The sequence below is a fragment of the Bacillus sp. IT-79MI2 genome (assembly GCF_949768135.1).
GTDB lineage: Bacteria > Bacillota > Bacilli > Bacillales > Bacillaceae_G > Bacillus_A > Bacillus_A pseudomycoides.
This window is the reverse complement of sequence record NZ_CATKPV010000106.1, coordinates 1-57,671: the sequence shown is the minus strand read 5'-3', so window position 1 is coordinate 57,671 and position 57,671 is coordinate 1. Positions and strand designations below refer to the sequence as shown.

The 57,671-nt window shown below is 36.6% G+C and carries 60 protein-coding genes, 3 riboswitches and 3 other annotated features (1 of these 66 running past the window's edge); of the genes, 46 read left to right on the top strand and 14 right to left on the bottom strand.

Annotation, left to right across the window (positions count from 1 at the left end; genetic code table 11):
- Together ACM6HU_RS24605 and ACM6HU_RS24600 are read right to left on the bottom strand one after the other, a co-directional pair.
- Window positions 1–147: the 5' portion of a YkuS family protein gene (locus ACM6HU_RS24605; RefSeq protein ID WP_003196153.1), read on the bottom strand. 93 nt of this gene lie to the left of the window's left edge; the window shows 147 of its 240 coding nt (coding positions 1–147); it begins with the start codon at window positions 145–147; the stop codon falls past the left edge of the window.
- A 193-nt stretch (window positions 148–340) separates the two neighbouring features.
- The gene (locus ACM6HU_RS24600) at window positions 341–580 is read right to left on the bottom strand and encodes a DUF3911 family protein (protein ID WP_016113990.1); all 240 of its coding nucleotides are present in this window, start codon (window positions 578–580) and stop codon (window positions 341–343) included.
- Window positions 581–992: 412 nt separating this feature from the next.
- Here ACM6HU_RS24600 and ilvE point away from each other — a divergent pair, with 412 nt between their 5' ends.
- From ilvE to ACM6HU_RS24500, 20 genes are all read left to right on the top strand, one after another.
- Window positions 993–1,889: a branched-chain-amino-acid transaminase gene (ilvE, locus tag ACM6HU_RS24595; protein ID WP_097847352.1), complete on the top strand. Its 897-nt coding sequence runs from the start codon at window positions 993–995 to the stop codon at window positions 1,887–1,889.
- Between the two features lie 16 nt (window positions 1,890–1,905).
- Window positions 1,906–2,134: a binding site (T-box leader), on the top strand.
- Between the two features lie 73 nt (window positions 2,135–2,207).
- On the top strand, window positions 2,208–3,908 hold the full coding sequence (ilvB, locus tag ACM6HU_RS24590) for an acetolactate synthase large subunit (protein ID WP_016113992.1): 1,701 nt from the start codon (window positions 2,208–2,210) through the stop codon (window positions 3,906–3,908).
- A complete protein-coding gene (gene ilvN, locus ACM6HU_RS24585; RefSeq protein ID WP_016113993.1) occupies window positions 3,905–4,417 on the top strand; it encodes an acetolactate synthase small subunit in 513 nt (170 codons plus the stop codon). Before ilvB ends, ilvN begins: the two co-directional genes overlap by 4 nt.
- Window positions 4,418–4,444: 27 nt before the next feature.
- A complete protein-coding gene (gene ilvC / locus ACM6HU_RS24580; protein ID WP_016113994.1) occupies window positions 4,445–5,455 on the top strand; it encodes a ketol-acid reductoisomerase in 1,011 nt (336 codons plus the stop codon).
- Between the two features lies 1 nt (window position 5,456).
- Window positions 5,457–6,977: a 2-isopropylmalate synthase gene (locus tag ACM6HU_RS24575; protein WP_016113995.1), complete on the top strand. Its 1,521-nt coding sequence runs from the start codon at window positions 5,457–5,459 to the stop codon at window positions 6,975–6,977.
- Between the two features lie 85 nt (window positions 6,978–7,062).
- Window positions 7,063–8,127 (top strand): 3-isopropylmalate dehydrogenase, encoded by a 1,065-nt coding sequence (gene leuB / locus ACM6HU_RS24570; protein ID WP_016113996.1) that lies wholly within the window; start codon window positions 7,063–7,065, stop codon window positions 8,125–8,127.
- Window positions 8,127–9,521: a 3-isopropylmalate dehydratase large subunit gene (gene leuC / locus ACM6HU_RS24565; RefSeq protein ID WP_016113997.1), complete on the top strand. Its 1,395-nt coding sequence runs from the start codon at window positions 8,127–8,129 to the stop codon at window positions 9,519–9,521. The genes leuB and leuC overlap by 1 nt, the downstream gene beginning before the upstream one ends.
- Window positions 9,499–10,077, top strand: coding sequence for a 3-isopropylmalate dehydratase small subunit (leuD, locus tag ACM6HU_RS24560; protein ID WP_016113998.1), 579 nt, complete (start codon window positions 9,499–9,501; stop codon window positions 10,075–10,077). Before leuC ends, leuD begins: the two co-directional genes overlap by 23 nt.
- Before the next feature lie 350 nt (window positions 10,078–10,427).
- Window positions 10,428–11,690 carry an ATP phosphoribosyltransferase regulatory subunit gene (gene hisZ / locus ACM6HU_RS24555; protein ID WP_016113999.1) on the top strand — a complete coding sequence of 421 codons (1,263 nt, stop codon included), beginning with the start codon at window positions 10,428–10,430 and terminating at the stop codon, window positions 11,688–11,690.
- The gene (hisG, locus tag ACM6HU_RS24550) at window positions 11,666–12,301 is read left to right on the top strand and encodes an ATP phosphoribosyltransferase (RefSeq protein ID WP_016114000.1); all 636 of its coding nucleotides are present in this window, start codon (window positions 11,666–11,668) and stop codon (window positions 12,299–12,301) included. The genes hisZ and hisG overlap by 25 nt, the downstream gene beginning before the upstream one ends.
- 14 nt (window positions 12,302–12,315) lie before the next feature.
- Complete coding sequence (gene hisD / locus ACM6HU_RS24545) at window positions 12,316–13,605, top strand: histidinol dehydrogenase (protein ID WP_016114001.1); 1,290 nt, start codon at window positions 12,316–12,318, stop codon at window positions 13,603–13,605.
- On the top strand, window positions 13,605–14,189 hold the full coding sequence (hisB, locus tag ACM6HU_RS24540; protein ID WP_016114002.1) for an imidazoleglycerol-phosphate dehydratase HisB: 585 nt from the start codon (window positions 13,605–13,607) through the stop codon (window positions 14,187–14,189). Before hisD ends, hisB begins: the two co-directional genes overlap by 1 nt.
- On the top strand, window positions 14,190–14,819 hold the full coding sequence (hisH, locus tag ACM6HU_RS24535; protein ID WP_016114003.1) for an imidazole glycerol phosphate synthase subunit HisH: 630 nt from the start codon (window positions 14,190–14,192) through the stop codon (window positions 14,817–14,819).
- Window positions 14,792–15,511, top strand: coding sequence for a 1-(5-phosphoribosyl)-5-[(5-phosphoribosylamino)methylideneamino]imidazole-4-carboxamide isomerase (gene hisA / locus ACM6HU_RS24530; RefSeq protein WP_016114004.1), 720 nt, complete (start codon window positions 14,792–14,794; stop codon window positions 15,509–15,511). The genes hisH and hisA overlap by 28 nt, the downstream gene beginning before the upstream one ends.
- Window positions 15,505–16,263 carry an imidazole glycerol phosphate synthase subunit HisF gene (gene hisF, locus ACM6HU_RS24525; protein ID WP_414848495.1) on the top strand — a complete coding sequence of 253 codons (759 nt, stop codon included), beginning with the start codon at window positions 15,505–15,507 and terminating at the stop codon, window positions 16,261–16,263. Before hisA ends, hisF begins: the two co-directional genes overlap by 7 nt.
- Window positions 16,260–16,565, top strand: coding sequence for a phosphoribosyl-AMP cyclohydrolase (gene hisI / locus ACM6HU_RS24520; RefSeq protein WP_016114006.1), 306 nt, complete (start codon window positions 16,260–16,262; stop codon window positions 16,563–16,565). Before hisF ends, hisI begins: the two co-directional genes overlap by 4 nt.
- Before the next feature lie 12 nt (window positions 16,566–16,577).
- Window positions 16,578–16,901, top strand: coding sequence for a phosphoribosyl-ATP diphosphatase (gene hisE, locus ACM6HU_RS24515; RefSeq protein WP_016114007.1), 324 nt, complete (start codon window positions 16,578–16,580; stop codon window positions 16,899–16,901).
- A 12-nt stretch (window positions 16,902–16,913) separates the two neighbouring features.
- Entirely contained in the window at window positions 16,914–17,936 is a 1,023-nt protein-coding gene (locus ACM6HU_RS24510; RefSeq protein ID WP_016114008.1) for a histidinol phosphate phosphatase domain-containing protein, read from the top strand.
- A gap of 69 nt (window positions 17,937–18,005) precedes the next feature.
- Complete coding sequence (locus ACM6HU_RS24505; protein ID WP_003196190.1) at window positions 18,006–18,170, top strand: DUF4025 domain-containing protein; 165 nt, start codon at window positions 18,006–18,008, stop codon at window positions 18,168–18,170.
- 150 nt (window positions 18,171–18,320) lie between these two features.
- Window positions 18,321–19,292: a 2-hydroxyacid dehydrogenase family protein gene (locus ACM6HU_RS24500; protein ID WP_016114009.1), complete on the top strand. Its 972-nt coding sequence runs from the start codon at window positions 18,321–18,323 to the stop codon at window positions 19,290–19,292.
- Window positions 19,293–19,322: 30 nt separating this feature from the next.
- Here the strand turns inward: ACM6HU_RS24500 and pssA are convergent, their stop codons facing one another.
- Complete coding sequence (gene pssA / locus ACM6HU_RS24495; RefSeq protein ID WP_026008425.1) at window positions 19,323–20,030, bottom strand: CDP-diacylglycerol--serine O-phosphatidyltransferase; 708 nt, start codon at window positions 20,028–20,030, stop codon at window positions 19,323–19,325.
- A 324-nt stretch (window positions 20,031–20,354) separates the two neighbouring features.
- On the bottom strand, window positions 20,355–22,241 hold the full coding sequence (locus ACM6HU_RS24490; protein ID WP_016114011.1) for an LTA synthase family protein: 1,887 nt from the start codon (window positions 22,239–22,241) through the stop codon (window positions 20,355–20,357).
- A gap of 207 nt (window positions 22,242–22,448) precedes the next feature.
- On the opposite strand from ACM6HU_RS24490, the gene ACM6HU_RS24485 reads away from it, so the two are divergent.
- The 12 genes from ACM6HU_RS24485 (at window position 22,449) to ACM6HU_RS24430 (ending at window position 33,890) form a co-directional block, all read left to right on the top strand.
- Window positions 22,449–22,841: a DUF3888 domain-containing protein gene (locus ACM6HU_RS24485; protein WP_016114012.1), complete on the top strand. Its 393-nt coding sequence runs from the start codon at window positions 22,449–22,451 to the stop codon at window positions 22,839–22,841.
- Between the two features lie 88 nt (window positions 22,842–22,929).
- Window positions 22,930–23,112: riboswitch (Lysine riboswitch) on the top strand.
- Between the two features lie 331 nt (window positions 23,113–23,443).
- Window positions 23,444–24,760 carry a diaminopimelate decarboxylase gene (lysA, locus tag ACM6HU_RS24480; protein ID WP_016114013.1) on the top strand — a complete coding sequence of 439 codons (1,317 nt, stop codon included), beginning with the start codon at window positions 23,444–23,446 and terminating at the stop codon, window positions 24,758–24,760.
- Window positions 24,761–24,865: 105 nt separating this feature from the next.
- A riboswitch (SAM riboswitch) is annotated at window positions 24,866–24,974 on the top strand.
- Window positions 24,975–25,043: 69 nt separating this feature from the next.
- A complete protein-coding gene (locus ACM6HU_RS24475; protein ID WP_003196202.1) occupies window positions 25,044–25,187 on the top strand; it encodes a YezD family protein in 144 nt (47 codons plus the stop codon).
- An 86-nt stretch (window positions 25,188–25,273) separates the two neighbouring features.
- Complete coding sequence (locus ACM6HU_RS24470; protein ID WP_016114014.1) at window positions 25,274–25,978, top strand: phosphoadenylyl-sulfate reductase; 705 nt, start codon at window positions 25,274–25,276, stop codon at window positions 25,976–25,978.
- 45 nt (window positions 25,979–26,023) lie between these two features.
- Entirely contained in the window at window positions 26,024–27,160 is a 1,137-nt protein-coding gene (gene sat / locus ACM6HU_RS24465) for a sulfate adenylyltransferase (RefSeq protein ID WP_016114015.1), read from the top strand.
- Between the two features lie 12 nt (window positions 27,161–27,172).
- Window positions 27,173–27,766 (top strand): adenylyl-sulfate kinase, encoded by a 594-nt coding sequence (gene cysC, locus ACM6HU_RS24460; RefSeq protein ID WP_414848494.1) that lies wholly within the window; start codon window positions 27,173–27,175, stop codon window positions 27,764–27,766.
- A gap of 11 nt (window positions 27,767–27,777) precedes the next feature.
- The gene (locus tag ACM6HU_RS24455) at window positions 27,778–29,400 is read left to right on the top strand and encodes a nitrite/sulfite reductase (RefSeq protein ID WP_016114017.1); all 1,623 of its coding nucleotides are present in this window, start codon (window positions 27,778–27,780) and stop codon (window positions 29,398–29,400) included.
- Between the two features lie 11 nt (window positions 29,401–29,411).
- Window positions 29,412–29,624 (top strand): DUF3906 family protein, encoded by a 213-nt coding sequence (locus ACM6HU_RS24450; RefSeq protein ID WP_016114018.1) that lies wholly within the window; start codon window positions 29,412–29,414, stop codon window positions 29,622–29,624.
- Between the two features lie 249 nt (window positions 29,625–29,873).
- Complete coding sequence (gene cobA, locus ACM6HU_RS24445; protein ID WP_016114019.1) at window positions 29,874–30,650, top strand: uroporphyrinogen-III C-methyltransferase; 777 nt, start codon at window positions 29,874–29,876, stop codon at window positions 30,648–30,650.
- A gap of 1 nt (window position 30,651) precedes the next feature.
- Window positions 30,652–31,404 carry a sirohydrochlorin chelatase gene (locus tag ACM6HU_RS24440; protein WP_033671030.1) on the top strand — a complete coding sequence of 251 codons (753 nt, stop codon included), beginning with the start codon at window positions 30,652–30,654 and terminating at the stop codon, window positions 31,402–31,404.
- The gene (locus ACM6HU_RS24435) at window positions 31,379–31,996 is read left to right on the top strand and encodes an NAD(P)-binding protein (protein WP_016114021.1); all 618 of its coding nucleotides are present in this window, start codon (window positions 31,379–31,381) and stop codon (window positions 31,994–31,996) included. The genes ACM6HU_RS24440 and ACM6HU_RS24435 overlap by 26 nt, the downstream gene beginning before the upstream one ends.
- A gap of 176 nt (window positions 31,997–32,172) precedes the next feature.
- Window positions 32,173–32,420 (top strand) — a binding site (T-box leader).
- 111 nt (window positions 32,421–32,531) lie between these two features.
- Entirely contained in the window at window positions 32,532–33,890 is a 1,359-nt protein-coding gene (locus ACM6HU_RS24430; RefSeq protein ID WP_016114022.1) for a sodium-dependent transporter, read from the top strand.
- Between the two features lie 82 nt (window positions 33,891–33,972).
- Here the strand turns inward: ACM6HU_RS24430 and ACM6HU_RS24425 are convergent, their stop codons facing one another.
- Window positions 33,973–34,137 (bottom strand): hypothetical protein, encoded by a 165-nt coding sequence (locus ACM6HU_RS24425; RefSeq protein WP_016114023.1) that lies wholly within the window; start codon window positions 34,135–34,137, stop codon window positions 33,973–33,975.
- 226 nt (window positions 34,138–34,363) lie between these two features.
- Window positions 34,364–35,605: a murein hydrolase activator EnvC family protein gene (locus tag ACM6HU_RS24420; RefSeq protein ID WP_414848493.1), complete on the bottom strand. Its 1,242-nt coding sequence runs from the start codon at window positions 35,603–35,605 to the stop codon at window positions 34,364–34,366.
- A 497-nt stretch (window positions 35,606–36,102) separates the two neighbouring features.
- Between ACM6HU_RS24420 and gltP the strand changes: the two genes are divergently transcribed.
- The 9 genes from gltP to ACM6HU_RS24375 all read left to right on the top strand — a co-directional run bounded on the left by gltP (window position 36,103) and on the right by ACM6HU_RS24375 (window position 43,974).
- Window positions 36,103–37,374: a glutamate/aspartate:proton symporter GltP gene (gltP, locus tag ACM6HU_RS24415; protein WP_016114026.1), complete on the top strand. Its 1,272-nt coding sequence runs from the start codon at window positions 36,103–36,105 to the stop codon at window positions 37,372–37,374.
- Between the two features lie 65 nt (window positions 37,375–37,439).
- Window positions 37,440–37,958: a DUF402 domain-containing protein gene (locus tag ACM6HU_RS24410; protein ID WP_016114027.1), complete on the top strand. Its 519-nt coding sequence runs from the start codon at window positions 37,440–37,442 to the stop codon at window positions 37,956–37,958.
- A gap of 149 nt (window positions 37,959–38,107) precedes the next feature.
- Window positions 38,108–38,212: riboswitch (SAM riboswitch) on the top strand.
- 94 nt (window positions 38,213–38,306) lie between these two features.
- Window positions 38,307–39,623 carry a Na+/H+ antiporter NhaC family protein gene (locus ACM6HU_RS24405; RefSeq protein WP_033671057.1) on the top strand — a complete coding sequence of 439 codons (1,317 nt, stop codon included), beginning with the start codon at window positions 38,307–38,309 and terminating at the stop codon, window positions 39,621–39,623.
- 215 nt (window positions 39,624–39,838) lie between these two features.
- Window positions 39,839–40,195, top strand: coding sequence for a lia operon protein LiaI (locus ACM6HU_RS24400; protein ID WP_016114029.1), 357 nt, complete (start codon window positions 39,839–39,841; stop codon window positions 40,193–40,195).
- A gap of 44 nt (window positions 40,196–40,239) precedes the next feature.
- Window positions 40,240–40,902, top strand: a complete 663-nt coding sequence (locus ACM6HU_RS24395) for a PspA/IM30 family protein (protein ID WP_016114030.1) — start codon at window positions 40,240–40,242, stop codon at window positions 40,900–40,902.
- A gap of 108 nt (window positions 40,903–41,010) precedes the next feature.
- A complete protein-coding gene (liaF, locus tag ACM6HU_RS24390; protein ID WP_016114031.1) occupies window positions 41,011–41,751 on the top strand; it encodes a cell wall-active antibiotics response protein LiaF in 741 nt (246 codons plus the stop codon).
- Window positions 41,751–42,803 (top strand): sensor histidine kinase, encoded by a 1,053-nt coding sequence (locus tag ACM6HU_RS24385; protein ID WP_016114032.1) that lies wholly within the window; start codon window positions 41,751–41,753, stop codon window positions 42,801–42,803. The genes liaF and ACM6HU_RS24385 overlap by 1 nt, the downstream gene beginning before the upstream one ends.
- Before the next feature lies 1 nt (window position 42,804).
- Window positions 42,805–43,437, top strand: coding sequence for a response regulator (locus ACM6HU_RS24380; RefSeq protein WP_016114033.1), 633 nt, complete (start codon window positions 42,805–42,807; stop codon window positions 43,435–43,437).
- 273 nt (window positions 43,438–43,710) lie between these two features.
- Window positions 43,711–43,974: a DUF3992 domain-containing protein gene (locus ACM6HU_RS24375; RefSeq protein WP_016114034.1), complete on the top strand. Its 264-nt coding sequence runs from the start codon at window positions 43,711–43,713 to the stop codon at window positions 43,972–43,974.
- A 27-nt stretch (window positions 43,975–44,001) separates the two neighbouring features.
- Here ACM6HU_RS24375 and brnQ3 read toward each other — a convergent pair whose 3' ends face one another.
- Together brnQ3 and ACM6HU_RS24365 are read right to left on the bottom strand one after the other, a co-directional pair.
- Complete coding sequence (gene brnQ3 / locus ACM6HU_RS24370; RefSeq protein WP_016114035.1) at window positions 44,002–45,357, bottom strand: branched-chain amino acid transport system II carrier protein BrnQ3; 1,356 nt, start codon at window positions 45,355–45,357, stop codon at window positions 44,002–44,004.
- 57 nt (window positions 45,358–45,414) lie between these two features.
- Window positions 45,415–45,675 (bottom strand) — a binding site (T-box leader).
- 43 nt (window positions 45,676–45,718) lie between these two features.
- On the bottom strand, window positions 45,719–47,257 hold the full coding sequence (locus tag ACM6HU_RS24365) for a bifunctional metallophosphatase/5'-nucleotidase (RefSeq protein ID WP_414848492.1): 1,539 nt from the start codon (window positions 47,255–47,257) through the stop codon (window positions 45,719–45,721).
- A 307-nt stretch (window positions 47,258–47,564) separates the two neighbouring features.
- Here ACM6HU_RS24365 and ACM6HU_RS24360 point away from each other — a divergent pair, with 307 nt between their 5' ends.
- Window positions 47,565–47,774, top strand: a complete 210-nt coding sequence (locus ACM6HU_RS24360; protein WP_016114037.1) for a hypothetical protein — start codon at window positions 47,565–47,567, stop codon at window positions 47,772–47,774.
- Window positions 47,775–47,809: 35 nt separating this feature from the next.
- Here the strand turns inward: ACM6HU_RS24360 and ACM6HU_RS24355 are convergent, their stop codons facing one another.
- Window positions 47,810–48,586, bottom strand: coding sequence for a class I SAM-dependent methyltransferase (locus tag ACM6HU_RS24355; RefSeq protein WP_016114038.1), 777 nt, complete (start codon window positions 48,584–48,586; stop codon window positions 47,810–47,812).
- A 111-nt stretch (window positions 48,587–48,697) separates the two neighbouring features.
- Here ACM6HU_RS24355 and ACM6HU_RS24350 point away from each other — a divergent pair, with 111 nt between their 5' ends.
- On the top strand, window positions 48,698–49,549 hold the full coding sequence (locus tag ACM6HU_RS24350) for a hypothetical protein (protein WP_016114039.1): 852 nt from the start codon (window positions 48,698–48,700) through the stop codon (window positions 49,547–49,549).
- A 53-nt stretch (window positions 49,550–49,602) separates the two neighbouring features.
- Here ACM6HU_RS24350 and ACM6HU_RS24345 read toward each other — a convergent pair whose 3' ends face one another.
- Complete coding sequence (locus ACM6HU_RS24345) at window positions 49,603–49,800, bottom strand: hypothetical protein (protein ID WP_016114040.1); 198 nt, start codon at window positions 49,798–49,800, stop codon at window positions 49,603–49,605.
- A gap of 308 nt (window positions 49,801–50,108) precedes the next feature.
- Here ACM6HU_RS24345 and hmpA point away from each other — a divergent pair, with 308 nt between their 5' ends.
- A complete protein-coding gene (gene hmpA, locus ACM6HU_RS24340) occupies window positions 50,109–51,317 on the top strand; it encodes an NO-inducible flavohemoprotein (protein WP_016114041.1) in 1,209 nt (402 codons plus the stop codon).
- 21 nt (window positions 51,318–51,338) lie between these two features.
- Here hmpA and ACM6HU_RS24335 read toward each other — a convergent pair whose 3' ends face one another.
- A complete protein-coding gene (locus ACM6HU_RS24335) occupies window positions 51,339–51,851 on the bottom strand; it encodes a Crp/Fnr family transcriptional regulator (protein ID WP_018764236.1) in 513 nt (170 codons plus the stop codon).
- A 380-nt stretch (window positions 51,852–52,231) separates the two neighbouring features.
- On the opposite strand from ACM6HU_RS24335, the gene ACM6HU_RS24330 reads away from it, so the two are divergent.
- Complete coding sequence (locus tag ACM6HU_RS24330) at window positions 52,232–52,456, top strand: hypothetical protein (protein WP_003196257.1); 225 nt, start codon at window positions 52,232–52,234, stop codon at window positions 52,454–52,456.
- A 291-nt stretch (window positions 52,457–52,747) separates the two neighbouring features.
- Here ACM6HU_RS24330 and ACM6HU_RS24325 read toward each other — a convergent pair whose 3' ends face one another.
- From ACM6HU_RS24325 to ACM6HU_RS24315, 3 genes are all read right to left on the bottom strand, one after another.
- Window positions 52,748–53,548 (bottom strand): sulfite exporter TauE/SafE family protein, encoded by an 801-nt coding sequence (locus tag ACM6HU_RS24325; RefSeq protein ID WP_016114043.1) that lies wholly within the window; start codon window positions 53,546–53,548, stop codon window positions 52,748–52,750.
- Window positions 53,549–53,665: 117 nt separating this feature from the next.
- Window positions 53,666–54,664 carry an inorganic phosphate transporter gene (locus tag ACM6HU_RS24320; protein ID WP_003196261.1) on the bottom strand — a complete coding sequence of 333 codons (999 nt, stop codon included), beginning with the start codon at window positions 54,662–54,664 and terminating at the stop codon, window positions 53,666–53,668.
- An 11-nt stretch (window positions 54,665–54,675) separates the two neighbouring features.
- Complete coding sequence (locus tag ACM6HU_RS24315) at window positions 54,676–55,296, bottom strand: DUF47 domain-containing protein (protein ID WP_000231447.1); 621 nt, start codon at window positions 55,294–55,296, stop codon at window positions 54,676–54,678.
- A gap of 312 nt (window positions 55,297–55,608) precedes the next feature.
- Here ACM6HU_RS24315 and ACM6HU_RS24310 point away from each other — a divergent pair, with 312 nt between their 5' ends.
- Complete coding sequence (locus ACM6HU_RS24310) at window positions 55,609–57,648, top strand: transglycosylase domain-containing protein (protein WP_016114044.1); 2,040 nt, start codon at window positions 55,609–55,611, stop codon at window positions 57,646–57,648.
- The last annotated feature ends 23 nt before the right edge of the window (window positions 57,649–57,671 follow it).

Below are 57,671 nucleotides of genomic sequence, written 5' to 3'. Positions count from 1 at the left end.
CATTACATTAGAATCTTGTCCGGTTACGACGCAACAATCGCACCCTTGCACGTCATTTTCAGAACGTAGTGAAATTACTTCATGTCCTTGTTGTTCTAAAGCTTGTTGAACATCTGTTAAAGAATTTTCAACACCAATTTTCGCCATACTCTTCACCTCCTACCATCTAGTAATATGCTCCATTTTTTAGGAAATATTTATGTTTTTAAGGAAAATATGGTAGAAATGTTGATGTATTTACTATTTACGAACAGGGAAATCCCCCTCCTAAAACAAAGAGGTGGGGGATAGCTGCTCAGAAAAGCCCGATTAGAGAGGGGGAGAAAAAATACGTAATGTATTAGTCGTTATATACACCTGTGAGCATTTGACTTACAAACTGATCATTTAATTGATCTTGAGCAGATTCATCATTTGATTGAATGTCAATTGAGGCAGTGAAGTTGTTATTCTGTTCTTCATTTGGAGATACCTCTACGTAATTGTTAAATTTGCACAAACCTTTCGTATCCATTAAATCAAATAGTTGTAACATTTCTACTACCTCTTGTCTCGTTCCTTTAATTTGTACACATGCCATATTATTTTCCTCCTTCATTTGACAATTTGTTTTTTAAAATAGGATTATGAAAGCTGCATGAAAAATATGATTGTTATTTTTATACAATGTTATTTTGCTTATTTTCCTCCTTTTCAATCAAAAGTCGTTTTTATTCCCGAATATATGAAATCGGACGTTCGTTTATTGAATACAATAGATTCGCATCATTTGACAAAAATCCTTCTTTTAAGCAAATGTTTTTTAGGATGAAAAATGGCGAAAAAAATTTTTTGACATTTTGTAAACGTTAACAATGTTGATAAATCAATATAAACAAGGATGTATATAAATTAAAAATTATAAATTTTCTAAAAATTATCTTGATTTATTTAAAAAGGAGAGTAAACTAGGAAACAATAAAAAATTCACAGAACATAGGGGGCGCTTTTAAGTGAATGAGCAATGGATTTTCTTAAATGGAGAATTTGTTCCAAAAGACGAAGCAAAAGTTTCGGTATATGATCATGGTTATTTATATGGCGATGGAGTGTTTGAAGGGATTCGTATCTACAGTGGCAATGTCTTCAGGCTCAAAGAACATCTTATTCGTTTATACGAGTCAGCAAAATCCATTATGTTGGAAATTCCATATACGTTAGAAGAAGTGACAGATATTGTTGTTGAGACGATTCGTCAAAATAAGCTATCTAACGGATACATTCGTTTAGTGGTATCACGAGGTGCTGGGAATCTTGGGCTAGATCCTGATTCTTGTTCGAAACCGAATGTAGTTGTAATTGCGGAACAGTTATCTTTATTTCCGTCGGAATATTACGAAAAAGGCATACCGGTTGTGACAGTTGCCACACGTCGTAATCGCCCAGACGTACTAACACCACAAGTAAAGTCTTTAAACTATTTAAATAATATTTTAGTTCGAATTGAAGCGAAGCTTGCTGGTGTGCAAGAAGCACTTATGTTAAATGAACAAGGTTATGTTGCAGAAGGGTCTGGCGATAATGTGTTCATTGTAAAAGGAAATAAATTAATTACACCACCAAGTTCTGCAGGGGCATTAGAAGGCATTACAAGAAACGCTATTTTGGAAATTGGAGAAAAGCTTGGATATGACGTAAGAGAAGAATTATTTACAAGACACGATGTATATGTAGCTGATGAGGTGTTTTTAACAGGAACTGCAGCTGAAGTTATTGCAGTTACGACAGTTGATGGAAGAACGATTGGGCTTGGGAAAACGGGTCCACATACAAATCGTTTATTAGAAGAGTTTCGTAAATTAGTTGTAGAAGATGGAGAGAAAATTTACGAAGAAAATAAAGTTGGATGATAACTCATTATAAAGTTGTAAAGCGTTGATAGGGAGGAGTAGTTGATTGTGAAGCCTCACAGAGAGTCGGTGGTTGCTGGAAACCGATGGTTCACATCGACGAACATCGCCCTTGAGTGCTAAACTGAAGCATTTGCCTAGGTTTAGACGGTAGCTCCGTTATTAGCTAGACTCATCCCCGAGTCACTGAGGCAAGAAGTATTCTTGCGAAGAAGGGTGGTACCGCGAAATCTTTCGTCCCTTCAGCACATAGCTGGAGTGTGGACGTAGGATTTTTTTATTGTAAAAAAACAATTTTAAAGGAGGTTCGTAAGAGCAATGTCTTCAAAAACGGAAGAAAAGATGGCAACTGGTGCACAGCTGTTGTTAGAAGCGTTAGAAAAGGAAGATGTAGAAGTTATTTTTGGTTATCCAGGTGGTGCTGTATTGCCGCTCTATGATGCAATTTATGATTGCGAAATTCCTCATATTTTAACAAGACATGAGCAAGGAGCGATTCATGCAGCAGAAGGGTACGCGCGAATTACAGGAAAGCCTGGCGTTGTCATTGCAACAAGTGGTCCAGGTGCGACAAATGTGATTACTGGTCTTGCAGATGCAATGATTGATTCTTTACCGCTTGTTGTTTTTACAGGTCAAGTAGCTACAACGTTGATTGGAAGTGACGCTTTTCAAGAAGCGGACATTATGGGACTTACGATGCCGGTAACAAAACATAATTATCAAGTGCGCAAGGCATCAGATTTACCAAGAATTATTAAAGAGGCATTTCATATTGCGAAAACGGCTCGACCAGGACCGGTCGTTATCGATCTTCCAAAAAATATGGTAGTAGAAAAAGGCGAGCGATGTAGTAACGTGCAAATGGATTTACCAGGATATCAACCAAATTATGAGGCGAATTCATTGCAAATCAACAAATTATTACAAGCGATTGATACTGCTGAAAAACCGTTGATTTTAGCCGGAGCAGGTGTACTTCATGCGAAAGCTGCAAAAGAATTAACAGATTTTGCACGAATGTATCGTATACCTGTTGTTCATACACTTCTTGGACTAGGTGGATTTCCGCCAAATGATAAATTATTTCTTGGAATGGGAGGAATGCATGGTTCTTATACAGCGAATATGGCTTTGTATGAGTGCGATTTACTCATAAATATCGGAGCAAGATTCGACGATCGTCTTACAGGAAATTTAGAGTACTTTGCTAAAGAGGCTACAGTTGCACATATCGATATTGATCCAGCAGAGATTGGAAAAAACGTTCCTACAGAAATTCCGATTGTGGCGAGCGCGAAACATGCTTTGGAGGCACTGCTCTCTTGTAAAAGAGGAAAAGAAAATCATAGTGCATGGCTATCGCTTTTAAAAAGCAGAAAAGAACAATATCCATTTTTCTATGATCAAGATTCTGAAGTGATTAAACCACAATCAGCAATTGATATGTTATATGAAATTACAAAAGGAAAAGCAATTGTTACGACGGATGTTGGTCAGCATCAAATGTGGGCTGCTCAATATTATCCACTTGAAGACCCAGATAAGTGGGTAACATCAGGAGGGCTTGGTACAATGGGATTTGGATTTCCAGCTGCCATTGGTGCACAAATTGCTAGACCAAAAGAATTAGTTGTAGCGATTGTTGGTGATGCGGGTTTTCAAATGACATTGCAAGAACTTAGTGTATTGAAAGAACATTCCTTACCGGTTAAAGTTTTGATTTTAAATAATGAAGCTTTAGGGATGGTAAGACAGTGGCAAGACGAATTTTATAATCAAAGATATTCTCACTCGTTGCTCTCTTGTCAACCGGATTTCGTAGCGCTTGCCCATGCATATGGCATAAAAGGGGTGCGAATTGAAAATCCGTTACTTGCGAAGAGACAGTTGCAAGAAGCGATTGATTTGCAAGAGCCTGTTGTAATTGATTGCAGGGTACTACAGTCTGAAAAAGTTATGCCGATGGTTGCTCCTGGAAAAGGAGTTCATCAAATGGAGGGGGTGAAGGGACAGTGAAAAGGATTGTTACGGCGACAGTTCGAAATCAAAGTGGGGTCCTGAATCGGATTACGGGTGTTATGACCAGGAGGCATTTTAATATTGAAAGTATTTCGGTTGGACATACAGAGTCGTCTGATATTTCACGGATGACATTTGTTGTTCATGTTGAAAACGAGCAACAAGTGGAGCAACTGATCAAGCAACTTCATAAACAAATTGATGTGTTAAAAGTATCTGATATAACAGAAGAAGCAATGATTGCAAGAGAGTTGGCTCTTATTAAAGTAGCGACAACAAGTGTATCGAGAGCAGAATTATATAGTTTAATTGAACCGTTCCGAGCCGCTGTAATAGACGTTGGAAAGGATTCCATCGTCGTACAAGTAACGGGTACACAAGAAAAAGTAGAAGCTCTTATAGAGCTAATGCGTCCATATGGTTTAAAAGAAATTGCAAGAACAGGTGTTACTGCATTTACGCGGAGTATGAAAAAACAAGATAAACAAATTATGTTAATTCATTAATCATTTTAATATAGGGGGAGAAAGAATATGACAAAAGTTTATTATGAGAAAGATGTAGCGGTAAATGTATTAAAAGGGAAGAAAATAGCGATTGTTGGATATGGATCACAAGGTCACGCTCATGCACAAAACTTACGTGATAATGGTTTTGAAGTAGTAGTTGGACTTCGGAAAGGAAAGTCATGGGAAAAGGCGAAAGAGGATGGTTTTTCTGTATATTCAGTGGCAGAAGCTGCAAAATCTGCGGATGTAGTAATGATTCTTTTGCCTGATGAACTACAGCCAGAAGTGTATGAAACAGAAATTGAACCGAATTTACAAGCTGGAAATGCACTTGTGTTTGCTCATGGATTTAACGTTCATTTTAATCAAGTTACACCACCAGAAGATGTAGACGTATTTCTAGTAGCGCCAAAAGGACCTGGACATTTAGTACGTCGGACTTTTGCTGAAGGCGGAGCGGTTCCAGCGTTATTTGCTGTATATCAAGACGCAACAGGAACAGCCATTGAAAAAGCATTGTCCTATGCAGATGGAATTGGAGCAACAAGGGCTGGAGTATTAGAAACTACATTTAAAGAAGAAACAGAAACGGATCTATTTGGAGAACAAGCTGTACTTTGCGGAGGTGTTACTGCACTTGTAAAGGCGGGATTTGAAACATTAGTAGATGCTGGTTATCAGCCGGAACTTGCCTATTTTGAATGCTTACATGAACTAAAGCTCATTGTTGATCTTATGTATGAAGGCGGACTTGAAAATATGAGATATTCCGTTTCTGATACAGCACAGTGGGGAGATTTTGTATCAGGACCACGCGTTGTAACAGAACATACGAAGAAAGCGATGGGTGAAGTGTTAAAAGAAATTCAAGATGGCACATTTGCAAGAGGGTGGATTGCAGAGCATAAAGCAGGAAAACCGCATTTCCATGCAACGAACGCTAAGGAAAATGAACATCAAATTGAAGTTGTTGGGCGTAAATTACGTGAAATGATGCCGTTTGTACAACCGAAAGTAAAGGCGGGGGTTAAATAATATGAAACAGATTTTGTTCATGGATACGACGCTTCGTGATGGCGAACAATCACCCGGAGTCAATTTAAATGAACAAGAAAAGTTACAGATTGCCAGGCAGTTAGAAAAACTCGGGATTAATGTGATGGAAGCAGGATTTGCAGCAGCTTCTGAAGGTGATTTTCGCTCAGTAAAACGAATTGCGGAAACGATTCGAAATGCTTCCGTTATGAGTCTAGCAAGGGCGAAGGAAAGTGATATTCAGAGAGCGTATGAAGCATTGAAAGGTGCAGCATCTCCGCGGTTACACGTCTTTTTGGCAACGAGTGATATTCATATGAAATATAAGCTTTGTATGTCAAAGGAGGATGTATTAGATAGTATTCATCGCTCTGTAACTTTAGGGAAATCCTTATTTCCTACAGTGCAATTTTCGGCAGAAGATGCAACGAGAACGGCGCGCCCTTTTTTAGCAGAAGCTGTGGAAGTTGCGATTCGAGCTGGAGCGGATGTTGTTAATATTCCGGATACAGTAGGTTATACAAATCCAGAAGAATATTATTCTCTTTTTAAATATTTACAAGAATATGTTCCTTCTTATGAAAAAACTATTTTCTCTTGTCATTGTCATGATGATCTTGGTATGGCAGTAGCAAATTCATTGGCGGCCATGGAAGGTGGTGCACTGCAAATAGAAGGGACTATAAATGGGATTGGAGAGCGTGCAGGTAATGCGGCTTTAGAAGAAGTAGCAGTTGCTTTGCACATTAGAAAAGACTATTATGAAGCCGATTCTTCTATAACACTAAAAGAGATTAAAGCAACAAGTACATTAGTAAGTCGGTTAACGGGTATGGTAGTTCCAAAAAATAAGGCGATTGTTGGAGCGAATGCATTTGCGCATGAATCAGGTATTCATCAAGATGGTGTATTAAAAGAAGTAACGACATATGAAATTATTGAGCCAGAACTAATTGGAGAATCACAAAATTTATTTGTACTTGGAAAACATTCTGGTCGCCACGCTTTTACTGAAAAAATGAAAGAACTCGGTTATGAGTTTACGGAAGAAGAGCGAGATATAGCATTTAGTGCATTTAAGAGATTAGCAGATCGTAAAAAAGAGATTACAGAAGAAGATTTACGTGCATTAGTACTAGGAGAAACAGCATTTTCAACACAGCAGTATAACATTAAACAATTACAAGTCCATTTTGTATCCAACAGTACACAATGTGCAACAGTTGCACTGGAGGATGAGGCAGGTAATGTGTACGAAGATGCAGCAACCGGAGCAGGTAGTATTGAAGCGATTTATAATGCAATTCAAAGAATTCTAGGACTTGAGTGTGAGTTAGCCGATTATCGTATTCAATCCATTACACAGGGACAGGATGCACTTGCTCATGTTCATGTTGAATTGAAAGAAGGAACACATCAAGTTGCAGGTTTTGGTGTTGCGCAAGATGTATTAGAAGCATCAGCTAGAGCTTATGTACATGCAGCGGGAAAACTAAAGGCTTTGTTATTCCTTGCAAAGTAATGTTTTGATAAGTGGGGGGATGCCCCCACTTCACACAATTGAATTCTGAATAATCAGTTAAATTATAAAAAAGGGGTGCTGATCATTGGAAAAACGTATTGTTTGTTTAGCGGGTGATGGTGTTGGACCAGAAATTATGGAGAGTGCCAAGGAAGTTTTACACATGGTAGAAAGGTTATATGGTCACCGTTTTTATTTACAAGATGAACAATTTGGAGGCGCTGCGATTGATTCGTTTGGGCAACCATTGCCGTCAAGAACATTAGCAGCATGTTTAGCGAGTGACGCTGTATTACTAGGCGCGGTTGGTGGACCTCGCTGGGACGAAGCGAAAGAAAGACCGGAAAAAGGATTGCTGGCGCTTCGAAAAGGGCTTGGTGTATTTGCTAATGTTCGTCCTGTCACTGTAGATGCAGCAACTGCTCATTTATCCCCATTGAAGGCGGCTGATGAGGTGGATTTTGTTGTCGTTCGTGAGTTAACGGGAGGGATTTATTTCTCCTTTCCAAAAGAAAAAACAGAAGAGGTAGCAACAGATACACTTACTTATCATCGTCATGAAATTGAGCGCATTGTTTCTTACGCTTTTCAATTGGCAAGTAAACGTCGTAAAAAAGTTACTTCTATTGATAAAGCAAATGTTTTAGAGTCGAGTAAACTTTGGAGGGAAGTAACAGAAGAAGTAGCACTTCGCTATCCGAATATTGAACTTGAACATATTTTAGTAGACGCAGCTGCTATGGAGTTGATTCGTAATCCGGGCCGGTTTGATGTCATAGTAACAGAGAATTTATTTGGTGATATTTTAAGTGATGAAGCCTCTGTATTAGCAGGGTCTTTAGGGATGCTTCCATCGGCGAGTCATGCAGAGAATGGACCTTCGCTATATGAACCAATTCACGGATCAGCACCAGATATTGCAGGGGAAAATAAAGTGAATCCAATTGCAATGATGCGTTCAGTTGCAATGATGCTAGGGCAATCTTTTGATTTAAGAAGAGAAGGAGAAGCGATTGAAGAAGCAATTTCTGCGGTTCTCCGATTGGGGAAATGTACAGCTGATATAGGTGGAAATGAGACAACATCGTCTTTTACAAAATATGTACTACAAGAAATGGAAGAACAAGCGCTAGTAGGGAGAGGGAGATAATGGCAAAAAGGTTACTAGATAAACTGTGGGAGAGACACGTTGTTACAACAAATGAAAATGGGTTAGATCTATTATATATTGACCTTCATCTCGTGCATGAAGTAACATCACCGCAAGCCTTTGAAGGCTTGCGGCTTGCAAATCGGAATGTTCGGAGACCGGATTTAACATTTGCAACGATGGATCATAATATTCCAACAAAAGATGTTTGGAACATTACAGATCGTATTGCTAAGCAACAATTAGATACGCTTCGTGAAAATTGTAAGCAATTTAATATTCCGTTGGCGGATATTGATGATGAAAATCAAGGGATTGTTCATGTTATTGGTCCAGAGCTAGGACTTACACAACCAGGAAAGACCATCGTATGTGGCGATAGTCATACGGCAACACATGGAGCCTTTGGAGCGTTGGCGTTTGGGATTGGTACAAGTGAAGTCGAGCATGTATTAGCAACTCAAACATTGTGGCAGAGCAAGCCGAAAGCGATGGGGATTGAATTAAAAGGGAAATTACCTAAAGGAGTATATGCAAAAGATATAATTTTACACCTTCTAGCTACATATGGGGTAGCAGTTGGAACTGGATATGTGATGGAGTTTTACGGAGAAGCAATTACAAATATGGAAATGGAAGAGCGCATGACACTTTGTAATATGGCGATTGAAGGTGGAGCAAAAGCAGGGATTATTGCGCCGGATGAGAAAACATTTGCTTATGTAAAAGGGCGTGAGTATGCGCCGGAAGAGTTTGACTTGGCAGTGGCGAATTGGAGGGAATTCTATACTGAGCCAGATGCAATATATGATACTTATATTTTGGTAGATGTTGCTAAACTAGCGCCATATGTAACATGGGGAACAAACCCGAGTATGGGTATGCGTATTGATGAACAGTTACCAGAAACACGTGATAAAAATGATGAACGAGCTTTTGCATATATGGGGCTTCAGTCAGGACAAAGTGCACTTGAAATTCCGGTTCAGCATGTATTTATTGGTTCCTGTACAAATTCCCGTTTATCAGATTTAGAAATTGCAGCAGCTGTTGTAAAAGGAAAGAAGGTAAAAGAAGGAGTGCGAGCACTTGTTGTACCAGGATCCAAACGAGTACGAAAAGCAGCGATGGAAAAAGGACTGCATCGTATATTTGAAGAAGCTGGATTTGAATGGAGAGAGCCTGGGTGTTCTATGTGCCTGGGAATGAATCCAGATCAAGTGCCTGAGGGAGAGCATTGTGCATCTACTTCCAATCGGAATTTTGAAGGACGACAAGGGAAGGGTGCGAGAACACATTTAGTTAGCCCTGCGATGGCGGCCGCAGCAGCGCTTTATGGTCATTTCGTTGATGTGAGAAAGGAGAGTTATGATGGAGCCATTTCATATTCATAAAGGTACTGTTGCTGTACTATTGAACGATAACATTGATACAGATCAAATTATTCCAAAACAATATTTAAAGAGGATTGAACGAACTGGTTTTGGGGAATTTTTATTTGATGAATGGCGTTATGAGGATGACAGGAAAGAGAATCCAGATTTCCCACTAAATGCACCTGAACGAAAAGGAGCAAGCATACTAATTACAGGTGAAAATTTCGGCTGTGGTTCATCAAGAGAGCATGCGCCATGGGCACTTGCTGACTATGGATTCCGTGTTATTATCGCGGGGGGATTTGCAGACATTTTTTATATGAATTGTACGAAAAATGGTATGCTTCCTATCATGATGGAAAAGGAAATGCGTGAAAAGCTAGCAGCTGTGGATCCACGAGATGTGATAGAAGTTGATTTAGAGAATGAAGTAATTACAACTCCGCTACATCGTTTTCATTTTACAATTGAAAAGATGTGGAAAGAAAAGCTATTAAGTGGTTTAGACGAAATCGGAATCACGCTTCAATATGAACAAAAAATTGAAGAATATGAACGAGAAACAGCTCGCTAATTTGTTTAGCGAGCTGTAATGAAAAATACAAAAACGTTTGAATTTTGTTTACATTCTGAATTTCGTGTTATATACTATGTGAAAATAAGAGGAGAAAGGGAGTAAGGATAATGTTTACATTACAATCTATCAATATGCTTACACAACTACATCATCATACATAAACCCTTGAACCTAGCGTGAACAACGTGTAGGTACAAGGGTTATTCCCGTTGTACCTACACCCTATGAAAGGGCCTTGTAGGTATTTTTTCTACAAGGCTCTTTTTATTTTGTTCGTGATTGTTATAGTGTGCATACACTAGAAGGGGAAAGTTTGGTGAACAGAATTGAAAGGAGTGTAAAGCGGTATGACAAAATGGAAACGAGCAAATCCAGATGGAACAAGAGATTATGTATTTGAAGAGTGTACATTAATAGAAGAAGTTGAACAAAAATTACGACGTACTTTTTTAGGAAGAGGTTATGAGGAAATACGAACGCCTACGATTGAATTTTATGATGTCTTTTCTTTTCGGAATCGGCCGATAGATGAAGAGAAAATGTATAAGTTTTTTGACCAACAAGGACGCATTATCGTGTTAAGGCCTGATATGACAATTCCACTTGCAAGAGTAATAGGAACCCACGGTGAGGAAGCGCCTGTAAAATTAACATACAGTGGGAATGTGTTTCGAGCGAATGAATCACTATCTGGAAAATACAATGAAATCATTCAAACAGGTATTGAAATAATCGGGATTGATAATATACGTGCTGAAATTGAATGTATCGTAAGTGCAATTCATGCTCTTCAAGCTGTAGGGATTCAGGCTTTTACAATAGAATTAGGGCAAGTTCAGTTATACAAATGTATTGTTAAAAAGCTGTCATTTGGAGAAGAAGAGGAGTCGCTCTTACGTACGTATATTGAAAGTAAAAATTATGCAGAGTTATCCCGTTTTTTACAAGAAAAGAATTTAGATCGACGTGATGAAACTGTACAGTTACTTGAAAGATTACCAAGATTATTCGGAAAACTCGAAGTAATTGAAGAAGCAGAAAAGCTTGCTTCAAACTATGAGATGAAGCAAGCGATTGCGCGGGTAAAAGAAATCTATAAAACGATTGAAAAATTAGGATATGGTTCGTATATATCAATTGATCTTGGGATGATTCAACATTTGCATTATTATACGGGAGTTATTTTTAGAGGTTATATATATGATGTTGGGGGAGAAATTGTTCGTGGCGGAAGATATGATGAATTGCTTGGTAATTTTGGAGAACCGATGTCAGCAGTCGGCTTGGCTGTACAAGTAAATCAAATTGTCCGGACATTACAAGAACAGCAAAAACAATTCAAACGAAAAAAATTAGATATGATCATTCATTATTCTTTGGATAGGATAGCAGAAGCAGAAAGACTATGTGGTTTACTTCAGAAAGATGGGTGGAAAGTGGAATTATCTATGTTTGAGAATTTGCAAGATACATTTCAGTTTGCGAAGAAGAAAGGGATTATAAAAGTGATCGAAGCGACTGGAAAAGCATTAGTGGAATATGTGTGGAAAGAAAAATGGGTGATACAGAAAGAAGGGGAAACTTCATGCGTAACATTCAAATTGCGTTAACAAAGGGGAGACTTGAGAAACATGTCATTCCACTGTTTGAAAAGATTGGGATTGATTGTTCGGAACTGATGGATAAAGGAAGAAAGCTTGTATTCCAAAGCGCTAGTAGCAATGTTTCATTCATTCTAGTGAAAGCAGTAGATGTTGCAACTTATGTGGAACATGGTGTTGCAGACATTGGTATTGTTGGAAAAGATATTTTAATGGAATATGAGAAAGATATATATGAAATGGTGGATTTAGAAGTAGGATGTTGTAAGTTTTGTGTCGCTTCTATCCCAACATATAATCCGAAAGGCTATCGGAAAAAGAGAATTGCTACAAAATATCCGCATATTACTTCCACTTATTTTCGTGGTAAGGGAGAAGATGTAGAAATTATTAAAATAGAAGGTTCGGTAGAAATCGCTCCACTTCTTGGATTAGCAGATGCGATTGTTGATATTGTAGAGACGGGAAAAACATTACAAGAAAATGGATTGATTGTATTTGAAGAAATGTATTCAATATCAGCTCGCATGATTGTAAATAAAGCTGCTTTAAAAACAAAAAAAGACGAAATATTCGATATTATCAATAAGATGGAGTGTGTAATCACTGCAGATAAATAAAGGAGGGACTCTGGGTGGAGGTAATATCTGAAAACTACACGGAAGCGTTGAAGAGAATAAAACAGTTAAGAGAACAGGCTAATATAATAGAAGAAACTGTACAGATACGCGTAAGAGAAATTGTTGAGCGGGTGAGAGAAAGGAAAGATGAGGCACTATTTTCTTATACAAAAACTTTTGATGGAATTGAAGTACAAAAGTTACGTGTTGCAAAAGAAGAAATTGAAAAAGCGAGTGAATATGTAGAATCTTCATTTCTAGAAGCATTGCAATGCGCAAAGAAAAATATCATCTCATACCATGAAAAACAAAAAAGGCAATCCTTTTTAGATTGTGAAAACGAAGGTGTGATTCGTGGGCAACTGATTAGACCATTGCAAACAGTTGGTGTATATGTACCAGGAGGAACTGCATCTTATCCGTCATCTGTACTCATGAATGTATTACCTGCTAAAATTGCCGGTGTTCAGAAAGTTGTAATGGTAACACCACCAGGGAAAGAGGGAATAGATCCACATATTTTAGCAGCTGCTGAAATTGCCGGTGTAGATGAAATTTATACCGTAGGTGGTGCACAAGCTATAGCGGCATTAGCATATGGGACGGAATCGATTCCGAAAGTTGATAAAATTGTCGGTCCAGGGAATATATATGTGGCTTTTGCAAAACGTGAGGTATTTGGAGCTGTTCATATCGATATGATTGCTGGGCCATCTGAAATCGTTGTAATTGCTGACAAAACTGGAAATGCGTCTTTTATCGCAGCAGACTTATTATCTCAAGCTGAGCATGATGTGAGGGCAACAGCGATTTGTATTACAACTTGTGTAGAACTTGCTAAAGAGATAGAAAGAGAAATAAAGCAACAACTTCGAGTATTACCAAGAAGTGAAATAGCTCGTGAATCGATAGAAAGAAACGGAGCAATTCTCGTTGTTCCTTCGCTAAATCATGCGTTTCAATTGTCGAATGAAATAGCACCGGAGCATTTAGAGTTGCATATAAATGAGCCGATGAATGCCTTGGCATATATTCAGCATGCGGGTTCGATTTTTATTGGACCCTATGCCCCAGAGCCTCTTGGAGACTATTTTGCAGGACCGAATCATGTACTGCCAACAAGCGGAACAGCGCGTTTCTTTTCGCCGTTATCAGTTGATGATTTTGTGAAAAAATCGAGCTTTGTATCATATACAAAAGAAGCGTTACAAAACGTTCAACACCATATTACAACGCTCGCCGATAAAGAGGGATTACACGCGCACGCGAGAGCGATTCAAATTCGATTTGAGGAGGAGAAATAATGCGTGAGGCAAGTCAAGTACGGGGAACGACAGAAACAAAAATTAAACTGAGTTTACAACTAGATGAAAGTACAAACGTTTCAATTCAAACAGGGGTTGGATTCTTTGATCATATGCTAACTTTGTTTGCGAAGCATGGTAGATTTGGTTTGCAAATTGAAGCAGAAGGTGATGTGTTTGTTGACGCTCATCATACTGTTGAAGATGTTGGGATTGTGCTTGGAAACTGTTTGAAAGAGGCATTGCAAAATAAAGAAGGTATTAACCGCTATGGAGCAGCATATGTACCAATGGATGAAGCATTAGGTTTTGTAGCGATTGATATAAGTGGACGATCTTATCTTGTCTTTCAAGGTGAATTGAAAAACCCTAAGTTAGGAGATTTTGATACAGAACTGACAGAAGAGTTTTTCAGAGCGGTTGCTCATGCGGCGAATATAACACTACATGCTCGCATTTTATATGGCAGTAATACCCACCACAAAATTGAAGCGTTATTTAAAGCATTTGGGCGTGCACTGCGCGAAGCGGTAGACAAAAATGACAAAATTGTTGGTGTAAACTCTACGAAAGGACTGTTGTAATTGATTGCAATTGTAGATTATGGAATGGGGAATATTCGCAGTGTTGAACAAGCGTTAACGCGTATTGGGGCTGAGCATATTGTAACAGATGATAAAGAGAGGATATTACAAAGTGACGGTGTGATCTTACCAGGAGTTGGAGCTTTTCCAAAAGCGATGATTGCTTTGCAGGAAAAAGATCTTGTTTCAATGATTCAAGAAATTGGAGCGCAAGGAAAACCACTCCTTGGTATTTGTTTAGGGATGCAGCTTTTATTTGAAGAAAGTGAAGAAATAGAGAGAACAAAAGGGTTAGGTTTGTTGCCAGGACTAATTCGAAAGCTGAAAGTTCCTTATAAAATCCCGCATATGGGCTGGAATCAATTAAAGAAGAAACGAGAAATTAAGTTGTGGAATAAAGTAGAAGATGGTTCATTTGTGTATTACGTTCATTCCTACTATGCAGATTGTCCAAGTGAGATTGTATGTGGCAGTAGTGACTATAAGATTGATATTCCAGGGATTGTTGCGAAAGGAAATATATTTGGGGCACAGTTTCACCCTGAAAAAAGCGGTGATATCGGAATACAAATATTAAGAAATTTTAAAGGGGTGGTAGAATCATGGAAATCTTCCCAGCTATCGATTTAAAACAAGGGCGATGTGTTAGGCTTTATCAAGGAGAATTTAATAAAGAAACAGTTATGAATGAAGATCCAGTTGCTCAAGCATTATTGTTTGAAAAATTAGGAGCAAGAACATTGCACATTGTTGATCTAGATGGAGCGGTTGCAGGTCAATCAATGAATCTTTCCGTAATTGAGGATATATGTAAAGCAGTTCGAATTCCCGTTCAAGTAGGCGGAGGAATACGTTCTCTCGAAACGGTTGAAATGTTACTGTCAGTAGGAGTGGAAAAAGTCATTTTAGGAACGGTAGCATTGTATGATCGTCCTTTTTTAGAAGAAGCAGTTCGTTCATATGGAGAAAACATTATTGTTGGTATTGATGCGAAAAACGGTTACGTTGCAACGAGAGGCTGGTTAGATGTGTCTGAAATTTCTTATATCGACCTTGCGAAGAAAATGGAAAGTGTCGGCGTACAAACAATCATTTTTACAGATATTGCAAAAGACGGTACGTTAGAGGGTCCGAACTTTGAGCAATTACAATTACTACAGAAGGCGGTGGCAATCCGTATAGTTGCATCGGGCGGCGTATGCTCATTGCAAGATGTACAGAAGTTAAACGATATGAATGTATATGGCGTTATTATTGGAAAAGCGCTATATGAAAAAACAATTGATTTAGAAGAGGCATTGCAAGTGACAAAGATATGTTAACGAAGCGAATTATTCCATGTTTAGATGTGAAAGACGGCCGCGTTGTAAAGGGTGTGAATTTTGTAGGATTACAAGATGTTGGTGATCCTGTTGAAATAGCTGCTTTGTATAATAAAGCAGGTGCAGATGAAATTGTTTTTTTAGATATTACGGCGACGCATGAGGGGAGAAAAACAATTATAGATGTTGTAGAGAGAGCAGCTTCGAAAGTGTTTATTCCGCTTACAGTAGGTGGCGGGATTGCAACTGTTCAAGATATGTATGCCTTGCTAAGAGCAGGCGCGGACAAAATTTCACTTAACTCAGCGGCAGTACGAAATCCAAATTTAATTGAGGAAGGTGCCGGACATTTCGGTTCTCAATGTATTGTGGTCGCAATTGATGCAAGGGAAGTAAAAAAAAATAAATGGAATGTATATGTAAACGGTGGACGGATTGATACGGGAATCGATGCTGTACAATGGGCAAAACAGATAGAACAGTTAGGAGCTGGCGAAATTTTACTTACGAGTATGGATGCAGATGGGACGAAGGATGGCTATGATATTCGTTTAACAGAAACAATTTCAGAAGCTGTTTCGATTCCAGTTATTGCGTCAGGAGGATGTGGAAGCGCAGAGCATATTGTAAAGGTGTTTCAAAAAACATCGGTAAATGCAGCATTAGCAGCCTCCATTTTTCACTATGGTGAGGCAACAGTGCAAGAGGTGAAGCGGAAATTACAAGAAGCGAAAATTGAGGTGAGAATATGACACCTGATTTCTCCAAAGGATTGTTGCCAGCTGTTGTGGTAGAAGAAGAAACAAAAGAAGTTTTGATGCTAGCATATATGAATGAAGAAGCGTATAAAAAAACGTTAGAAACGAAGAAAACATGGTTTTATTCACGTTCGCGGCAAGCGTTATGGAACAAAGGAGAAACGTCTGGGCACATGCAGTATGTTCAGTCTCTTTATTTAGATTGTGATCAAGATTCGATTGTAATTATTGTTAAGCAAGTAGGACCAGCTTGTCATACAGGAGAGAAAACATGCTTTCATTATAAAATCATATAGGGGGACCTGAGGATGGAAGACGTACTGAAGTCTTTATATGCAACCATCGAGCGGCGTAAAGAAAGTCCAATTTCGGAATCATATACAAATTATTTATTTACAAAAGGTGAAGATAAGATTTTAAAAAAAATAGGGGAAGAGTGTACAGAAGTGGTAATCGCTGCAAAAAATGATGATAAAGAAGAACTTATAAAAGAAATGGTCGATGTGATTTATCACTGCTTTGTTTTACTAGCCGCAAAAAATATTCCATTAGAAGATGTGTTGGAAGAAGTGAAAGAGAGACAAGGAAAGCTCTCAAAAACAGGAGAGCGTAAAGAAATTGATACGTTATAAGGGGGAGAAACTATGAAAGTGGATTATCACCTTCATTTAGAAGAGGGGCCGTATTCGCTAGGGTGGTTGGCGAGAATAAATGAATCAATAGAATATTATCAACCGTTAGAAGAAGAGCGGCATTCGATTGAATGGCTTATGAAAACACAAGAACGCTTGCAAAAAAGAGTACAAGAGGGTCCATTTACAATAGATTGGATTGATTTCTATTTAGAAGAAGCACTGCGAAAAGGAATAAAAGAAGTTGGTATTGTTGATCACTTATATCGTTTTTATGAGGCGAAGGAATATTATGAGAAATATGTAGACATTAGTGAGTCAAAGCTCGGTCGTCTGCAGAAAGAATGGCTAGATCAAGTGCGAGTAGCATCGATTTCTGATTTTACAAAAGCAATCCAAGAGGCAAAGGAGCACTGGAGAAAAAGAGGGGTAGTACTGCGTCTAGGGATTGAAGCTGATTATTTTATGGGTGGGGAAGATGAATTACAAAAATTATTGGCATTAGGAGATTGGGATTACGTAATTGGTTCTGTGCATTTTATTGATGGATGGGGATTTGATAACCCAGATACGAAAGAATATTTCGAAAACCATCAGCTAAATACATTGTATGATGTATTTTTCACAACAGTTGAAAAGGCCGTTCGTTCGAGAATGTTTGATATTGTAGCGCATCTTGATAATATAAAAGTATTTAATTATCGATTAGATGAAAATGTACAGATTCCATATTACGAAAGAATTGCTAAGGCATTAATAGAAACAAATACAGCAACGGAAGTAAATGCCGGATTATATTATCGTTATCCTGTTCGAGAGATGTGTCCAAGTCCACTGTATTTACAAGTGTTGGCAAAATATAAAGTACCAATTACTCTTTCATCAGATGCTCATTACCCAAATGATTTAGGAAATTATGTCCAAGAAAACGTGAAAACATTACGTAATCATGGTATTTCTCATGTTGCTACATTTGAAGAACGGGTGAGGAAGATGCAACTGCTTGAAGAAGAATCGGTAATTGTTTCAAAGTAAAACATGATTTCGTGATGAAAACCTTTCTTTTTGCTCAAAATAAGAAAGAATGATAAAGGAGGGTTTTAAATGGTAAAACAAAATAATAAACAGAGTATGAAAGTGACGAATCAAAGTTATACTTCCCAAACGAACGAAGAAGTTGATTCTGTAGTACAAGAACAAATTAGTGATACGGTAGCAGAGGGAACGATTGATGCAAAGCTGGGAAAACAATCTAGTGAAGAACAATGAGTAAAAGGGGAGATATCCATCTCCCCTTTTCTTATGAGAAAAAGTGTCAATTTTCAAAACTGTAATCAAATTTCTTGGCTTTTTTGACATAGATTTCTTACAATAAAATGTAAGGAAGTTCTCATTTTTAAATAGAAGAGGTGCTTAGTAATGGCGAAAATATTAGTAGCAGGAAATATTCCAGAAATCGGATTACAGTTATTACAAAATCATGAAATAGAAATGTATGACAAAGAAGAGTTAATCAGTACCGAAGAATTAGCAAAGCGAGTTAAGGATAAAGATGCACTGTTAAGTTTACTTTCTACAAAGGTAACAAAAGAAGTGATTGATGCAGCACCTGATTTGAAAATTATTGCCAACTATGGTGCAGGTTACGATAATATTGCTTACAAGTATGCAGCAGAAAAAGGAGTTGTAGTTACAAATACACCGAAAGTTTCAACAGAAGCAACAGCAGAGTTAACATTTGCTATTCTTTTAGCGGCTGCAAGACGAATTCCAGAAGGAGATACACTATGTCGTACAGTGGGATTTAATGGCTGGGCACCACTCTTTTTCCTCGGTCGAGAAGTATATGGGAAAACAATTGGAATCATCGGTCTTGGTGAAATTGGAAAAGCAGTTGCGAAACGTGCAAAAGCATTTGGAATGAATGTGATTTATACAGGTCCAAACCGTAAGTATGAGACAGAAAGTGAATTAGAAGCAACATATGTAACATTAGAAGAACTATTACAAACAGCAGACTTTATTACGATTAATTGTGCGTATAATCCAAGTCTTCATCATATGATTAATGAAGAACAATTTAAAATGATGAAGAAAACAGCATATATTATAAATGCAGCACGTGGTCCAATCATGAATGAACTAGCGCTTGCTCATGCGTTAGAGACAAATGAAATTGAAGGGGCAGCTCTTGATGTATTTGAGTTTGAACCGAAAATTACAGAGAGATTAAAGGGACTGAAAAATGTTGTCCTTACTCCGCATGTTGGAAACGCAACATTTGAAACTCGTGATGCTATGGCTGAAATGGCAGTGCGTAACATTTTAGCTGTATTAGAAGGAGAAGAACCATTAACACCTGTAAACCAAAAGGAATTTGTTACAAAATAGAAAGAACCCTTCCAACTGGAAGGGTTCTTTCTACTTTTCTTTATTTGCTCGTTTTTTATGAGAAGGTCTTTGTCTAATAAATTGAGATAACATAAACAAAATATAAAGTGGAATAGCAATGAATAGAAATACTGAAATGTTGCCAAAACTTGTTTTATACATTGTATAAATACTGCCGATTAAAAATAGTGTAACAATGATACTGTATCGTGGAATTGGCACATCTTTTAAACTTGGGATGCGAATACGGCTTACCATTAAAAATGCAAACGTTACAAATACTGTAATGAGGACAATTTTTGGAATGGTATGCGAAAACAATGTTAAGAAGGCAACAAGTCCTCCTGCTGCAGTAATAGGAACGCCAGTGAAATATTTCATAGAAGTAGAGGAAGGCGTTACATTGAATCTTGCTAAGCGATATGCTCCGAACAGAGGGAATAGGCCTGCTATGTATAGTCCGATAATTCCGTAATTGGAAAAGGAAGTGTAGTACATTAAAACCGCAGGTGCAGCACCGAATGTTACAACATCTGCTAGTGAATCAAGTTCTTTTCCCATTTGTGAATCAACACGCAATAAACGAGCAACCCGACCATCAAGACTATCTAACATCATCCCGATTAGTACTAAAATAGCAGCTGGTTTATAATACCCTAAAGATGCATAGCCGATTGATAAAAATCCACTGTATAAATTTCCGAGCGTAAATAAGTTTGGAATTGCTGCTCTATACAAAATCTGATCCCTTGCTTTCTGTAATAAATTCTTAATTAGTGTATGAAAGTTTACTTGTTTTATCATAACATAAATTTCTTTCCACGTACGAAAAAATTCCCATTTTGTGAAAGATTTCGTTAAGTGAAATCGTATTCAGCGATGTGGTTCATTAAGGCAGGCTTTCATGAGTAGTTTATCCCTTGTCTAACTTTTTTATTTCTACTGAGCTTTGAGTTGGGGGAGAGATTTTGTTAGATAAGATCATCATGTTTAAGAAAGGGTAAAAATTTAATTAAGAAATAAGCAACCTCAAATTGTTATCATTTAAGGTTGCTTTTAGGGTCATTCAAATTTAGTTATCATTGTTCCCGTTTTGTATTTATTGTTAGGATCAAATCGTAATAAATCTCCATAGATAAGTTTATCAGAATAACTTAATTCTGTTTTTGCTTTTTCAATATATGGCTGGCAAATTGCTGAATCAATAGATTCACCTGTGCTTTTTTTATAGCACATATTTTTTGTATAAACATAATCGTTTGTTACGAAACTACCATCACGCATAATCATAAGTGGATGCTCATTTTTTGCAAATAAATCGGTACCAAACTCAATGGATTGGTTTGTTTTGACACCAAGTAAATGGAGCAATGTTGGTTTTATATCGATTTGTCCAGATACTTTAGAAATAACTTTTCCTTCTTGACCAGGTACATGAATAATAAGTGGTACACGTTGCAATTGCATCGAATCAAATGGAGTTATGGATTCTTTACCGAGAAATTGTGCCATAGCAGCATTATGATTTTCAGAAATACCGTAATGATCCCCGTAAATAATAATAACTGAATTATCGTATAACCCTTCTTCTTTTAATCGATTGATAAATAGTTTCAGAGATTCATCTGTATAGCGAACGGTTGGGAAATAACGATTTAGTACACCACTCTCAGAATTATACTCATTAATATATTGATCTTCTGGATTTAAAAGAAATGGGAAATGATTTGTTAATGTAATAAATTTTGTATAAAACGGTTGTGGTAAAGATTTAAGCTTGGAGATCGATTGTTCAAAGAACTCTTTATCTTTTAGTCCCCACCCAACAGACATTTGTTCTGTTCCTGTATAATCATTTAGGTTAAAATAACGATCGTATCCGAGTGCTGGATACATTACATCACGATTCCAGAAAGTTTTATCATTCGAATGGAAGACTGCGGAATAATATCCATATTTTTTTAACTGCTCAGGAGTTGCTGTGTACTCATTGTTTGCATGTGTAAAGAATACAGAGCCACGGTCTAATGGATATAATGAATTTTCTACAATAAATTCGGCATCGGATGTTTTTCCTTGTCCAGTTTGATGATAAAAGTTATCGAAATAATAACTATCTTTTATAAATTGATTTAAAAATGGAGTAATTTCTTTTCCATTTATTTTTTTGTTGATAACAAAATTTTGTGTGGATTCCATTGAAATTAAAATGACATTTTTTCCTTTTGCAACTCCAAATAAACTTTTATCAACTTGTTTATCTTTTGAATTCACGTAGTTTTTAATCTCAGAAAAACCGTCTCCACTTGCAAATACACGCTCTGCAGAAGATTTAGACTGAAGTGTAATGTCAAATAGATGATATGTGTATAAACCTAGATTTTTTACAACGGTTTGACGATCAAAAGAGTGTGAAAATAACTGCGGTTTATGAACGACAGAAACAATAACTTGCAATGCTAATAGAGCTGTTATACCACTAAAAAAGCTTTGTTTTTCAGAGCGAGATAGTGGCGTATTATTGCAAAATTCCGGGAACTTACGTGAAATAAACATTAGAATAATTGCATCCGCAAATAGAAGTAATGTCTTGTACGTAAATAGTTCTTTAATACTTGTTCCTAAATCAGCCATGTTATTTGTTTGGAATAAAACAGGGAATGTGACAAAGTCATTATAAAAACCGTAAAACATCGCGTTTCCAAATAAAATAAATGACAGCAAAAAGCTGATTCCAATAATAATTCGATTTCGATACTTTGATGCTAATAAAGCTAGACCAAAAAATAAAAGCAATGAAGCAATTGGATTAAACAAAAGCATCATTTCTTCAAAGAAGCTATCAATTTTAATATCGAAGGCTAGCTTGTACACTATATATGTTTTTATCCATAATAAAACGACTGCAACAAGTGCAAATCGTAATTTTGGAAACAAATGTTGTAGCATAACATACTCCTCTCCTACTGTAAGTGACGGTTCTAGTGATTGTAGTTCTAATGATAGAAGTTTCACTTTATATATACGAACAGTCGTATATCTTTATGTACTATTATACGAAAACAAAGCAGAATTGTGGATAATTTTTATAAGAATTGGTTAGAAAAAGAGAAAACGGAGACAATAACCATATCGCATTTTGATACGGAGGTTATGATGAAAAAGTTATTTTGTTTCATATGTAGTGGTTTTTTATTCTTTTCTACCCCTACAGTTTTTGCTGCACAATATGATGCGCCATTATTAGAAGATGCTCTTTATTCCGTTTTGTTTCCGCAAATAAATGTAGCGATTGAGAAGCATTATGGGAAACAAAAACCGTATGAATGCCCGAAGATTGTTAGTTTGAAAAAAATGTATAGTGGTACATATTTATTTCAAGCTGTAATTGAAGTGACGAAATATGAAGCCATAGGTGGGAAAGTACTTCCGCCATTTGAAAAAATAAGAATTACGTTTAATAATGATGAGGGAGAATGGACCGTGAAAAAAATAGATATAAAGCGCTTACCAGATAATACGAAATTAAATTGTAAAAAAACAATGTGAAAAATTGTTTGACAAATAATTTATTCGTTTGGTATTGTTAATACCAACATTAGATGTTTGAAAATTAAATAGATTTACCTCATCTACTCTCAAAGGTAGAGGCCGCGATAGGAAAGAGTAAGCTATGGGAGATTTAGTGGAATCTGTGATCATAGATTGAAAGGGACTATTGCCGAAATGTAAGAGTGACCACGTCATTCATATATTGGGACTACATTGAATAAATGTAGTACTGTCATAAGATTTTATTTTATGGAGAGCTATTTGGAGATGTTGATGCGGTTTCTTATTTGAGAAGATAACAACTCGTTTATTTTTTCATGATACATTATTCCTAATAAGAAACGCGTGTGAACATTGTTCCGCGCGTTTTTTGTTTACCCTGCTTTAACGGGCAGTAGGATCTCATATCTTAAAATTCTGAGAAAACAAAGAAGTTAGGTGGAGGATCAACTACCCGTAAAAGCCCGATTGGTGAAGGCTCATAATCAGTGGGGATGAAACTCCCACTGATTAAAGTTTCACTTTATCTAAAAACGCGCTGCAATGAATAGAAGAAGATTGGGGTTATGAGTTTTAGAGGAAATAAGGGAGGAATTCAAATGTATTTACACGGCACAAGCCGAATCAATGAGCAAGGACACTTAGAAATTGGAGGATGCGATACAACGCAGCTAGCCAAACAGTATGGGACACCACTTTATGTATACGATGAGGCTTCTATTCGGGAAAAATGCCGCGCGTTTCATCGTGCTTTCCAGGAAAGTGGATTCTCTTACCAAGTAGCGTATGCAAGTAAAGCGTTCTTGTGCATGGAGATGTGCCGAGTAGCTCGTGAAGAAAATATGTCTTTAGATGTTGTTTCTGGGGGCGAATTGTATACTGCTTTGCAAGTTGGTTTTCCTGCATCACGCATTCATTTTCATGGTAATAATAAGACCGAAGAAGAGATTGTCATGGCGCTGCAAGCAGATGTTGGCTGCTTTGTGGTAGATAATTTCTTTGAAATGGAAATATTACATGACTTAGCACAGCAGTATGGAAAAATTGTAAATATATTAATTCGAGTTACACCTGGAGTAGAGGCGCATACACATGAATATATTACAACAGGGCAAGATGATTCGAAATTTGGTTTTGGAGTTTCGACTGGTCAGGCAATGCAGGCGACTCAAATAGCACTAGAGAAATCAAATTATAATGTGTTAGGTATTCATTCACATATTGGATCACAAATTTTTGAAACAGCAGGATTTGTTCGAGCGATTGAAGTATTGCATAACTTTTTAGAAGAGATAAGAGAACAGACTGGTTATGTTGTAACAGTGTTAAATGTTGGTGGAGGTTTTGGTATTCGTTATACAGAAGCTGATACACCACTTACCCTTGAAACATATGTGCATGCTGTAACAGATGCAGTGAGAGAACAATTTACAAGAAATAATTATCCACTTCCTGAAATATGGATTGAACCAGGTCGTAGTATTGTTGGGGATGCAGGAACAACAATTTATACAGTAGGAGCTGTAAAAGATATCCCTGGCATTCGTAAATATGTGTCAGTCGATGGGGGAATGACAGATAATTTAAGACCAGCTTTATATGGAGCTCGTTATGAGGCGATGCTAGCAAATCGAGGGAAAGAAGAGGCTGAAGAAGTTGTTTCAATTGCTGGAAAGTGTTGTGAGAGTGGAGATATGCTTATTTGGGATATAGAACTGCCGCAAGTTGCTACAGCAGATTTGTTAGCGATCTCTTGTACAGGAGCATATGGATATTCTATGGCTAATAATTATAATCGGATTCGCAGACCGGCTGTAGTATTTGCAAAAGGCGGGGCATCACAAGTTGTTGTTGAACGTGAAACATATGAAAATATAATTGGGAACGATCGCATACGTATAAAAGAGCTTGTGTAGTGATAAAAGGAGTTGTTCAAATAGAGCAACCCCTTTTAAAAAATATAAAATATATCGGAAAACTAGGATTGAAAAAATCAGAATTATGATAAAATACAAATACAAAGCTTATCAAGAGAAGCGGAGGGAACTGGCCCTACGAAGCTCAGCAACCTGCTTATAAGAAGCAAGGTGCTAAGTCCAGCAAAATGGCATCCATTTTGAAAGATAAGGTAAATATATTACCGAACAGTCTTTTCGAAATGGAAAAGATTTTTTTTATGAATAAAAAGGGGGGCTGTTCGTGGGAGTGCGTGGACATTTTGACGAAGTAGCTGAGAAAATTCAAACGATGCTTGCGGATATGAAATATGGTTCTATTACAATTGTTGTGCAAGATGGAAAAGTGATTCAGCTTGAAAAAAGTGAAAAGGTACGCTTAAAGTAAAAAGCGCTGACTAGAAAAACTAGAGGCGGTTTTAATCTATTTTATTAGGTTAAAACCGTCTTTTTGCGTTACAGGGGGGAAAGAACATGCTGACGTATGAAACGTGGAAAGAGGATTTCGTTTCTTTTTTTGAGAAAGATGAAACAAAAGGAGCGTTACAAGTATTAGAGTGGGCCTATAAACATTATGAAAATGAAATTGTATACGCATGTAGCTTTGGTGTAGAGGGGATGGTGTTGTTACATCTTATAAACCAAGTAAATCCATCTGCAAAAGTTGTATTTTTAGATACAAACGTTCATTTTCAAGAAACATACGATTTAATTAAGCGGGTGCGCGAAAGGTTTCCGGATCTTGAAATTATTGAAAAGCAACCCTCGCTAACGCTTGAGGAGCAAGCGAAAAAGCATGGGGATCGTTTGTGGGAACATAATCCGAATCTTTGTTGTAAATTAAGGAAAATTTTATCACTTGAGGAATCCTTATCGAATGGAAAAGCGTGGATATCAGGGCTAAGAAGGGAACAATCTGAAACGCGTAAACATACAAGGTTTATAAATCAGGATCATCGCTTCCAATCTATTAAAATTTGTCCGCTTATTCATTGGACGTGGAAGGAAGTGTGGCGTTACGTATATAAGCATGATTTGCCTTATAATCCATTGCACGACATGGGTTACCCAAGTATAGGGTGTGAAAAATGTACGTTGCCTGTGGGAGAGAGGGGAGATTCAAGGGATGGACGATGGGCTGGAAAGATGAAAACGGAATGTGGCCTTCATGATCAATAAGGTCATGGTTGATTTTAAATATATGTGAAAGAGGCGGACAGGGGAATGAGTAAAACCAAAATATTAGTAAATCGTATTGATGAAACATATGAAATAAAGGGGATTACAAAAGAAATTGAATTGGACAAAATTGCTTTAAGTGATTTAGAGCTTGTTGCAATAGGTGGTTATAGCCCGCTTACTGGATTTTTAGGAAAGAAAGATTATCAATCTGTTATAGAAAACATGCGTTTAGTAAGTGGTGATGTATGGAGTATACCTATTACACTACCAATAACAGAAGAGAAGGCGAAGCAATTAAAAATTGGTGAAGAGGTTCGTCTTGTCAAAGAAAGGACCACATATGGTGTGATTCAAATAGAAGATATTTTTACACCGGATAAAGACAAGGAAGCATTGCTTGTTTATAAAACGACTGATACTGCCCATCCAGGTGTGAAAAAGTTATATGACAGGCCAAATGTTTATGTTGGAGGAACAATTACGCTTGTGAAGCGTTTTGAAAATGATAAGTTTGCTTCTTATCATTTAGATCCAAGTGAAACACGTGCAGAGTTTGCAAAACGTGGCTGGAAAACAGTGGTAGGTTTTCAAACGAGAAATCCTGTTCATCGTGCACATGAATATATTCAAAAGTCTGCACTGGAAATTGTAGATGGCTTATTTTTAAATCCGCTCGTTGGTGAAACGAAATCAGATGATATTCCAGCTGATGTACGTATGGAAAGTTATGAAGTGCTTTTGAAAAATTATTATCCGAGTGACCGTGTCTTTTTAAGTGTTTTTCCAGCAGCAATGCGCTATGCAGGACCACGTGAAGCGATATTTCACGCACTGGTTAGAAAAAACTTTGGTTGTACGCACTTCATTGTGGGGCGTGATCATGCTGGGGTAGGGAATTATTACGGTACGTACGAAGCGCAAGAGATTTTTACGAATTTTACAGTAGAAGAGTTAGGGATTGCACCACTCTTCTTTGAACATAGTTTTTACTGTGCAAAATGTGAGGCGATGGCCTCTACGAAAACATGTCCGCACAGTAAAGAAGAACATGTTATTTTATCAGGGACGAAAGTAAGAGAAATGTTGCGAAATGGAGAAATTCCACCAAGTGAATTTAGCCGTAAAGAAGTTATAGAAATATTAATTCGTGGTTTACAAAAAGAAGTCGTTACAAAATAAGGAGAGAGTAGGATGGAAACAAATATCACTTGGCATACAGCATCTGTTTTAAAAGAGGAAAGACGAAAGAAAAGTGGTCACCACAGTTTTGTCCTTTGGTTCACAGGCTTATCAGCTTCTGGAAAATCAACAGTAGCAAATGCGGTTGCCCGAAAATTATTTGAAAAAAATATTGGTAATTATGTACTCGATGGCGATAATATTCGTCATGGTTTAAATAAAGATTTAGAATTTTCCGAAAGTGATCGGACAGAAAATATTCGTCGTATTGGTGAAGTGGCAAAGTTATTTGTAGATCAAGGGACAATTGTATTAACAGCATTTATTTCTCCATTTCGAGTGGATCGCCAGCAAGTAAGGGATATTCTTGAAAAGGACGAATTTCTCGAAGTGTTTGTAAAGTGTCCAATAGAAGAATGTGAGAAACGTGATCCGAAAGGGTTCTATAAAAAAGCGAGACAAGGCGATATTAAGCAATTTACCGGCATTAATTCGCCGTATGAAGAGCCGTTTGGAGCAGAAGTGGTTGTAGAAACGTATCTTTATTCGATTGAACAATGTGCAGAACAAATTATCGGTTACTTACAAGAGCGTAGCTTTATATAGGGGGAATAAAAATGAGTTATGAAAAAGTGTGGGCAAACAATGAAAAGTTAAATGCTACAGAGAAAAAGAAATTAGAAAAAGATGGCTTAGAAATCTTTAAAGCTATTCCGTATTATGCTGAAAATGGATTTGATTCTATTCCGAAAGAAGAGTGGGATTCATTTAAGTGGGCGGGGTTATATTTACAACGTCCAAAAGAGGCAGGGTATTTTATGATGCGCGTTAATATTCCTTCTGGTATTTTAACGAATGAACAAGTGGAGGTATTGGCTTCAATTGCGGAAGATTATGGTCGTGATGTTCTTGATATTACTACAAGACAGGCGATTCAATTCCATTGGCTTGAAATTGGTCAAATACCAGATATTTTTAACCGCTTAGAAAAGGTAGGATTATCATCAGCGGGAGCTTGTGGTGATATTACAAGAAATATTATTGGGAACCCCCTTGCTGGTATTGATGGTGATGAACTATTTGATACAGCGCCAATTGTAAAAGAGGTATATGATTTCTTTCAACATAATGAAGAATTTTCAAATTTACCTCGAAAGTTTAAAATGTCGATCAGCACAAACGTATATAATGCAGCAAATGCTGAGATTAACTGTGCTGCCTTCATTCCGGCTACAAAAGAGATTGATGGAAAAACGGTGGAGGGATTTCATTTACGAGTAGGCGGGGGGTTATCTGCCCGTCCGTATTTAGCACAAGAACTAGATTTATTCATACTTCCTGGGCAAGTGAAATCGGTTGCGATTGCAATTGCTACCGTTTTCCGTGATTTTGGATATCGTGAAAAACGACATTTGGCACGTTTGAAATTCTTAGTTGCGGATTGGGGACCGGAAAAATTTAAAGAAAAATTATTAGAATATACAGGACATTTACATGATAAAGGGAAGGATGCTTTAAAAGGATGGAATGCTGGATATTTCTACGGTGTTCATAAGCAAAAACAAGGGAATTTATCATACGTTGGTTTTAACGTACCGGTTGGTCGCTTACACTCTGAGGAGTTCTTTGAAATTGCTAGAATTGCGAAACAGTACGGAAATGGTGAAATTCGTACATGCAACTCACAAAACCTCATTATTCCGAATGTTCCGAAAGGAAATATAGAAGGACTGTTAAAAGAACCTTTATTTGAATCTATTTCTGCAAGTCCAAAATCTTTCATCGGATATGCGGTATCATGCACAGGTATTGAGTATTGTAACCTTGCATTAGTAGAAACGAAAGAAAGACTACGTAATATTGCAGATTATTTAGATACACAGCTTGCTTTAGATGTTCCGGTTCGTATTCATATGGTAGGATGTCCAAATTCATGTGGACAAAGACAAATTGCGGACATTGGCTTGCAAGGGGTGAAATTGAAAACGAAAGAAAAAGGAATTGTTGAAGCATTTGAAATTTATGTAGGTGGTACGTTATTAGATGGTGGTGTCTATAACCAAAAATTAAAAGGAAAGATTGATGGAGAAGACCTTCCCAATGTTCTTGTATCGTTTTTAACATATTTTAAAGAACATAAACTGCCAGCTGAAACATTTTATGAGTTTGTAGGACGCGTTGGTATAGAAGATTTACAAGAGGCCTTAAATCATATTTTAGAAGAAGTGATTGCATCTTAGGAGGGAGCAATATGGATTTGTATCGTTTTGAAGCAGTATTGGCAAATGGTGTTGTTCCTGTAGTGGTTGTTGCGCAAAGTGAAGAACAGGCGTTTAAACTTGTGGAAGTAGAATTAGAGAAGTATTTTTTACCGCTTCCAGAAGTGAAAGAAATCTCTCTCTATGAAAAAAAGAAGATTCGAACAGGTGCAGCATTTGTCATTCATGAGCAGGAGACAGTGTAATACAAGTTGAAAAACCGATATCAAACCTTTCTTTTCAGGTGGGAGAGAGCATTCGGCCATGCATAGCAGCGGTCAGCTCCTCCTCTTGCCTCATGTCGAGTGAAAACAAAGAGAGAAAACGAGTGCAGGTCACCTTTTGTTCTTTATAGCAGTGACTTATATGTTGGAAAATCAAAATGGATTTATATAGTAACTTCTATTCGTAATAGGGATGGAAGTTTCACCTTATAGTAGAAATGAGGAGAGATGATGGGAAAAGTATATATCGTTGGTGCAGGGCCGGGAGATCCAGAGTTAATTTCTGTAAAAGGGGTAAAGTGTATCGAACGAGCGGATGTCATTTTATATGATCGTCTTGTAAATAAGGAATTACTTTCTTATGCAAAGCCAGATGCAGACTTAATATATTGTGGGAAGCTACCAAACTATCACACCATGAAACAAGAAACGATTCATGCTTTTCTTGTTAAATATGCGAAAAAAGGAAAAATTGTAACGCGTTTAAAAGGTGGAGATCCATTTGTATTCGGAAGAGGTGGTGAAGAAGCGGAAGCGTTAGTAAAGCATGGTATTCCGTTTGAAATTGTACCTGGTATTACAGCTGGGATTGCTGCTTCAGCATATGCTGGTATTCCTGTTACACATCGGGACGCGAGCGCAAGTTTCGCTGTTGTGACAGGGCATCGGAAAGAGGGTGCTGAAGAAGATGTGAAGTGGGAAAACTTAGCGAAAGGTGTTGATACGCTTGCTGTTTATATGGGAGTAAGCAACCTTCCTTATATATGTGAACAGCTTTTGAAACATGGAAAAGGAGAAGATACGCCAGTTGCTATTGTGGAGTGGGGAACTACATCATCTCAGCGAACCATTACAGGAACGTTAGGAACAATTGTAACGATTGCTGGAAAAGAGCGGATTCAAAATCCGAGTATGATTGTGATTGGAGAAGTTGTTCGTTTTCGTGAAAAAATTCATTGGTTTGAACGCCAGGCTGACATTACGTATCCAGTAAGCGAAGTGTTATAAAATGAAAGCTGTGTTATATATATGCCATGGAAGTAGGTTGAGAGAGGCGAAAGAGGAAGCGATAGACTTTGTTTCTTCTTGTATGAATCGTGTATCAGCTCCTATTCAAGAGCTGTGTTTTTTAGAGTTAGCAAAGCCTTTTATTTCAGAAGGCTTTGCTGCTTGCGTAAGAAGAGGCGCAACAGAAATTGTTGTTGTTCCGGTCTTTTTATTAGCAGCAGGGCATGTGAAAGAAGATATCCCAAATGAGTTGAAAAAAATGAAAAATAAATATCCTCACATTGTAATGACTTATGGGAATCCGTTTGGTGTTTCGGAATCACTCGTATCGGCTGCGTATAAGGGAAGTGGCATTAAAGAGTATGAAAATGAAGTGACCCTATTACTTGTTGCAAGGGGGAGTAGTGATCCTGAGACGTTACAAGATATTAAGCGTATTGCTTCTTTGTTTGAACAAGAAGAGAAAGTTGGAAAGGTAGAAGTATGTTATTTAGCTGCAGCGGAGCCGCGATTTGAGGAAAAGTTAAAAGTAGTTGTAAACCGAGCTAATGAGAACATCGTTGTTCTGCCTTATCTACTATTTACAGGATTGTTAATGAAACATATTGAACGAGAGGTTCGCAATTATAGTTATTCGAGTATACATGTATGTCCTTATTTGGGGGAAAATCATGTATTTCAAGAAATGCTGATTCAGAAAACGGAAGAAACTTTAAGGGGAGATGAGCGTGTACCCACTTACAGTTCGAATTAGAAATAAACGAGTTGTTGTCATTGGTGGTGGCCGAGTGGCATCATATAAAATCGCGCCTTTACTAAAAGAAGGAGCGAATATAGTAGTAGTGAGTCGTGATTTAGATAAGAGTTTAATGAAGCTTGTAGAATCAAAGAAAATTCGCTGGTTTCAAAAAGACTATGAAAAAAGTGATCTAGAAGATGCATTCTTAGTAGTAGCAGCTACAAGTGATGCAATATTAAATGAGCATATTGCACAAGATGCATCATTAAACCAGCTTGTGAATGTGATTACTAATCCTGAAAGTGGAAATGTTCATTTTCCAGCAACTATGCATAGAGGAAAGCTCAATGTTGCCGTTTCTACTGGAGGTGCAAGTCCAAAACTTGCGAAAAAAATTCGGGATGATATTGCGATGAAATATGATGAGACATATGAAGACTATCTTGATTTCTTATATGAAGTAAGAATGAAGGTGAAACAATTACGACTAGAAAAAAGACAACAGAATATTTTATTGCAAGAAGTGTTGAAGCTTGAGTATATTCAAAACCAGAAAAAAAGAGAAAGGTTTTTACAAGAGTTAGCTGAAAGAGTATGTGTAGAATAGAATACACGTATTGCTGAAAATATAAATTAAAAAACTGAGATAAACCTTTCTTTTTAGGTGGAAGAGAGCATCCGGCCATGCGTAGAAGCGGTCGGATCCTTTTATATAGCCGGATAAATTAAATTCCTCTTTACAAATATAGCAATCTACTCTATAATCACAAGTAACTTCAATAGATGAAATCGATGAGCAAGAAGAGTACGTATATTTGATGCGTTCAGAGAGCTGGGATAAGGTGTGAGCCCGGTACGATAAAATATACAGAATGGGTTTGCGAGAGGTATGCTGAACTATTTAGTAGGCAACCCGGGTTCCGCCGTTACAAGGATAGGGTATCGGAATTTTTCCTGTACCTGAACAAGTGGGATTATTTAATCCAATCGAGGTGGTACCACGGTATTCTATTACATATATCGTCCTCTACATGCATAGTAGCGTGTAGGGGGCTTTTTTATTTTCTAAAGGAGGTGTGCGAGTATGAAATGAAAGTGTATAATTAAGAAAAGCGTAAATATTCAGAAAAGGAGAATTTACAATGAAAGAAACACAGCAATGGACATCGAAAATAGGTTTTGTACTCGCAGCAGCCGGAGCCGCAGTAGGACTTGGAGCGATTTGGAAGTTTCCGTACGTTGCAGGTAATGGTGGAGGAGGAGCATTTTTCCTAGTCTTCTTATTATTAACTTTGTTTATTGGTATGCCTCTTCTTATAGCTGAGTTTGTTATAGGTCGTAGTACACAAAAAGAAGCGGTTACTGCATATAAATTGTTAGTACCAAATAGTAAATTATATCCATGGATTGGTCGTATGGGCGTTGTTACTTGCTTTAGTGTATTATCCTTTTATAGTGTCGTAGGTGGATGGATTTTATTATATCTATATTATAGTGTGACAGGGAATTTTTGGAGCGGGGCAGTTGAATATGGCAAATTGTTCGAACAAACAATTTCGAATCCTGCTAGTGCGGTAGGCGCTCAGCTGATCTTTATGCTTTGTACTATTTTTGTTGTAAGTAAAGGTGTAGAAAAAGGAATCGAAAAGGCAAGTAAGTATATGATGCCGCTATTATTTATTTTGTTTATTGCTATTATTATTCGTGCTCTTACACTTGATGGTGCATGGGCTGGTGTAGAGTTTTTCTTAAAACCGGATTTTTCAAAGTTAACAGCAGATACGATTTTGTATGCGATGGGACAATCTTTCTTTTCACTAACAGTAGGAGCTTCGGTAATGGTAACATACAGCTCATATTTAAAGAAAGAAGAGCATTTAGCGAAATCAGCAACATCAATTGTGAGCTTAACAGTTTTTATTACAGTGCTTGCCGGACTAGCGATTTTCCCGGCGATCTTCGCGTTAGGGGTTAAACCAACAGAAGGACCAGGTTTATTGTTCATTGTTCTCCCGGCAGTATTTGCAAAAATACCATTCGGACAATTTTTCTTTATTATGTTTTTAATTTTATTCTTCTTTGCAACCTTAACTTCTGCAATCTCGATGCTTGAAATTGTTGTTGCATCTGTAGCGAAAGATAATGAGAAGAAACGTCCTTCAGCATCATTTATTATTGGATTACTCATTTTTGCCGTTGGAATTCCATGCGCTCTATCATTTGGGGTTATGAGTGATGTAAAAGTCTTTGGAAAAACATTTTTTGACTTAGTGGATTTTGCGGTAAGCAATGTATTGCTGCCGTTAGGAGTACTAGCGATTTCATTGTTTGTACCGAATAAAATGAGTAAAGATTTACTAATGAAGGAATTAGAAGTTACAGAAACGAAAGGAAAAACATTATTTAACATTTGGCTTTTCTTACTACGTTATGTAATTCCAATTACAGTAGTAATCGTATTTTTAAATGCAATTGGTATATTTAAGATGTTTGCAAAATAAAAAGGCGAGGGGAAATTCCCTGCCTTTTTATTTTATCCCGCTATTCGCGGACAGTAATACTCTCGCTGGTTAAAGTTTCACTTTATTGTGATGTAGATGTTTTTAATAAACGAGTATATGTTTTATAAGCTGTAGCAATTGATATAACGGAACCAATTAAAAATAGGATCGAACTACCAAGCGTAAATAATCGGCCAACATATGTTTCTTTGGCTTCTTGTAGTTCTGCTTGTTGTTCTGTATTCATGTGTATCCCCCCTAGATGAATAGGCATTTTGTTTTAGTCTATGTAAAATGCCTACAAAGTGTTAAAAATAATGGAGGTGAATAAAAAAGAACCTGCTTTCGGGATAAATAAAGAAACTCGGTATGTACCGAGTTTCTTTATTTATCTGCTAGTAAAACTCCTGCCTCAAAATTCAGTGAAAGCAAAGAAGTGATATGGTAAGAAACACAATGATTAAAGTTTCCTTTTATAATCCGATATAACTTGAAGGGTCAACTGCATTTGTTTTACCTACATTCCATTCACCAATATGAAGTTCAAAATGTAAATGTTGTCCGAAAGATTGACCGGTGTTCCCCATAAATCCTAATTGCTCGCCTTGTTTTACAGTTTGTCCATTAGATACAGAACGGCTACTCATATGAGCATATACTGTTGTATAAGTTTTTCCGTTTATACGATGTGATAAGTAAACGACGTTTCCATAAGTGGATGATAATTCGGAACGAATAACAACACCGTCTGCAGCGGCGATAATTGGAACTGTTCCAGCGGCTGCGATATCAATGCCTTTATGATTATCTAGGGAACGAGCGCCGAATCCAGAAGTTTTTGAACCAGCGGCTGGCTTAATAAATCCACCTTTGTTCGTATCTTGCGGTGTTGGTGCAGATTGTTTTTTTGCGTCCTCTGCCTTGCGTGCCTCTTCAGCTTTACGAGCTTCTTCCGCTCGTTTTTCTTCTTCAATTGCTTTTTGAACCGCTTGTCGTTGATTTTCTAAAATGCTCTTCGATTCTTCTAATCCCTCAATCTCAGAATCTACTTTGGATACTTTCGTATGTAGATCGTTAATGAGCGCTTGTTGCTGCTGTTGATTCGCTTGCAATTCTTGTTGCTTATGTTCTAATTTTTGTTTGGATTCCTCTAATTGCTGTTCCTTTTTCTCAACAGTCTCTTTTTCTGCTGTTACAGCCTCTTGATCACTCGTTTGTTTTTTTACAATATCGGTATCATTATTTAAAATCAAACTTACGGAATATATATTGTCAACAAGATCTGCGATGTTATTTGAATTTGTTAACACTTCCGTAATGATATTTGTGCGAGGTTTTTCTTGCATAGATTGCAGTCGTTGTTTAATGACCTCTTGACGTGTATCTATGTTTGTTTGTAATTGCTCAATATGTTTCTTTTTCTCGGCAATGACTTGTTGAGTCTTGCTAATTTCTTTCTTTGTATCATTTAAATCAGCTTCATTTTTATTAATAGAAATAGTTAGTTCATCAATCTTTTTTTGTAATTCTTGTATTTCTTTTTCTGTTTGTTCTTTTTCTGCTGATTTATTTTGTAAGTCGTTTTGTTTTCCCTCTAATTCTGATTCAATTGTAGATAATTTATCTTGATTTGTTTCCGCGTGTACTGGTGAAAGTAACGGAGAAACAAAAATAGTTCCTGCTGCTAAAACGCTGAAAGCTGCAAATTTCTTCATTGTTGTCTAGCTCCTTTCCCTATGAATGTATATATCATAAGAAGAAGAAGGGTGTCTATTGTTGTAATCATACTGTAAAGAAAATTTTATAAAATTGCTAAGTATTGTCGGAATTAAGAATATTTTAGGAGAGTTTGTCGCCTAATTGTAAAGTTAAAATTGGTATTAAGAATCGAATTTTTTAATTTTAGCAGCACGTAAAATGAATAAAAATGATTTCATTTTACACAATAAAGCTTTGTTTTAAAATCTATAAGTGAATAGTGAGGAATCGTTCTCATGTGAGGTTTTCTGACATGAGTTTTATTTTTGTCAAGAAAATTATTTGTATTCATGTAAACTTATTTAGTTGTCAGATTTCCTTTTTTGATTTATCATTTTTAACAGGGACAAAATGTAGTGAATTGTCGAATAATATGTAATACTCTTAATTTCTTAGTTTCATAGAACGAGAGAAGGGGAGAGTTAACGCATCTAAGAAGGGGGTTGCAGCAAGTATGAAAAAACTTGGACTTGCATGGCAAATTTTAATAGGTCTTGCGCTTGGTATTGCAGTTGGGGCAATTTTTTATGGCGATAGCACAGTTGTAGGATACTTAAAACCAATTGGTGATATTTTCATCAGATTAATTAAAATGATTGTTGTACCAATCGTCGTAGCGAGCATCGTTGTTGGGGTTGCAGGAGTTGGTGATGTTAAAAAGCTAGGTCGATTAGGCGGAAAGACAATTATTTACTTCGAAATTATTACAACGATTGCGATTGTTGTTGGCCTACTGGTAGCGAATATTTTTCAACCAGGAAAAGGCGTGAATATGGATCAGTTAACAAAGACTGATATTTCTAAATATGCAGAAACGACAGCTCAAGTGCAAAGTCATTCGTTTGCAGATACATTTGTAAATATCGTTCCGACGAATATTATGAAATCATTGGTTGATGGCGATATGCTTGCCATTATTTTCTTCTCTGTACTATTTGGTTTAGGAGTTGCGGCGGTTGGTGAAAGAGGAAGACCGGTTCTTCAATTTTTCCAAGGTGTAGCAGATGCAATGTTTTACGTAACAAACCAAGTTATGAAGTTCGCACCATTTGGTGTATTCGCATTAATTGGTGTTACAGTTTCTACATTTGGTTTAGCTTCACTAATTCCGTTAGGGAAATTAGTAATCGTCGTTTATGGATCCATGATTTTCTTCGTCGTAGTTGTATTAGGACTTACGGCAAAATTATTCAGGATTAATATTTTCCAATTCTTCAAAATTTTAAAAGATGAGCTGATTTTAGCGTATTCTACTGCGAGCTCAGAAACGGTTTTACCGAAACTGATGGAGAAAATGGAGAAATTCGGTTGTCCGAAAGCAATTACATCTTTCGTTATTCCAACTGGTTACTCGTTTAACTTAGATGGATCGACGCTATACCAAGCGATTGCGGCAATTTTCTTAGCGCAAATGTACGGTATTGATTTATCCATTACACAACAAATTACATTATTACTTGTATTAATGGTTACATCTAAAGGGATTGCCGGTGTACCAGGGGTATCATTCGTTGTACTATTAGCGACACTTGGTACAGTAGGTATTCCAGCAGAAGGTTTAGCATTTATCGCAGGTATTGACCGTATTTTAGATATGGCTCGTACAGCAGTTAACGTTGTAGGTAACTCTTTAGCAGCTGTTGTTATGTCTAAGTGGGAAGGTCAATATGACGATGCAAAAGGACAAGCCTATTTAAAAGAGATTTCAGAGAAACAAGCAGCGTAATAATTGTCGGAAAAGCCCTCACATAAGATGTGGGGGCTTTTCTGCATAGTAAAGGAGAGAGAATAATGAAACGGAAATACGGAGATGGTTCGTCCTGGGAACGGCTAATAGAGAAAACATATGAAGTGAAGATTATAGAGCAAGGAATGTTAGGGATACTGCATACGCCAAAAGTGACAGAGCCTAGTTACAAGCAATATAATAATCAAGAACTTTGCATTGTAAATGATGGATACACATGGGTGCAGTATTTTATAAATAATAAGCACTTTGCAATTACGGCTATGCTCGATGAAAAGAAGAACTTAGTGCAGTATTATATTGATGTGGCAAAAAAATTTAGAATAGATGGGCGAGGTATGCCCTATTTCGACGATTTATATTTGGATGTAGTGTTATTACCTAATGGTGAGGTATATTTACTGGATGAAGATGAATTAGAAGAAGCGTATATAGCTGGAGATATTTCTGAAGAAGAACATAATGTAGCGTGGGATACGGCCAAATGGCTTATGGAGGAAATTGAAAAAGAAAAGCTTCCTTGGATTGCAATTTTAGAAAAAGAAATTCAAAAATTAAAATGACTATTTTCCTTTCTTTATGCTGATTTATTCGTGTTTTTGTATAAATATCAAAAAATACCAACTGTTTTTATACAAATAATAATTGACTTTTGATTTGTAAGCGAGTAAAGTTAGGGAAGAAATTATTATTAAAAATAAAATATGAAACCTTCTTATAAAGAGAGGCGGAGGGACTGGCCCTACGATGCCTCGGCAGCGGACTCACGATGGAGTGCTGTGCCAAATCCAGCAAGCATGTGCTTGAAAGATGAGGAGAGTGTTTCTTATAGATGTATAAGACCTCTTCTTTTCGGAAGAGGTCTTTTGTTATTGAATAGAAAAGGTTTAGAAATAGGGAGAGATGTTATTTTGAAACAAACGAGAGGGAATGGTTTGGCGTTATTACCGCTTGGAATATTTTTGGGGCTATTTATTGGTTCTGGCATTATTACAGGTGATTTCTATAAATTGCCGATACTTGTTGCGATTTTAATAGCTGTAGGAACAGCGTTAGCGATGAATCGTAAGGAAAGCTTTACAGTGAAAGTTGAACGGTTTGCCAAAGGGGCTGGTAATCCGGATATTATGATTATGGTGTTGATTTTTGTACTTGCTGGTGCGTTTTCTGAAACAGCAAAAGGAATGGGTGGAGTTGACTCTACAGTTAATTTAGCACTATCTATTTTACCGCAAGGGTTTATCGTTGCTGGGATTTTTGTTATAGGGGCCTTTATTTCACTAGCGATGGGAACTTCGATGGGGACTATTGCAGCGTTAGCACCAATTGCTGTAGGGATTAGTCAGCAAACTGATATTTCAATTGCGTTAACGATGGCAACAGTTGTCGGTGGGGCAATGTTTGGTGACAATCTATCATTTATTTCTGACACGACAATTGCAGCTGTTCGTTCGCAAGGAACAGAAATGAAAGATAAGTTTAAAACGAACTTTTTAATTGTACTGCCAGCTGCAATTATAACGATTGTACTATTAGTAGTTATTACATTAGGGAATCATACAGAAATTAAGGCTCATACGTTTGATTGGGTGAAAATTTTACCATACGCAGGTGTACTTGTTACAGCGTTGCTTGGATGGAATGTGCTCATCGTATTAACAGGTGGAACTGTATTATCTGGCATTATCGGCCTAATAGATGGAAGTTATACATTAGCGAGTTTCTTTAAAAGTGTAACGACTGGCATTGGCGGTATGATGGAGTTGGTATTACTAGCAATTTTAATCGGTGGAATGGTTGAACTCATTCAATATAATGGTGGTATTCAATATTTAATGGATATATTAACACGTAATATTCGTTCGAAAAAAGGCGCGGAGTTTGGAATCGCCGGTTTAGTGAGTATGACGAATATGTGTACAGCGAATAACACAATTTCTATTATTTTCACAGGACCGCTTGCAAAAAATATTGCCGATCAATATGAAATTGATCCACGAAAATCAGCGAGTGTATTGGATCTTTTCTCATGTTGTATACAAGGATTAATTCCATATGGTGCTCAAATGTTAACGGCGGCAGGATTTGCGGCATTGTCACCGGTTGAATTGTTGCCATATGCGTTTTATCCAATCTTAGTTGGAGTTTGCGGTATCATTTCTATCTTAATAGGTTTTCCAAGATTTTCAAAGGTAGCGGAAAAAAAGCAATATCATAAAACAGCATAAAGAAAAGAGGATGTCTTATATAAGGCATCCTCTTTTCTTTATGAAGCGTATATACTTACTTCCAACCTGCTTTGTTTAACTTTATATGCATTTTAATGTAGGGCTGACCCGGAATAGGTCTTAAGTCTGATTCGAAAACGGTTCTTAAGCTCGTTATGGAAAGTCAAAAAAATAGTTAAGATAGGAGTATCAAATCGAAGGGAGGCAAGCACAAGATGAAACAATTTTTAGCGTTTATCGCGGCCGGTATTTTGGCTTTGATTGCTCTTGGTAGTCTTGCTGGTATTGTAGGATTCGTAATTGGAGCAGGGATTGTGTACTGGAGCTATAAATCATTTGTGCGAGCACAATCATTTTTTGGAAAGTTAGCTTGGGGTATTGTCGGTTTAATCGGCTTGTCAATTGCCCTTTCCCATTCCCCAGCATTAATCGGTATCGTAGCATTAGTAGTTTTATACTATGGATACCGTGAGTGGAAAAAAGAAAAAGATGTAGTAGTTGATTCTGCTTCAGAAGGCTCTAAACGATATAGCAACTTTGAAGATGAGTGGAACAAGTTAATGAAAAACTAATATAAAGCAATTTAAATCATAAAGTAGAAGAGAGGAAGATTATAATGAAACAATCTTTATTCGGACGTGTACGCGATGCAATTTTAGCAGATTTTCATAATGTTTTAGATGAGAAAGAAAGAAAAAATCCAATCGCTATGTTAAATCAATATTTACGCGATAGCGAGCGTGAAGTAACAAAAATTGAAAAGTTAATTCAGCGTCATAAAACACTAAAATCTAATTTTGCTCGTGAACTTGAGCAGGCTCGGTATTTCGTAAATAAGCGATCAAAACAGGCGATAATTGCACAAGAAGCAGGGGAAATGCAATTGCATGAACGTGCAGTAGAAGAAGTAGCATATTATGAAGGGCAAGTAGCTCGACTAGAAGAAATGTATGCAGGTGTAGTGGAGCAAATTGATGAGTTAGAACGCCGTCTTTCTGAAATGAAAAATAAACTAAAAGAAATGAATGCAAAGCGTATGGAATTAATGGCACGTGAAAACATGGCTCATGCGAACCGTCGCATGAATACAGCTCTTCATAAAATGGATGAGAACAACCCATTCTTACGATTTGAAGAAATTGAAGATCACATTCGTGATTTAGAACTTCGCATGAATGAAGATCATGAGCGTGATTCATTTGATATGAAAATTGCAAAACTTGAGCGTGAAATGAAAGAAAAGGATGGAGTATCCTTAACAAAAGAAGTAACAAAATAATTGTAGTACATTATAAAACGAGCTTATGATATAGTGATAGAAGAAAAGGTGTTGGAAAGCAATACCTTTTTCTTCTATTTATATGTGACAAGAAGGAGGGGAGCTGAAATGAAGAAACAATTTTCAAAATCACAACTAGTGGGGATGCTCCTCATCATATTTGGATTTGGTCTTTTTCTTGATATGATTCTCGGACATTTTGAACCGGGTGCTCTTATTTTTGCATTTATTATGATTATGTTCGGAAGACATTATCGGAAAAAGAATCGCTATGTGAGAGGTAATGTGTTTTTATTTGTCGGAGGACTTATTTTTTTATTCTTCCTGTTTTCATCAGCAGCCTTCGTGCTTGTTGTAGTTACTTGCTTAGCTTTCATCGGTTATCAGCTTATACAAGGACAGCAGAAGCCAAAAACTGTACAGGTAGAAATTAAGGAAAAAGGATATATAGATGAAGAAAAACAAATCTATCGTACAGAACCATATCTTAAAAATATGATGGTAGGTAACGTAAGAATGATGGATCATATTTATGAATTAGAGGATATTAATGTCCAGTACGGAGTCGGTGATGTTGAAATTGACTTGACGACGGCGATGATTCCTGAAGGAGAAACGGTTATCGTTATTCGTGGCGTTATTGGTAACATTCGTTTGTATGTTCCGTACGATATTGAATTATCTTTAAATCATTCTGTTATTGTTGGTAGAGTACTACTTCCAGGACATGAAGAGACAGGATTTAATCGGAATGTTACATTCAAAACAGAACAGTATAGGGAAGCTCCTCGGCGTATTAAAATAATTTCTTCGCTTGTCGTAGGCGATACGGAAGTGAGGAAAGTATAATGAAAAAGCAAAAGAATATTTCATGGATGTATATTCGGTACTCTATGTTATCTTCTGTTAGTATTGCAATTATTTGTACGATTGTATATGTATGGAGAAGTAGAGAAGATGTATACGATTTATTGTGGAAAGAATCCATTGCTTCTGTTCCAATTAGCTTGTTCATTATGAGCACAAGTCTTCTTATTGGGGGAATTGTTGGATATGCAATTGGTTACTATATGCAGCAGCGTATTCAAGGTTTAAATACTTTTTTATTTGAAGTAGAGCGAGGTAATTTTCCAAAAGACGTTTCGTTTACTGCAGAGGATGAATTTCATGAAGTAGAGAGAAAAGTAATTGCGCTTGCTAAGCGATTAGAGGAACAAGCCGGATTATTTCAAAAAGTAACGAATGAACGAGCTCATTGGAATGAAGAGATGAGACAAGAAGCTATTTCTCAAGAAAGGCATCGATTAGCTAGAGAACTGCATGATTCAGTGAGTCAGCAGCTTTTTGCAATGTCTATGATGATGTCAGCTATTAATGAACAGGTAGCTCAAATTCCAGAAACAACAAAAAAGCAATTGCAGCTTGTGGAAAATATGGTCGTAAATGCACAATCAGAAATGAGAGCATTGCTGCTTCATTTACGTCCTGTACAACTTGAAGGTAAAAAATTAACAGAAGGTATAGAAGAGTTACTAACAGAGCTTTCAAGAAAACAGCATATGAAAATTGAATGGTTGATTGAGCCAATTCAATTGAAAAAAGGTGTGGAAGATCATTTATTCCGTATTGTGCAAGAAGCTTTATCCAATACGTTACGGCATGCGAAGGCAAAGAAAACGGAAGTTCGTCTTCGTCAAATCGATCAATATGCAATTTTAAAAATCATTGATGATGGTGTTGGGTTTGAAGTAGGTGTCAATAAAGCTGGATCATATGGTCTGAGGTCTATTCAAGAGCGTGTTCATGAAATTGGTGGAACACTAAAGGTACTAAGTTTTCCGAATAAAGGTACACAAATTGAAGTGAAAGTACCAATTATAATAGAGAGAGAGGGGGAGTAGCATGATTAAAGTACTGCTTGTAGATGATCATGAAATGGTGCGGATGGGTGTATCAGCGTATTTATCAACTCAGCCGGATATCGAAGTGGTTGGCGAAGCTGAAAATGGAAGAAAAGGTTCAGAATTAGCATTAGCATTAAAGCCAGATATTATTTTAATGGATCTTGTTATGGATGAAATGGATGGTGTTGAGGCAACGCGTGCCATTATTCAAGAATGGCCGGAAGCAAAAATAGTTGTCGTGACAAGTTTTTTAGACGATGAAAAACTATATCCTGTTATTGAAGCAGGTGCAACGAGCTATTTATTAAAAACATCAAGAGCGAGCGATATCGCAGATGCAGTACGAGCGACTTATGATGGGGAAACAGTACTTGAGCCGAAAGTTACTGGGAAAATGATGTCCCGTATGCGTCAAAAGAAAGAACAGCCACTTCATGAAGATTTAACAGAACGAGAGTTTGAAATCTTATTATTAATTGCAGAGGGAAAGAGTAATCAAGAAATTGCGGATGATTTATTTATTGCATTAAAAACCGTAAAGACACATGTAAGTAATATATTAAACAAGTTGAATGTAAGTGATCGTACACAGGCTGTTATTTATGCATTTCGACATCAATTAACGAAATAAAATGTGGCTTCCACTGTATATGACTTGTTTCATTGGTGGACGTTGTCTTTATCCCGCTATTTACGGGCAGTAAGATCTCCATCTCAAAATTCAGTGAAAGCAAAGAGGTTAGGGGGGGTGGAGCAACTGCCCGTAAAAGCTTGATTGGTGAGGGTTAATAATCAGTGGGGGATGAAGAAAACCCCGTTGATTAAAGTTTTACGTTATTGACGCATTTATTTGTAAGCGTTATCATCTGATTGGAAATAGTACATACAAAGGGGGAGATTGTGTATGTTAGTTCAAACAGTATTTGAAATGGGTAAAAATAAAAAGTTAGAAAACTACGTGAATGCATTGCAAGCACTTAAGGAGCAATACGATATTGAAACAGATTGTATTGCGATAATTGAAGCGACAGAAGAATATTATTTATTTCTAGTAAAACAAACAGATTGCTATGATGTTGTGAAAGTAGAAACAGTTGATACAAACCTTGAGTATTATACGAAAGCGTATAAAATAAGTAGTTTCAGTCATACTTCCTACCGAGTGTAAAAAACTCCCTTAATCGGGAGTTTTTTACTAAGATGCTTTAGGTTCAGAAGGAGTTTCCGTTAGTGGTATTGGTTTTGTGCCCTTTAATTTTGCGACTACAAGACCGATTGTTGCTCCAGCAAGCGCTGGTAATAACCAACCAATTCCTTCATTATAAAATGGAATAAATTCAAAGTAAGAGGTAATGAATGTAACAGATACATTTCCTTGCTTTAGTCCATCAAACATACTTATTACTGCAGCCCCGATTAAAGCACCAACATAAACAGAACGGTAACCACCAAAGTACTTATGGAGTAATGATAATAGTACGAGTACGATAGCAATTGGATATACAACTAGTAAAATTGGAACAGAGATTGCAATGATTTTTGTTAAGCCTAGGTTTGCTACTAGAAGTCCTAATACACAAATGATACCTGCTAGCTCTTTGTAAGAAAATTTTGCAAATAATGTTGAGAAATATTGGCTACATGCTGATACAAGTCCAACGCATGTTGTTAAACAAGCCAGTGTAACGATAACCGCTAATAAGGCAAGGCCATATGGGCCGAATAACTGTTGTACAATAACTGTAAGTAATTGACCGCCATTTTTTGCATATCCAAGTGAAACACTAGTTACACCTAGCCAGCCAAGTGCTCCATATACGAGTACGAGCCCTGCAGCTGCAATAAGTCCTGCTTTTGTCGTTGCAATTGCAACAGCTTTACGATCTTCTACACCTTTTGAGCGAATTGCATTCACGACGATAATCCCAAATGCAAGTGCCGAGATCGTATCCATTGTTAAATATCCTTCCATAAATCCTTTGAAAATAGGAGAAGTTTGATACTCCTGCATCGATGGACCTGAATTTCCGAGTGGTGTGAAAACACTTTTTACAAACAATAAGAAAATAGAGAATAGTAAAATAGGCGTTAGCACATTTCCGATACGATCAACGAGTTTAGAAGGATTTAAGCTAAGCCAAAATACGATAGTGAAAAAAATGACCGTATATATAAATAAGGATAAGCTACTAGTACGAATTGTTTCTGGTAAGAAAGAACTAACACCCATTTCGTAAGCGACGTTAGCGACACGTGGAATTCCCATGGAAGGGCCAATTGCAATATATACAACTACTGTAAATAAAATTCCAAATAAAGGGTGAACATGACTTGCAAGTTGTTGCATTCCATTTCCTGAAAGAGAGATTGCAATAACAGTTAATAACGGTAAGCCAACTCCTGTTAGTAAAAACCCGAGCATTGCTGGCCAGAAGTTTTCACCAGCGTTTTGTCCAAGCATTGGAGGGAAAATTAAATTACCTGCTCCAAAAAATAAAGAAAATAGCATAAGACCTGTGAAAAAAATATGTTTTTTTGATACAGTGTTCATTGTGTTTCCTCCTTTTATAAAAATTCATTCGTAAGAACACAAAAAACTCGCCCCTTAAAAAGGGACGAGTTATATTTACCCGCGATACCACCCTAGTTCATACACGTAGAAATACATCTATATGTATGCGGCTTTGCAACGTACAACATGATACGTGTTCCTTGTAACGGGGGACGACCGGTAAGAACTTACTACATCCTTCGGTTCTACTTCTCGGAGATGATTTTCGGTTATGAGCTGAACGTTGGCTTTCAGCAAGATGCCAACTCTCTGGGGAACAGCTTTATATAACGTACTCGTTCTCGTCAATGAATTTTGTTCAAGTATTCTGACAGTATTTTCACATGTTTTTTTCATAAAGTCAATAGATTTTTTGAATAAAATTTTGAGGGAGTGTATCTATATGAGAAATAGAACGAATAAAATTTGCAAAAGCTTCCTGATCTGTCGGGCCTTCGGAGCGATTTCTGCCCTCTTTAAATGTCAAAAATTTATCTCCTCCATTTGCTAAGAAAGAATTGACTACTACAGAGTATATTTGATCATCGCGTAATGGTGTTCCGTCATCTAATGAAATTGTTTGGACGATGCTATTTTTCCAACTATAACGAATCCCTGAAATTTGTAGCATGCGAGTTTCTTCTTTCCATTGCTCTTGCAAGACATTTCGAATTTCTTTTCCAGACAAATACATTTTAATTAATTTGTTGCCGAATGGTTGTATGAGGAAGGTATCTTCCCATGTAATTGTTCCTTTTTTTAAATTATGCCGGATGCTTCCAGGATTTACAAAAGCAATATCCGCCTGCATAGTTTGGCGCTGGGCTATTGCGAGAACAGTTCCTAAATTTGATTCGCCGTGTCCATTTTGATTACGAGTTAACTCACGGTCCGTTATTCCGAGTTGTTCCTCTACTTTAGATTGGATTTTTGAGGCGTAAGAATCTATCCAGTTTCTTGTGTGTAAATCAGGAGAAATTACATTTTGATAGACAGGGATAATTGTTGCAGCTTTTTTCGTAATATCTTTCGTTTTACGATTTAATGTAAAGGTGACGTTTGAAAATGCTTTTCCGTATGAGTAGGCTTGAACAAGCAATTTGCCGTTCACATTTCCATTTATATAGGAGTGGGTGTGACCACCAAAAATAATATCAACATCAGGATCTATTTGAATAGCTAAATCAGCTAAAGATCCATTTGTATTACTTTCTGTCGTATTACCACCTAGGTGGGCAAGAATAACAAATGCATGAATACCTTTCTTTTGTAGTTGATACACATAAAGGTTAATCGAAGAAGCTTCATCTAAAAAACGAATAGAAGACATATCGTTGTACATTGTTAGAAAAGGAGTATCGTTTGTAGAAACGCCGATGAATGCGATTGGAATTCCATCAATCCATTTAATTATATAGGGGGGGAAGAGTGGTTGATTCGTTTCACTGTATACAATATTTGCGGATATATAAGGAAAGGAGCTACCTGAAAACGAACTTGTTTGTGTAACGGATTCGCCATTAATTAGTTGTTGCAGAGCAATGGGCCCCCTATCGAACTCATGGTTTCCTATTGTACCAACATCAAATTGAAGATTATTTAAAAACTCCATCGTTGGTTCATCATGAAAAAGTGCTGAAATCGGAGGACTCCCACCAATCATATCCCCTGTATGAACAAGTAAGGTGTTAGGGTTTTTATCGCGGTAGGATTGAATGTAAGCAGATATATAATCAGCACGCCCTACAGCTTTATCGTGCAACGCTGAAGTCGTATTTAATTGGCCGTGGAAATCATTGAGGCCGAGAATTTGCACGGATACGTCGGTAGGTGGAGAAGAAGGGGATAGAAAAGAAAAAATTAGTTTGATAAGAAAAGGGAGTAATAAGAAATAGTTCATATTGACACTCCTCAATTTAAATTATTTTAGGGTGTGGATTTTTACTTACTGCCCGTAAAGACCCGATTGGTGAGAGTTGATAATCAGTGAGGGGTGAAGAAAACCCTTACTGATGGACGTTTCACTTTATTGTATGAGGAGTGGAAGGGAATCTTTTGTAAAAAGTACGTAAAAGTGTAGAGGTGATGTAAAAATTTTTTTGAGAAATATGACAATTAAAACAAGAAGGCAGGAATCTTTTTTATTAATAGAGAATAATACTACAATCCACTTGCTGGAAAGAACAAACTAAAAAGAGGTGACGGAAATGCTTGCGATGGGTGTATTGTTCGGAATTATAGTGATTTGTGGTTTTATATGGTTATATTATTCGCGTTCATTTAAACAAGCAGAAGTGTTACTTTTTCAAAAAGGAAGTTTGTTGACAAGTCAGTCCAGATATTTAGTATGTCCAAAGTGTGGAAGTGCACAGGCCAGAAGTGGAGGGTATCAAGAATGTTGCAAAATTAGGTTATGAAAGGAGAAAGCCTCACAAAATTATGTGAGGCTTTCTTAAAATTTTGTAGCACTCCAAATAGTCCAGCGATCTTGTTCAATAATCGGAGCTATATTGTTTAGTTTAGAGTGAATGTGATGGAGTAATTGAGAAAGTTCATTGTCTGTTAATTCGTATAAAATGGATCGGCCTGTTCGTGGTGATAAATCTTGTAATAATGTTTCAATCGAATCATGGATTTTTCGCACTTCCCACATTGTTTGAAGGGGAAGTGGATACATGCCGTTTTGTGCGATGAGTTGTTGTATGTGCGTTGCTTTCGGTCTTCGCTTTTCCTCTATTTGAATGAGCTTAGGATAGATGGAGAAGAAATACCCACGAATATGTTCTGGGCTTCCTGGAATTGTACAATCTTCAATGGTACGATCTTGAAGAATGAGCCTTCCATTTTTCTTTAAGATACGTGAGGCCTCTTGTAAAAATTTCGGGATGTCTTGTAAATGATGGATAACAGCACGAGAAATCACAATATCAAAAGTTTCATTAGCAAACGGCATATGGTGGGCATCACCATGAATAAATGAGATGTTTGGGACGGAAGCGCAATTCTCTGTTGCCGCTTGCAACATTTTTTTTGAGAAATCGAAGCCGATGACTTTGCTAGCTCTCATAAGAGCCAGTTTTTTCGTATAAATACCACCACCGCAGCCGATATCAATTATGTTTTTACCACTTACATCAATTATATTTTGAATCATCTCACACCAAGAGGAATCTGCTTTTCGCGTGGCGTAGGTGTACTTATTATTAGCATCATGAAAATTAATGGACATGTGAAAACCTCCCTTCGTATTTAGTATATCTTATTTCATCATACATAACGTTTTTGTTTCATTTTCAAGGACAATAAGCTTTTCTTATTGTTCTAGATAGGAGAGAAAAAATTGAAAAGAAAATGGGTGTTTTTCTTACTATTTTTTTTATTAGCATCGTGTAGTCAAGTTGAACAAAAAAAGGAGAAAAAACAAGTAGAAGAGACGGTGAATCCTATGCAGGAAAGTATACAAGTAACAATTATACAAAAAGGAAAGCTTGAAAAGGTTTTAAAGCAAGAGGAAGCAAAGAAAGTGGTGGATATTATTAATAAAGCTGAGAAACAACAAATAACAGGGGGTTTTGGAGAACCAGAGTACGAAATCCAAATTGAGAAAAACGGAAAGAAGAAAATATATCGTGCATGGCTAAGAGGGGAATCTCGTCAAGGGTGGCTACAGGATGAAAAAGAGACGTATATGCTTACAAAATCTGATACAGAGCAACTTTTATCTATACTTCCAGGTGCTACTGAGCAACAAAATGATGATACAAAAGTGAACGCTTTAATAGAAGTGACAAAAAAGGACATGCAAATTACTGCTTTTCATATTAAAACAGATGAGAAAAAAATAAAATACACAGTATTTTATACAATCTCGGATTCTTTATATAAAACTTTAGAAAAAGAAGGGAAGTATTATTTTCAATTGATTTTTCCTGAAAAAATGCAACAGGTAGTCGGAAAGAAAATGAGTGAAACTATTGCAGGAGAAAAAGTTAGAGAAGGATATAAACAATATGAAGTGAATCTTACTGTACCTATAGAGGTTGCATCAACTTCCCAGTTAAAAGCATTAGAAACTTATTATGATCATTATGATTTACAAGTATTGAATCATAAAAAAGAAAAAGTAGGTACGTTTCAAAATATTATTCAAATTGTAAAAGAGTATGGTGAAAAAATGAATTTGCAAAGATAGTCAAAAACTTTCCTAGGAAATGATAATAGAGTGAACCTAAAAGGTTCACTCTATTATTTTGTTTTGGTAGACGGCTCATTTAACGATTTTCGTGTAATAAGATAGGAAATCATAAGAGCAGAAAGAATTATAAGAATAATAAAGAGATGCTTTGGTAACAAATCTAATAGTAAGACATAGCCAACTGTATAAAAGATTAATGCCGAAGCTAAAAAAGAAAGGGTACTAATCATGAAAGATTGTAATCTCATTTTTGTCTACCTCCTTTCGTTATTAGTTTTGGCTAAAATTGGATGAAATAAACGTCATTTTTAATAATTGAACACGCTCTACAAAAAAAGAAATAAGCTATCCAAAATTTTGGTTAGCTTATTTCTTTTTGGGAAAAATATGAAGGTGTATATTTAATTCGTTAGTTTAGTAACAAATAGCGGGATAAATCTAAATCGTTCATATATTTTTCACAAAAACACCGTGTTTATAGTGATTAAAATCACAACCTTCCATTTTGGCTTCGTTTACAATAACAATATACAAGGAAATAGAGGAGTGGGATACAATGTTAAGTGCAAAAACAATTGAAATAGTAAAATCAACAGTACCATTATTACAAGAAAAAGGTGTTGAAATTACGACACGCTTTTATCAAATTATGTTCTCGGAACATCCGGAATTATTAAATATTTTTAACCATACAAATCAGAAAAAAGGAAGACAGCAACAAGCGTTAGCAGGTGCAGTGTATGCAGCAGCAACGTATATTGATAATTTAGAAGTTATTATTCCTGTTGTAAAACAAATTGCTCATAAGCATAGAAGTTTAGGAATTAAAGCTGAACACTATCCAATTGTAGGGAAATGTTTACTACAAGCAATTAAAGAGGTTGCGGAGGCACCACAAGAAGTGTTAGATGCTTGGGGAGAAGCGTATGGTGTAATTGCTGATGCATTTATTAGTGTCGAAGCAGGAATGTATGAAGAGGCAGCGGAAAAAGAAGGAGGATGGAAAGATTTCCGTAACTTTATCATTGTAAAAAAAGAGAAAGAGAGCGACGTAATCACATCATTTTATTTAAAACCAGAAGATGGAGGGAAGCTATCTTCATTCTTACCTGGTCAATATGTAACGATCCAATTAAATATAGAGGGTGAAACATATACACATAATCGACAATACAGCTTATCAGATGCTTCTGGTAAAGACTATTATCGTATTAGTGTAAAACGAGAAACAGCTACAGAGACACCGGATGGAAAGATATCTAATTATTTACATAATCACATCCAAGAAGGAGATATTCTTCCATTAAGTGCACCAGCAGGAGATTTCGTATTAAATATGGATTCAAACTTACCGATTGTGTTAGTCAGTGGCGGTGTTGGTATTACGCCGATGATGAGTATGCTAAATACATTAATTGAGCAAGCTTCAAATCGTAAGGTATACTTTATTCACGCAGCATTAAATAGCAATGTGCATGCGATGAAAGAGTATGTACAGCAAGTAGAGAGCGACTATGAACAAGTAGAAGCATACACTTGTTACTCTTCGCCAACAGAACAAGACCTACAAATGAAAAACTTTGATAAAGAAGGTTTCATTGATTTAGATTGGCTGCAATCTATCATTCCTACGTCTGAAGCAGAATTTTACTTCTGTGGCCCGGTACCATTTATGAAGCATATTAATGCGGCTTTAGTAGAATGGGGAGTTTCACCTGAACACATTCATTATGAATTTTTCGGACCGGCAGCAAGCTTATCATAAGGAAAACAAAAAAACGAGGTGTTAGTTTACCTCGTTTTTTGTTTGTTCTCGTAACAAGCGATTTACTGTTTCACGACGTACACCGATAAGTTGTCCGATTTCTGTTTGTGTTAATATTTCATAAATGGGAATTCCTCCTAAATAGAGTGCGAACCACTCTTGTAAACGGTGGAGACGTTCTTTTGGAGAAACAGTTGTTAATTGATCGATTCGTTGCTGCATCATTCGCAATTTCGTTTGTAGTTGCATGGCGATGTCAGCATATAATTCTGGATTCTCCTGTAGTTTTTCGTACCATGTATTACATACAATGGGTTGGACCTCTGTCTTAATTAAAGCGATGGCTGTACCATGATATTCTTTCGGTGAAATTAAAGAATGGTGAGGAATTGTCTCACCAGGAACGATAATATTAAATAAAAATGGTGTTCCGTCTTCTTGTAACCGAACGACCTTTAATAGACCAGTTTTAATAAAATATAAAGGTCCTTCTTCACCTTGACGAAATAGTATATCCCCTTTATGTAGAATCAATGTTAGCACCCCATTATTTAGTTCTATTAGTTTATTGTAAGTGATATACATATAAATTCAAATACAAATACAAAAGGTGATGTATATATCCATTTTGATTTTCCAGCATATAAATCGTTGCTATGAAGAACAAAATGTGACCGCACTCGTTTTTCTCTTTGCTTTCACTTGGTATAGGGATAGGAAGAGGGGCTGATTGCTTCTATGCATAGCCGGATGATCTCTCTCACTTACAAAGAAAGGTTTTATGTCAGTGTTTCAATTTGCACTTATATTGTTATAAACAGCAATTTTATTGACGAAACGTATGCTATTACAGTAGTATACTATTTAGTGTGTAATAGTACTAGCAATGAATACGCTGTAGGGGGTTTAGTATATTGTTAGATGCGAAAATGACTGATATGAAAATTCCAGCTAATGCTGTCATACATGTGGAAGAGATGAAAGGTGGAGTCGTTCTATCAGTTGAAATAGATGGTCAAATTATTTATACAATGGCTTATGACGAAGAAACGGATAGCTACGCTGAATTGTATGATAGAAATGATAAACGAGCACGTCAAGTACATGAAGATTTTATGGGGTGGTCACTCCTTCACTAAAAGATGTCAATATGACATCTTTTTTTGTTGAATCGATTGATTATACGAATTTATGTAATAAATAGATAAAATTTGTAATAATTGATTTTGCATTGTTAGCATATTGTAAAGGCAAAGTGTCCTTTTTTTCGCTATCATAGAGGTAACAGCCCAGCTATAGGAGTGTGATCACCATGGACAAATTATATATTTCAAATTTGATGTTGTTGTGTGTGTGTACAGTATTATGTTTTATTTTAGGGATGTTTTTGTATTCCTGCGTATGAAAAAACGCATTCTAAAAAGAACGCGTTAGAGGAAAGAACTGATAATCAGTTTAGTTCCAAGAATAAGTAATGTGATACGCAATAAATTGATAATCGCATTACCGCTTAATTTTGTATTAATGTAAGCTCCGATTTTTCCGCCAATCCAAGCACCTGGAATAAGAATCAATGCATAAATCCAGCTTACATTGCCAAGAGAAATATGAGTCAAAGAACTTACAATTGCTGATAAAAAGACAATAAACATTGAAGTTGCAACAGCAATTTGTGCAGGGAATGCAAAAAGAAGCATCATTGCTGGAACGAGCAATACACCGCCACCAATTCCAAATAATCCAGATATGAAACCAACTACAAATGCGATAATAATCGAAAGAAACGGTGGGAATTGATAATAAACGGTTTTACCTTCAGAATCCGTGAAAGAACGTTTAATAACAGTTGCATCTGAGAGGGAAAGAGGTTTCAATTTATCACGTAACAAGAGAAGGATAGATACAAAAATAAGGAAAATTCCAAAGTATAAAGAGAAAGAATCCTGATTCAAAAATTTGTTTGCCCACGATCCAATAATCCCTCCAGGACCGCTCCCTATAAATAAAATAAGTCCACTTTTATAATCTACTCGCTTATGTTTCATATAAGTAAGAGTAGAGGAGAGACCAGTGAAAACTACGGTCACAATTGATGTTCCAACTGCGAGTTGTGGTGATAAACTATGCAGTCCAATTAGTAAAGGGACGATGATAATTCCTCCGCCAAGCCCTACTAGGCTTCCGACTGTTCCTGCGATTAATCCAATGAAAAGTAACATGATATATTCCAAAATTGCCAACTCCTCTGTATAACTAATCCAACATTCATTATACACACTTTTTGAAAAGAAATAAGATTGTTCACAAAAAAGTCGTCTTCCTAGAAAAATAAGGAAGACGACTTTTGATTAGAAAATTAAATGTAATAGGCAATAGAATAGAGCAGCTAATGAAGCTGAAATTGGAAGTGTAATCACCCATGTAATTAACATGCGCTTTGCAGTTCCCCATTTTACACCTTTTACACGATGTGAAGCACCTACCCCTAAAATAGAAGAAGAGATAACGTGCGTTGTACTAACTGGTAAATGAATAAATGTTGCTCCGAAAATGACAAGAGATGATGATAAATCAGCAGCTACACCGTTTACAGGACGAATTTTCATAATTTGTCCCCCAACAGTTTTAATAATTTTCCATCCACCGACAGAAGTACCAAGACCCATTGCAAGAGCACATGAGAATTGAACCCATAAAGGAATATCTCCAGAATTATGAAGGCCATTTGTCATTAATGCCATTGTAATAATACCCATTGCTTTTTGAGCATCGTTTGTACCATGTGTATAAGCTTGTAGTGCTGCGGTAAACACTTGGAATAAACGGAAGTTTTGATTCGTTTTCGTTAAATTAAAGTTTTTAAAGACAACTTTAAAAATACTATACACGATAAAACCAATAACAAATGCAACGATTGGTGAAATAATTAAAGCTTCAATAATTTTAATAAATCCTTTGAAATTAATTGCACTTAGACCAGCAGCAGCAATTGCAGCACCTGCGATTGCACCAATAATTGCATGCGAAGAACTACTTGGGATTCCATAGTACCAAGTAATTAAGTTCCAAACAATTGCAGCAAGCAGAGCGGCTAAAATAACATATGATCCATGTTCTAAAGCAAAAGGATCAACAATGTCTTTTGTAATTGTTTTTGCTACACCTGTAAATGTCATTGCACCTAAAAAGTTCATAATAGCTGCCATGATAATGGCTTGTCGTGGCTTCAAAGCTTTGGTAGAAACAGCTGTCGCAATGGCGTTCGCTGTGTCATGGAATCCATTAATAAAGTCGAAAGCTAAAGCACAAATGACTATTAAAACAGTTAAAATCAAGACTGTATCCATGATCAAACTCCTTATGCGTTCTTCATAATAATTGTTTCTAATACGTTTGCAACGCTTTGACAGCTATCAGCAACTTCTTCTAGCTCTTCATAAATTTCTTTGAATTGAATGATCTTGATCGGATCTTTTTCACGAGAGAATAAATGTTTAATGGCGTGACGACGAATATCATCACACTGTGATTCGTAATCCTTAATTTTAATTGCATTTGTGCGAATGTCCACTAATTTCTTATTCGACATAAGTTCAACGGAGTTTGCAATTTCAATCGCACATTGATTAATTGCCTCCACAAATTTAATCATGTATTCATCTGCCTCTGTAATAGAATACATTTCGAATAAACCTGCACTGTGGTCTAATCCGTCTAGTACATCATCCATGCTCATTGCAAGTTGCAGGATGTCTTCACGTTCAATAGGAGTAATAAACGCTTTGTTTAGCTCCATAATGATTTCGTGAATAAATGAGTCACCTTTTGACTCATATTCTTTCATGCGCATAGAAAATTCTTTTAAATCGCTAGCATTTTTAATTTTATACTCCACGAAAAATTGCGCGCCTTCTTTTAAATTTTCAGAAACATTCATTAACATTTCAGAAAATTTATCTTTTTTAGATTTAAATACCATTATTGTTACCCCCACGAAAAGTAATATATGTAAAATATATTGGCTAGTCAATTCTAACAAAAAACTGTCGGTTTTTAAAACATTTTATCGAAAAGTTTACAAAAACTTAACATAATACATATTGATGCATTAATAATATTAATAACGACTAATGAATATCTTACTTGTAGAATGTCCTTTTCTTGCAAAAAGTATGAATGAGAAAGAAATACTTTACACTTGAAGAACTATTACGTTATTATAATAAATTTAAAAGGAGGGAGTTTCTTCCTTTTTCTGATGAAAGTGTAAATAAATGAAGGAAGTGAATAAATGAAATTGAACAACACTCATTTCAAAAAAATGCTTGAGTGGTTCAACAAGAGGAAGAAATTGCGCAATATATTATTAATTTTTGGCGGTTTTTTCGTTACCCTATTTATTGCGGTAAATATAATGATCTCCATTCAAGACATATCTGCATTAAAACAGGCTGTTCCGCAGCCAACACTTATTTACGATGCCAATAAAGAAGTGGCAGCAAAGCTATCTTCTTCCAAGGCGGAAGGTATTAAAAGAAAAGATATTCCCGATATTATGATTCAAGCGGTTGTAGCAGTAGAGGACAAAGAGTTTTTTAGCCATCATGGTATTGACTATAGTGGGATTATGAGTGCCATATTAAAAAATATTACGGCGGGAGAAGTAGTTGCTGGTGGCAGTACAATTACACAACAGCTTGCGAAAAATGTATTTTTAACACAAGAACGTACATTTTCACGTAAGTTTAAAGAGTATTTTTTGACGAAGAAGATAGAGCGTACGTATACAAAAGATGAAATTATTGAAATGTATATGAATCAAATTTATTTTGGTGAAGGAGCTTGGGGGATAAAAAAAGCAGCGAAATCATATTTCGATAAAGAAGTAAAAGATTTAACAATAGCAGAAGCTGCGACAATAGCAGGATTAATTAAGGCACCGTCAACCTATTCACCATATAAAAATTTTAATAAGTCAATTGAAAGACGGAATGTTGTTTTAGCACTAATGAAAGAGCAAGGGTATATTACAGAAAATCAATACAAGAAAGAGCAAGAGACAGGCCTTGCATTACGACGAGGTGTTGATGATAAGTATAAAGGAAAATATTCGCAGTATGTGGATTATATTGTACGTGAGGCAATGGAGAAATATGAATTGACGCAAAATGAAATTTTAGCTGGTGGATATCGTATTTATACAGAGCTTGATCCGAAAAAACAACAAGCAGTAGAAGATGTTGTGAATAATGATAATTATTTCCAAGGGAGTAACGCTGATCAGCCTATGCAAACGGGCGTTGTTTTGATGGACCCGAAAACTGGTGGTGTACCCGCACTAGTCGGCGGGAGGGGGACGTATCAATTTTTGCAATTTAACCATGCAACGCAATTAAAAAGGCAACCTGGTTCAACCCTAAAGCCTTTTGCCGTATATGTACCAGCATTAGAACAAGGATATGAAGTATATGATGTTTTAAAAGATGAGCCGCTTAATATAAAAGATTATGCGCCCCAAAATAGTGATCATGCTTTTCATGGTGATGTTACAATGTATGAAGCGATTGCTAAGTCCTATAATGTACCAGCTGTTTGGTTGTTAGAACAAATTGGATTGGAAAAAGGTTTGAAGTCATTAGAGCGTTTTGGTATCCCACTACAAGCAGAAGACCGTACTCTTCCTATTGCTTTAGGGGGAATGCATACTGGAACTTCTCCATTTGTAATGGCTCAAGCTTACGCTACTTTTGCTAACGATGGTGTACAAGTTGAAGGGCATGCAATCCGGGAAATACAGAATGCTGAGGGAGAAACAGTTGGGAAATGGTATAAAAAAGAAACCCGTGTAACGAGTGAGAAAGTTGCTCAAAAAATGACGTACTTATTAAAGGGTGTTGTTGAAAAAGGAACGGGTGAAAAAGCAAAGGTGAAAAATATTGATACTGCTGGAAAAACGGGAACCACTCAGCTTGTGGATGGTCCAAGCAGCGGAGCGAAAGATTCTTGGTTTGTTGGCTATACACCGGATTTAGTGGGGGCTATTTGGATAGGATATGATAAAACAGACAGTGAGCATTATGTGCCAGGTGGTAGTCAAATTACAACGACAATGTTTCGAGATATTATGAAAAAAGCTGATGAAAACCCTAGTCAAAAAGCATTTCAATTATCGCTTATATCAGAAGCTGACTATTCGAAACAATTAAAGACAATTGAAGAAGAAAAGAGAAGAAAAGAAGAAGAGAAAAAGCGTCAAGAAGAAGAAAAACAGAGAAGAGAACAACAAAAAGAATGGATTGATAAAGTAAAAGAGTGGATTCCATTTTTGTAAAAATAAAAAGAGACGAATGATTA

What these genes read in the sequence shown, in the direction of transcription:
- ACM6HU_RS24600 (WP_016113990.1), bottom strand. Translation starts at nt 580, where the DNA reads ATGGCATGTGTACAAATTAAAGGAACGAGACAAGAGGTAGTAGAAATG.
- ilvB (WP_016113992.1), top strand. Translation starts at nt 2,208, where the DNA reads ATGTCTTCAAAAACGGAAGAAAAGATGGCAACTGGTGCACAGCTGTTG.
- ilvC (WP_016113994.1), top strand. Translation starts at nt 4,445, where the DNA reads ATGACAAAAGTTTATTATGAGAAAGATGTAGCGGTAAATGTATTAAAA.
- ACM6HU_RS24575 (WP_016113995.1), top strand. Translation starts at nt 5,457, where the DNA reads ATGAAACAGATTTTGTTCATGGATACGACGCTTCGTGATGGCGAACAA.
- leuC (WP_016113997.1), top strand. Translation starts at nt 8,127, where the DNA reads ATGGCAAAAAGGTTACTAGATAAACTGTGGGAGAGACACGTTGTTACA.
- leuD (WP_016113998.1), top strand. Translation starts at nt 9,499, where the DNA reads ATGGAGCCATTTCATATTCATAAAGGTACTGTTGCTGTACTATTGAAC.
- hisZ (WP_016113999.1), top strand. Translation starts at nt 10,428, where the DNA reads ATGACAAAATGGAAACGAGCAAATCCAGATGGAACAAGAGATTATGTA.
- hisG (WP_016114000.1), top strand. Translation starts at nt 11,666, where the DNA reads ATGCGTAACATTCAAATTGCGTTAACAAAGGGGAGACTTGAGAAACAT.
- hisB (WP_016114002.1), top strand. Translation starts at nt 13,605, where the DNA reads ATGCGTGAGGCAAGTCAAGTACGGGGAACGACAGAAACAAAAATTAAA.
- hisA (WP_016114004.1), top strand. Translation starts at nt 14,792, where the DNA reads ATGGAAATCTTCCCAGCTATCGATTTAAAACAAGGGCGATGTGTTAGG.
- hisF (WP_414848495.1), top strand. Translation starts at nt 15,505, where the DNA reads ATGTTAACGAAGCGAATTATTCCATGTTTAGATGTGAAAGACGGCCGC.
- hisI (WP_016114006.1), top strand. Translation starts at nt 16,260, where the DNA reads ATGACACCTGATTTCTCCAAAGGATTGTTGCCAGCTGTTGTGGTAGAA.
- hisE (WP_016114007.1), top strand. Translation starts at nt 16,578, where the DNA reads ATGGAAGACGTACTGAAGTCTTTATATGCAACCATCGAGCGGCGTAAA.
- ACM6HU_RS24510 (WP_016114008.1), top strand. Translation starts at nt 16,914, where the DNA reads ATGAAAGTGGATTATCACCTTCATTTAGAAGAGGGGCCGTATTCGCTA.
- ACM6HU_RS24505 (WP_003196190.1), top strand. Translation starts at nt 18,006, where the DNA reads ATGGTAAAACAAAATAATAAACAGAGTATGAAAGTGACGAATCAAAGT.
- ACM6HU_RS24500 (WP_016114009.1), top strand. Translation starts at nt 18,321, where the DNA reads ATGGCGAAAATATTAGTAGCAGGAAATATTCCAGAAATCGGATTACAG.
- ACM6HU_RS24490 (WP_016114011.1), bottom strand. Translation starts at nt 22,241, where the DNA reads ATGCTACAACATTTGTTTCCAAAATTACGATTTGCACTTGTTGCAGTC.
- ACM6HU_RS24485 (WP_016114012.1), top strand. Translation starts at nt 22,449, where the DNA reads ATGAAAAAGTTATTTTGTTTCATATGTAGTGGTTTTTTATTCTTTTCT.
- lysA (WP_016114013.1), top strand. Translation starts at nt 23,444, where the DNA reads ATGTATTTACACGGCACAAGCCGAATCAATGAGCAAGGACACTTAGAA.
- ACM6HU_RS24470 (WP_016114014.1), top strand. Translation starts at nt 25,274, where the DNA reads ATGCTGACGTATGAAACGTGGAAAGAGGATTTCGTTTCTTTTTTTGAG.
- sat (WP_016114015.1), top strand. Translation starts at nt 26,024, where the DNA reads ATGAGTAAAACCAAAATATTAGTAAATCGTATTGATGAAACATATGAA.
- cysC (WP_414848494.1), top strand. Translation starts at nt 27,173, where the DNA reads ATGGAAACAAATATCACTTGGCATACAGCATCTGTTTTAAAAGAGGAA.
- ACM6HU_RS24455 (WP_016114017.1), top strand. Translation starts at nt 27,778, where the DNA reads ATGAGTTATGAAAAAGTGTGGGCAAACAATGAAAAGTTAAATGCTACA.
- ACM6HU_RS24450 (WP_016114018.1), top strand. Translation starts at nt 29,412, where the DNA reads ATGGATTTGTATCGTTTTGAAGCAGTATTGGCAAATGGTGTTGTTCCT.
- cobA (WP_016114019.1), top strand. Translation starts at nt 29,874, where the DNA reads ATGGGAAAAGTATATATCGTTGGTGCAGGGCCGGGAGATCCAGAGTTA.
- ACM6HU_RS24440 (WP_033671030.1), top strand. Translation starts at nt 30,652, where the DNA reads ATGAAAGCTGTGTTATATATATGCCATGGAAGTAGGTTGAGAGAGGCG.
- ACM6HU_RS24430 (WP_016114022.1), top strand. Translation starts at nt 32,532, where the DNA reads ATGAAAGAAACACAGCAATGGACATCGAAAATAGGTTTTGTACTCGCA.
- ACM6HU_RS24425 (WP_016114023.1), bottom strand. Translation starts at nt 34,137, where the DNA reads ATGAATACAGAACAACAAGCAGAACTACAAGAAGCCAAAGAAACATAT.
- ACM6HU_RS24420 (WP_414848493.1), bottom strand. Translation starts at nt 35,605, where the DNA reads ATGAAGAAATTTGCAGCTTTCAGCGTTTTAGCAGCAGGAACTATTTTT.
- gltP (WP_016114026.1), top strand. Translation starts at nt 36,103, where the DNA reads ATGAAAAAACTTGGACTTGCATGGCAAATTTTAATAGGTCTTGCGCTT.
- ACM6HU_RS24410 (WP_016114027.1), top strand. Translation starts at nt 37,440, where the DNA reads ATGAAACGGAAATACGGAGATGGTTCGTCCTGGGAACGGCTAATAGAG.
- ACM6HU_RS24400 (WP_016114029.1), top strand. Translation starts at nt 39,839, where the DNA reads ATGAAACAATTTTTAGCGTTTATCGCGGCCGGTATTTTGGCTTTGATT.
- ACM6HU_RS24395 (WP_016114030.1), top strand. Translation starts at nt 40,240, where the DNA reads ATGAAACAATCTTTATTCGGACGTGTACGCGATGCAATTTTAGCAGAT.
- liaF (WP_016114031.1), top strand. Translation starts at nt 41,011, where the DNA reads ATGAAGAAACAATTTTCAAAATCACAACTAGTGGGGATGCTCCTCATC.
- ACM6HU_RS24385 (WP_016114032.1), top strand. Translation starts at nt 41,751, where the DNA reads ATGAAAAAGCAAAAGAATATTTCATGGATGTATATTCGGTACTCTATG.
- ACM6HU_RS24380 (WP_016114033.1), top strand. Translation starts at nt 42,805, where the DNA reads ATGATTAAAGTACTGCTTGTAGATGATCATGAAATGGTGCGGATGGGT.
- ACM6HU_RS24375 (WP_016114034.1), top strand. Translation starts at nt 43,711, where the DNA reads ATGTTAGTTCAAACAGTATTTGAAATGGGTAAAAATAAAAAGTTAGAA.
- brnQ3 (WP_016114035.1), bottom strand. Translation starts at nt 45,357, where the DNA reads ATGAACACTGTATCAAAAAAACATATTTTTTTCACAGGTCTTATGCTA.
- ACM6HU_RS24365 (WP_414848492.1), bottom strand. Translation starts at nt 47,257, where the DNA reads ATGAACTATTTCTTATTACTCCCTTTTCTTATCAAACTAATTTTTTCT.
- ACM6HU_RS24360 (WP_016114037.1), top strand. Translation starts at nt 47,565, where the DNA reads ATGCTTGCGATGGGTGTATTGTTCGGAATTATAGTGATTTGTGGTTTT.
- ACM6HU_RS24355 (WP_016114038.1), bottom strand. Translation starts at nt 48,586, where the DNA reads ATGTCCATTAATTTTCATGATGCTAATAATAAGTACACCTACGCCACG.
- ACM6HU_RS24345 (WP_016114040.1), bottom strand. Translation starts at nt 49,800, where the DNA reads ATGAGATTACAATCTTTCATGATTAGTACCCTTTCTTTTTTAGCTTCG.
- hmpA (WP_016114041.1), top strand. Translation starts at nt 50,109, where the DNA reads ATGTTAAGTGCAAAAACAATTGAAATAGTAAAATCAACAGTACCATTA.
- ACM6HU_RS24320 (WP_003196261.1), bottom strand. Translation starts at nt 54,664, where the DNA reads ATGGATACAGTCTTGATTTTAACTGTTTTAATAGTCATTTGTGCTTTA.
- ACM6HU_RS24315 (WP_000231447.1), bottom strand. Translation starts at nt 55,296, where the DNA reads ATGGTATTTAAATCTAAAAAAGATAAATTTTCTGAAATGTTAATGAAT.
- ACM6HU_RS24310 (WP_016114044.1), top strand. Translation starts at nt 55,609, where the DNA reads ATGAAATTGAACAACACTCATTTCAAAAAAATGCTTGAGTGGTTCAAC.